This window comes from Erythrobacter cryptus DSM 12079 (assembly GCF_000422985.1).
GTDB classification, from domain to species: Bacteria; Pseudomonadota; Alphaproteobacteria; order Sphingomonadales; family Sphingomonadaceae; genus Erythrobacter; species Erythrobacter cryptus.
In genome coordinates this window covers 54128-108339 of sequence record NZ_AUHC01000010.1, presented here as the reverse complement: position 1 = coordinate 108339, position 54212 = coordinate 54128, and the positions used below count along the sequence as shown (strand labels likewise).

Below are 54212 nucleotides of genomic sequence, written 5' to 3'. Positions count from 1 at the left end.
GGCGCTGGCGAATGCCTATGGCACCAATCCCACGCTCGAGGCCGCCCGCGCCAACCAGCGCGCGATCGACGAGGGCGTGCCGATTGCCCGGGCGCCGGGCCTGCCCTCGCTCAATCTCACCGCCACCCACACCGAGTTTCTGCGCCAGTCGGCCAACGCCTTCACCGCGCCCGAGCGCAACCTCGGGGTGCAGGCCCAGGCGCTGGTGCCGATCTATTCGGGCGGCGCGGTGCGCAACGCCATTGCCGCCGCCAAGGAGCGGGTCGAGGCCGGGCAGGCCGATCTGCGCAACACCGAAAGCGTGGTGTTCAGCCAGGTGGTCGCCGCCTATATGGACGTGCTGCGCACCGAGGCGCTGACGATGCTCGCGGCCAACAATGTCGCGGTGCTGAAAACCAATCTCGAGGCAACCGGCGACCGCTTCCAGATCGGCGACCTCACCATCACCGATGTCGCCCAGTCGCGCGCGCGCCTCGCCGTGGCCGAGGGCGACCTCAAGCAGGCCGAGGCCAATCTCATCGCCGCGCGTGAGACCTATATCCGCCTCGTCGGTCGCCCGGCGAGCGCGCTCGAGGCGCCGCCGCCGCTTCCCGGCCTGCCCGATACGCTCGAAGAGGCCATCGCCGCGGCGCTCGCAAACAACCCCAATCTCGAGGCCGCGCGCCTGCGCGCCGAAGCCGCCGGGTTCGACACCAAGGTTGCCGGCGCGGGACGCCTGCCGACGCTGGGCGTGTTCGTGAACGGGCAATACAGCGACTTCTTCGGCACGCTCGGCGGGCCGGTGGCGGCGCAGTTCGTCCAGCGCGAAACCACTGCCAACGCCGGGGTGCGGCTCACCATCCCGCTGTTTCAGGGCGGGCTGCCCGCGGCGCGCCAGCGCCAGGCCGGGGCGCGCGAGAGCGCCGCGCTCGAGGACGTGATCGCTGCCGAACGCCAGGTGATTGCCGAGACCCGCTCGACCTTCGCCAACTGGCAAGCCGCCAATCAGGTGATCAAGAGCGCCCAGGCCGCGGTCGAGGCGGCCGAGCTCAGCCTCGAAGGGGTGCGCGCGGAAAACTCGATCGGCAACCGCACCGTGCTCGACGTGCTCAATGCCGAGCAGGAACTGCTCCAGGCCCGGGTGCAGCTGGTGACCGCGCGGCGCAACGCCTATGTCGCGGGCTTCTCGCTGCTGGCGCTGATGGGCCGGGCCGAGGCGCGCGATCTCAACCTCGATGGCGGGGTGCTCTACGATCCCGAAGTCAACGCCCGGCGGGTGAGCAGCAAGCTGTGGGACTGGGACCGCGATCCCAGGCCCGCGGCGAAATCGACCAGCACCGTTGACATTCCTGCCCCCGACGCAATGATCGGCCCGCAACTCGCCCCCGGCGAATAGGCTTTCCCGATTCGGGACAGGGCCTTGTCGCGGGCAGGTGCAGGCAGGTGGGGCAGATCATGGCGCAGCACAGTGAACCCTCGGTCGAGGAAATCCTCGAATCGATCAAGAAGGTGATCGCACGCGACAACCGCGCCGGCGCGCTCGAGGCGCGGCGGCGGCGCGCGCTGCAGGCCGAGGAGGTCGCGCGCGAGGCGGCGCCGCTGGCGCGTCCGCACCGCGTGGAGGATGCCGAGGAAGTGCTCGATCTTGCCGACATGGAATATGCCGGGGAGGAGGAGGCGGGCCATGATGTGCCGGCCATGCCGCTCGCCGAGGGTGAGGAAGCCCCGCTGATCGCCGAGCCGGTGGTGGGCGCGATGCAGGAGAACCTCGCCGCGCTCGCCATGCTGGCCGAGCCGGGCGCGCGCCCGCAGATCGTGCGCCAGGGCGAAACCTCGCTCGAAGGGCTCACCCGCGAATTGCTGCGCCCGATGCTGGCCGAGTGGCTCGAGGCCAACCTGCCCGCCATGGTCGAACGCCTGGTGCAGGCCGAAATCGCCCGGATCGTCGGCAAGCGCCGCTAGGCTCTGGCATTGCCGGGGCGAGGGGAGTAGTCCCGCGCCCATGCGTCACATCACCGCTTTCGGCGCGCTGGTCGCCGCCGCCCTCGCCCTTCCCGCCCCGCTCGCCGCAGAGACGGGCGACACCATCGCCCCCGCCGCGCCGGCAGAACAGCCCGCCGCGCCGATGGGCGCGCGCGATCTCGTCACCCTGCCGCGGCTCGGTGCCCCCGCGGTCAACCGCGAGGGCACGCGCGCGGTCTTCAGCGTCACCCTCACCGATCCTGCAAGCCTCGCGCGCAGCCAGGCGCATTACCTCATCGATCTCACCCGCCCGGGCAGCGCCCCGATCGCGCTCGATCTTGGCCCCGGCGCCGCGAGCCTCGCCTTCGGCGCTGACGGCGCGCTCTATTTCCTCTCGAGCCGCAACCTGCCGGGGGCCGAGAGCACCGCGCCCCCACGCAGCCGGGTGTGGCGGGCGAGCCTTGCCAAGGACGGCACGCTCGGCGCGCCCACGCCGGTGACCCCCGAGGTCGAGGCCGATGTCGAGGGCTTCAAGCTCTCCCCCGATGGCCGGGCGATCGCGGTGTGGGGCGCGGTGCCGCGCGCCTGCCCGCGCTTCGGTTGCCCGGACATGGCCCCTGCGCACCTGCCCGGCCCCGGCAGCGGGCGGCTCTATGACAGCACCACGGGCTTCGTGCGCCACTGGGATCGCTGGGCCAGCCCGGGGATCCACAACCGCATCTTCGTCTATCCGCTGGCCGAGGGCGTGGCCGTGGGCGACGGCGTGCCTGCCGACGGGCGCGATCCGGAAAGCGGCATCACCGCCGACAGCCCGACCATGCCCTTCGGCGGGGGTGAGGAAATCGCTTTTGCCGCCGATGGCAGCGCGCTCTATTTCACCGCGCGGCTTGCCGATGCGGATGAGCCGACCTCGACCAACCTCGACATCTATGTTTCCGATCTGTCCGGCGGCGCACCGCGCAATCTCACCGCCGCCAACCGCGCGAGCGACACCGCCCCTGTGGTCTCGCCCGATGGGCGCCACCTTGCCTTTCTGGCGATGGCGCGGCCCGGATACGAAGCCGATCGCCAGGTGGTGCAGCTGCTCGATCTTCAAACCGGCACGCAGCGCGCGCTGACCGAGGCGGTCGATCTCAGCTTTGCCAGCCTTGCCTGGAGCGCGGATGGCAAGAGCCTGATCGCCACCGCGCAAAAGGTGCTCGACACCCCGGCCTTCCGCATCGACATCGCCAGCGGCAAGGTGGAGGAGCTTGATCTCATCGCCGGGACGGAAGCGCATATCGCCAACCTGGCAGCGCTGCCCGGCGGGCGGCTGATCTTCACCCGCGATTCGCTCGGGAATCCGCCCGAGCTGTTCCTCGCGCAAGGCACCCGCCAGGCGCGCCCGCTCACCGATATTGCCACCACCCGCATGGGGGCCATGGCCAATATCATCACCCGGCGCTTGCGCTTCACCGGGGCGGGCGGGGCCGAGGTGTGGGGCCAGATCACCCGCCTTGCCGATCAGACCGGGCCGATCCCGGCGCTGCTGTTCATCCACGGCGGGCCGCAAGGCTCGTTCAACGATGCCTGGTCAAGCCGCTGGAACCCGCGGGTCTTTGCCAGCCAGGGCTATGCGGTGATATCGATCGATTTCCACGGTTCGACCGGCTATGGCCAGGCCTTCACCGATGCCATCCGCGAAGATTGGGGCGGCAAGCCGCTCGAGGACTTGCAACGGGGCCTAGAGGCGGCGCTGGCGCTCGACCCGCAGATCGATGGCAGCCGGGCCTGCGCGCTCGGGGCGAGCTATGGCGGCTACATGATCAACTGGATCGCCGGGCAATGGCCCGATCGCTTTTCTTGCCTCGTCAACCACAACGGCCTGTTCGACACCCGCGCCTTTGCCTATGCCACCGAGGAATTGTGGTTCCCGCACTGGGATTTCGGCGGCACCTACGAGGCCGCGCGCGAAACCTATGAGCGCTGGAACCCGGCCAATCACGTGAGCAAGTGGCAAACCCCGATGCTGGTGGTGCTGGGCGAGAAGGATTTCCGCGTCCCCTACACCCAGGGCCTGGGCGCCTACACCGCGCTCAAGAGCCGCGGGGTGCCGGCGCAATTGCTGGTCTTCCCGGATGAGAACCACTGGGTGCTGGGCGCGAAGAATTCGCTGCAATGGCACGAGACGGTGTTCGCCTGGCTCGCCCGCTGGCTCAAGGCGGACAAGCGCCAGTGAGCCGCCAGGAACTGCCCGCCGCCCGCGCCGCGCTGGCGCGCCACTATGGCGATGCGGCGCGCGGCAGCGGCATCACCCGGCACATCATGCTGTGCGCCCTGTCGGAAAAGCAGCAGTGCTGCACCCGCGCGGCGGGCGAGGAGAGCTGGCAGTTCCTGAAGGCGCGCCTCAAGGAGCTGGGCCTCGTCGGCCCGCGGCGCGGGGGTGAGGCGGGGCAGCAGGGGCGCGGCGGGGTGCAGCGCAGCAAGGTGGATTGCCTGCAGATCTGCGCCGCCGGGCCGGTCGCCGTGGTCTGGCCCGATGGGGTTTTCTACCACTCGTGCAGCCCCGCGGTGCTCGAGCGGATCATTCAGGAACACCTCATCGGCGGGGTGCCGGTGGCCGAATATCGCCTGACCCCGCCCGCCTAGGCGCGTGAAATCAATCCTGGCGCGGCAGCCACACCTCGTCCCGCGCGGGCAGGTGATTGTCGACCGATTCGTCGTGGCCCGTGCCGTGGGAAAGGAACACCAGCCCCATCAGCCCGCCGCCAAGCAGCATGGTAAAGCTGATGCCGAGCGCCACGGCGATGTAGAAATGCACCGAGATCATGCCGTTGAAGGCAAACAGCAGGCCCATGGCCAGCCCCACGGTGAGCACCGTTGCCGCCAGAAGCCAGCGCATGATGCGGCGATAGCGCGCCCAGGCATGGGCGGCATTGATGGGATCCTCGAGCGGGGACTTGCGCTGCGTCACCCCGCAGCCATGGCGCGCCCCGCGGCGCTTGGCAACGCTCGATGCGCGCAAGGGCCCTTGCCCGCGGTGCAAGTGCCCGCCCGCCCGCAGCGCCGCGCGGATTCGCCTTTTGGCCGGAATCGTGGCAATCTTGGCGCCCACGAGAGAGAGGAAGCCCGCCATGACCATCGCCCGAATCCTTGCCCGGCGCGGCCCGGCCGAGATCATTTCCTGCGATTGCGCCACCCCGGTGAGCGAGGTGGTGGCGCTGCTTGCCACCCGCCGCATCGGCGCCCTGCCGGTGCTGCGCGAGGGCCGGGTGGTCGGCATCGTCTCGGAACGTGACGTGATCTATTGCCTCGCCGAAAAGGGCCGCGATTGCCTCGACCAGCCGGTGAGCGAGATCATGACCTCGCCGGCGATCACCGTGGCCCCTTCGACTACCGTCGATGAGGCGCTGGGAATGATGACCCGCCGCCGCTTCCGCCACTTCCCGGTGGTCGAGGAGGGCAAGCTCATCGGCTTCGTGTCGATCGGCGATCTCGTCAAGCACAAGATCGACGAGGTGCAGCACGAGGCCGAGGCGCTGCGCCACTATATCCAGGCGGGCTGACCCTTGAGCAGCCGGCCCGGGCACCCTAGATCATCGGAATGAACGCTGCCCCGCTCACCCTCACCCCTGCCGCGGCAAGGCGCGTCGCCGCGATCGCCGCGCGCCAGTCGCGCCCGCCGATCCTGCGCCTTGCGGTGGAAGGCGGGGGCTGTTCGGGCTTTCAATACAAGTTCGAGCTGGCCGATGCCCCGGCGCCCGATGACAGCGTGAGCGAGACCGATGGGGTGAGGCTGGTGGTCGATCCCGTCAGCCTCGATCTCATCGCCGGCAGCACGGTCGATTTCGTCGAATCGCTCGGCGGGGCGGCGTTCCGGGTGGAAAACCCCCAGGCCGCCTCGGGCTGCGGCTGCGGGGCGAGCTTCGGGATTTAGGTTAGACGCGCCGCGCGCTTTGCGGCATCAGGGCCGCATGAAGATTGCCACCTTCAACATCAACGGCATCAAGGCGCGCCTGCCGCGCCTTGCCGAATGGCTCAGCGAAACCCGCCCCGCGATCGCCTGCCTGCAGGAATTGAAGACCGCGGATGAGGGCTTCCCCGAGGCCGATATCGCCGCGCTCGGCTACAAGGCGATCTGGCACGGGCAGAAGGGCTTCAACGGGGTTGCAATCCTTGCCGATGCGCGGGCCGGGCTGTCACTCGCCGAGGTGCAGCGCGGGCTTGGTGTGGCCGGGCCGGGGGAGGACGAGGGCGAGCAGGCGCGCTATCTCGAAGCCGATGTCGCGGGCCTGCGCATCGCCTGCCTCTACCTTCCCAACGGCAACCCCCAGCCGGGCCCCAAGTTCACCTACAAGCTCGCCTGGATGGCTGCGCTTCGCCAGCGCATGGCGGCGATCTGGGCCGCCGAGGTGCCGGCGGTGGTGCTCGGCGATTTCAACGTCATCCCCCATGATGATGATGTCTGGTCGCCCAAGGCCATGGCCGATGATGCGCTGATGCAGCCCGAGTCGCGCGCCGCCTATGCCCGGCTGCTCGCCGATGGCTGGACCGATGCGCTGCGCACCCACAATCCGCGCGGCGGGGTGTGGACCTATTGGGACTATCAGGCCGGGGCCTGGCCGCGCGACCACGGCTTTCGCATCGATCACATCCTGCTTTCGCCCGAATGTGCCGATCGGCTGGTGGCCGTGGGCGTGGACAAGGCCCAGCGCGGGCGCGAGAAGGCGAGCGACCACGCCCCCGTGTGGGCCGAAATCGCGCTCTGAGCCACAGGCCCTTCAGCGGTAGAAGATATGCGTGTCGATCTGCGCGAGGCGGGTCTTGGAATGGCGCCAGGCCGGGCTGACATGGCGCGCGTGGAAGAACATCGCCGCGCTCGCCCGGCTTTCCCACAGGCCGCGATGGGCGATCTCGGCAATCGCGCGGGCGCGCTTCCACGCGGGTGAGGCGGTGGGGATCGGCGGCATGTGCCGACCGCGCATGAAGGAGAACTGCCCCTTCTGCCGCACCACGCCGCAATAGGTGGCAGGAAAGCGCGGATCGGCGGCGCGGTTGAGGATCACCTCGGCCACCGCCAGCTGGCCGGTGAGCGGCTCGCCCCGGGCCTCGAAATAGACCGCGCCGGCAAGGCAGCGCAGCTCGGGATCAAGCGGGGCCGAGGTATCGATCATGGCAACGAGCTGTTCGAGCGATCCGGCCTCGCCCGCCGCATCGGGCAGGTCGGGCACAGCGCGATCCTGCGGGGGCAGGGGCTGCACCACCGGCGCGGAGATGAAGCGCGGCGCGGCGGGCACCTGCTCCTCAGGGGCGGGCGCGGGGGCCTCGGTGGGGCTGGCAGCTTCGGCAAGGGCAGCGGCATCGCGGCCGCTGGGAAACAGGGTGGTGGCAAGGGCGAGCGCGACAATCGCACCCAAAGTGGCAGTCTTGCGACTCATCAACGGAAACAGATCGTGCGGTGAACGGGCACCGACGCAGGCGCGAACCTCTCAGGGCCAGCCCTCCACGGGGCTGCGCGGGTTCGATGGGGCCTGCCGGCCGTTCCCCGACTGGCGTGCCCGTCGCCCGGCCGGAATGCCGCGCGGCGAGCCTGCGCTCGAAAGTCGGCGCGCAGGTAGGTTGCTGGCGCCGCCGGTCAATCGCAATCGTTCAATTGCGCGATGAACCGTGGCGGATCCGCGATATCCACCTCGATCAGCCAAGCATCCGGGTCCTGACGCCGCCTGCGGGCCAGGTATTCCTCGAATTCGGACGGGTTTTCCTCGCTTTGCCGCTTTGCAGCAACATATGGCCTGGCGCCGCTCGGTTGCGGCATCCTTTCGTAAAGCACCGCGCCCGTGCCGCGCATCAGGGTTACAATCAGGATGGTTCCGGCATCCGGCTCACCCCGGGCGAGCACCGTGGCAAAGCCGCCCTGCGATTCGGCCAGGCGCAAAATCGCGCTGACCTCGAGCCGCGCGGGCAGGCGCGCGCTCACCTCAATCCCCGGCAAGGCCCGGCGCGGCATAGCCGGCAAGGCCCGAAAGCGGGATGCGCGAGCGCATGAAGGTGCCGGTGCCGCGCCCGATCTCCTCGCCGCTTGCATCGATCAGCCGCGCCTCGGCCACGAACACCCGCCGCCGGCCATTGACCCAGCGCCCTTCGGCGGTGACCGTGCCGGCGCGCACCGGGCGGGTGAAGAGCAGGTTGAAGCTGGTGGTGAGCAGGAAGCGATCGGTCACCAGGGTGTTGGCGGCATAGAAGGCGGCATCATCGAGCATCTTGAAATAGATGGTGCCGTGCGCCGCCCCGGCGGCGTGGTAATCCTCGGGCGTGACGGTGAAGGTCAGCCGCGCGAGGCCCTCGCCCGGAATGGTGAGGCGGCTGGCAAACTTGCGGTTGATCGGCGCGGCGGCATAGAGCCGCTCGAGCGCGCGGAAATGCTCCTCGGCCCCGCTTGGCCGGCCGTGGCCATGCCCCTCGTCGTCAGCTTCAGCCATCACTGCCCCGGCACGAATCAGGCCGCATCGCGCAGGAACTGGTTGGTGAGGAGGGCATAGATCGCCTCGGCATCAGGGGCATCGGCGAGCATCTGCACCATCGCCTCATCGCGGGTGAGGCGCGAGATCGCGGCGAGCGCGTGGAGGTGGGTGGCCCCGGCGTTCTCGGGCGAGACGAGGGCGCAGACCAGCGCCACCTGCTGCGCATCGAGCGCGGCAAAATCGATCGGCGGATCGAGCCGCAAGACCGCGAGCGAGGGGCGGCGCACCCCCTTGCTGCGGCAATGGGGGATGGCGACGCCGCGGCCAAAGCCGGTGCTGCCCAAGGCCTCGCGCGCCTCTAGCCCCTCGAGCACCTCGCTCTCGTCTAGTCCATAGGCCTCGCTCAAGAGCTGCGCCATGCGCGCAAGCACCTTGGGCTTGGAATCGAGCCGCGCCACCGCGATGGCCTGCGGCGAAAGGGCAAGGTTCACATCCATCCTGTCACGAATCCCGATTGCGTGGCCCCGCCGGGGGCGGGAAGATCCGGCACGGCGCCGCGTTGGTTGCGCTGCCGGGCCGGGGCGTGGCCCCCCTGCGTGCCGTCTGGACCTTGGTGCCGGCAGCTTGCGGCACGGGGCTGTGGCTGAGCGCCTCGAGCCTCTCGCGATCCTATCTTGGCTCAACCCATCCGATCGAGCCATCGGCGCGCCGGTAAACCATATTATGCCGCCCGGTGCCAGCATTTTTGAAGAACAGCGCCCCGGTGTTGCGCAGGTCCATCAGCATCACCGCATCGGCCACGGTGGCGGTGGGAATGTCCACCCGGGTCTCGGCGATCACCACCGGGGCATCGGCCACCACCTCCTCGTCCTCGTCCTCCTCGACCGCAAAGATGGTATAGGCCGCCTCTTCCTCGGCGCGGGCGTGATCGGCGGCCTCGTGGCGGGCGTTGAGCCGGCGCTTGTAGCGGCGCAGCTGCTTTTCGATCTTGGCCACCGCGTCATCGAGCGCGACATGGGCATCATGCGCCTGGCCCTGGGCCTTGAGGATCAGCCCCTGCATCACGTGGGTGACGATGTCGCAGGTGAAGGCCCCGGCGGGCGCGCGGGCGAAGGTGACGTGGCTCGAAAGCGCACGCTCGAAATACTTCTCGACGATTGCCCCGAGCCGCTCGGCGGCGTGCTGCTGGAGCGCGGCGCCGGTGTCCATCTGGTGGCCGGAAATGCGGATATCCATGATCGTTCAGTCCTCCCGTCCAAGGTTGAGGATTTCCGGATGAGTTTGGGCAGCCGCCCCAGGCGTCAGCGGGTCCAGAGCGCGTTCTCGATCCCGGCGATGAAGGCGGCGTGGCGTTCCAGCTCCTCCGGGCTGGCAACGTGCGGACGCGGCGGGCGCACCGGGCGATCGCCGGGGGGGCGATGCCAGGGCGCGTTGCCGCTGGTGGAATGGGGGCTGAGCGCGGTGATGCTGGCGCTCACCACGGTCTCGGCAAGGCCAAGGCCGATCTGGCGCCCGCCGGTCAGTTCGACATAGACCTGAGCGAGCAGTTCGGCATCGAGCAGCGCCCCGTGCTTGACCCGGTGGCTGCGATCGATCCCGTAGCGCGTGCACAGCGCATCGAGGCTGAGCTTGGCCCCGGGGTGCTTGCGCCGGGCCAGCGCCACGGTATCGACCATGCGTTCAAGCGCGATCGGGGCATGGCCCGCGCGTTCCAGCTCGGCATTGAGAAAGCCGAAATCGAAGCCGGCGTTGTGCGCCACCAGCGGCGCATCGCCGAGAAAGGCGAGCAATTCCTCGGCCACCTCGGCAAAGCGCGGCTTGGTGGCCAGAAAGGCGCTCGAAAGCCCGTGCACCCGTTCGGCCTCGGCGGGCATGTCGCGCTCGGGGTTGAAATAGGCGTGGAAGGTGCGCCCCGTCTCGACCCGGTCGATCATCTCGATGCAGCCGATCTCCACCATGCGATCACCATTGCGCGGATCAAGCCCGGTGGTTTCGGTATCGAAGATCACTTCCCGCATTCTCGCCACTATCCTCCCATGTGCGGCGGCTTGCAAGCGCTGCGTGCAGCTAGGGCGCGGGCAGCGCGGCGATCAGCGCGGCGACCGCGGCGCGGGTCGCCTCGAGGCTGGTGCCGGTGTCGATCACATGGTGCGCACGGGCGCGCTTTTCGGCATCGGGCAATTGCAGCGAGAGGATGTGATCGAGCTTCTGAGGCGTCATCCCCGGGCGAGCAAGCACCCTTGCGCGCTGCACCTCGGCCGGCGCGGAGACGACGACGACAAGGTCGACCGCCGCATCCCCGCCGCGCTCGAACAGCAGGGGGATGTCGAACACCACCGCCGGCTTGTCGGCGTGGCGCGCGAGAAAGGCGGCGCGCCGGGCGGCGACCGCCGGGTGGACGATCGCCTCGAGCCGGGCGAGCGCGGCCTTGTCGGCAAAGACCTCGGCGCCGAGCTTCTCGCGGTTGACGCCTTGCGGCCCGGTCGATCCGGGAAAGGCAGCCTCGATCGCGGGCACAAGTTCGCCCCCCGGTCCCTGCATCGCGCGCACCTCGGCATCGGCGTCGAACACCGGAATGCCGGCCTCGGCAAACATGCCTGCAACGGTGGATTTGCCCATGCCGATGGAGCCGGTCAGGCCGATGATGAGAGGTCTGGTCATTGGCTCAGGATCGCGCGCAACTGGTGGTCGTGCTGGCGCGGTGGGGCCGCGCCGAAGAAGCGTTCAAAGGCAATCGCGGCCTGCCCGATCAGCATGGCGAGGCCGTCGATCGTCGGGTGCCCGCCCGCGCGCGCGGCCTTGAGGAAGTGCGTATCGCGCGGGGCGGTGACGATGTCATAGGCAATCGCGCCGGGGGGCGCGTGGCTCCAGTCGAAGGCAAGCGGGGGCTGGCCGGTCATCCCGAGGCTGGAGGCATTGACCACGAGATCGAGGATGCCCGCGCGGTCATCGAAGGCAAAATCGGTGGGCGCGGCAAAATGGGCAAGGTCGATGGCGTGGTGTTCGCCCGTGGGCGCAAGTTCATCGAGCAGGGCGCGCGCCTTGGCCGGATCGCGGCCCGCCACCACCAGAGTGAAGCCTTGCTGCCCCAGCGCGGTGATGATCGCCCGCGCCGCCCCGCCGGTGCCGATGATCCGCGCCATGCGAAACAGGTGCGTTTGGGCCAGCGCGTGCGCGAGCGGCTCGAGAAAGCCCGCCGCATCGGTGTTGGTGCCGATCAGCCGCCCGTCGCCCGCGGGCACGATGGTGTTGACCGCGCCGATCACATCGGCGGGCGGGGCAACTTCGTCGATGAGGCCGATCACCGCCTGCTTGTGCGGCATGGTGACATTGCAGCCGCGCCAGAGCGGATCGGCGCGGCGCGCGGCGAGATAGGCAGCCAGTTCATCCGGGCGGACATGGCAGGCGCGGTAATCCGCTTCGATCCCGAGCTTGTCGAGCCAGAAGCCGTGGATCGCGGGGGACTTGGACTGGGCGATGGGATCGCCGATCACCTCGGCATAGGGACGGGTCATGCGAGCAAGACCCCTTCCTCGCGCAGCGCCTCGAGCACGGCGATGAGCGGCATGCCGAGCACGGTGAAGTGATCGCCCTCGATGCGGCTGAACAATTGCACCCCCGGCCCCTCGATGCGGAAGGCCCCGACGGTCTGGCCGATCGCGGGCCATTCGCGCGCGAGGTAATCTTCGATGAAGGCCTCGGACAAGGGCCGCACATGGAGCCGCGCAAGGCTGGCATGGCGCCAGATGCACACCCCGTCCTTCACCAGCGCGGCGGAAGAATGCAGCTCCATCACTGCGCCCGCAAAGAAGCGCAGGTGCTCCGCGGCCTCCGCGCGGCTTTTGGGCTTGTCGAAGCGCCGGTGCTTGCACACCACCAGCGAATCGCTTCCCAGCACCAGCGCGCCCGGGTGCGCGGCGCTGATGGCGGCGGCCTTGGCCTCGGCAAGGGCGAGCGCGACCTCCGCGGGCGGCGCGGCGCCGAGCCGGGCCTCGCACGCGCGCTCGTCGATCGCGGCGGGGATGGCTTCGTGCGCCACCCCGGCGGCTTGAAGCATCGCGCGGCGCGAGGCGCTGGCGCTCGCCAGGATCAGCCGCGCCGCGCTCACAGGATCCCCCCGGCGCCGGGCTCGCCCTCGCCCCGGCGCGCGCGTTCCTGCAGCAGGCGGATCACCGCCGCGGCGGTCTCCTCGATCGAGCGGCGGGTGACATCGATCACCGGCCAGCCATGATCGGCAAACATGCGCCGGGCAAATTGCAGCTCGGCGCGCACCCGCTCATTATCGACATAGGCGGTCTCGGTCGCCTCGTTGAGCGAGAGGAGCCGGTTGCGGCGGATCTGGATCAGGCGTTCGGGGGTGGTGGTCAGCCCCACCACCAGCGGGCGGCGCAGGCCGAACAGCGCCGGCGGGGGCGGGCTTTCGATCACCAGCGGCAGATTGGCCACCTTGTAGCCGCGATTGGCCAGATAGATGCTGGTTGGGGTCTTGGACGAGCGCGACACCCCCACCAGCAGCACATCGGCCTCCTCCCAGTCCTCGTGGCCCAGGCCGTCATTATGGGCGATGGTGTATTGGATCGCCTCGACCCGCCTGAAATAGCTCTCGTCCATCATGTGCTGGCGCCCGGACCGGCCGCGGGCCTCCTGGCCGAGCTGGGCCTCGAGCGCGGCGGTGACCTGATCGAGCACCGCCACCGCGGGCAGGCCGAGGTGGCGGCAATGGTCCTCGAGCCGCTGGCGGGTCTCGGGATTGACGAGGGTGTAGAGCACCAGGCCCGGATGGGCGGCAAGCTCGGGCACGATCCGGTCAAGATGCTGGAGCGAGCGCACCATCGGCCAGAAATGGCGGGCCACGGTGGGATTGTCGAACTGGGCGAGCGCGGCCTTGGCGATCATCTCCAGCGTCTCGCCGGTCGAATCGGATACGAGGTGGAGATTGAGCGGGTTCATCGCGGGCCGGCTTTTGCCCCGTGCGGGCCTGTGGACAGATGGCGGCATAAACCACGGGAGGGCCGGTCTCACAAGCGGGGGAGCGATTTTCCTCCCCGCTGCCCGCTCATTTCTCTCGGGCCTTGCACACAGGCCGGGCGCGCTTTCGACAGGCTGGGAAGAGCGGGGATAAACTCTGCTTGACCACCGCGGCGCGCAGAGTCGCGAGCGATCGGGAGCGGGAGGCCGGGCGGGGCGGGGCGGTGCAAGCTCCGGCAATTCCCGCAATCCACAGGCCAACTTCCCTTCATCCCTCCTTTTACAATCTGATTTGATTTGATCTAAGGAGAGCCATGCCCGGTCCGCTTCTTGCCACGCTCAAGGGTGAGCGTCAGCCCCGTCCGCCCATCTGGCTGATGCGCCAGGCGGGGCGCTACCTGCCCGAATACCGCGCCCTGCGCGCCGAGAAGGGCGGGTTTCTCGAACTGGTCTATGACAGCGCGGCGGCGGCCGAAATCACGCTCCAGCCGATCCGCCGTTTCGGGTTTGACGGGGCAATCCTGTTTGCCGACATCCTGATCGTGCCCCATGCCATGGGCCAGGGCCTTGCCTTCACCGCTGGGGAAGGCCCGCAGCTTTCGCCCACGCTGCTTGAGGTTGATCTCGATCACTTCACCCCGGCGCCTGCGCGCTTCGATCCGGTCTATGAGACGGTGCGCCGCACCCGCGCGCAGCTGGGGCCCGAGGTGACGATGCTGGGCTTTGCCGGCAGCCCCTGGACCGTGGCGACCTACATGATCGCGGGCGAAGGCGCGAAGGACCAAGGCCCGGCGCGCCTTCTCGCCTATCGCGATCCGGCGCGGATGCAGGCGATCATCGATGCCATCATCGCGGTGACGGTGACATACCTTAGCGGCCAGATCGAAGCCGGGGCCGAGGCGGTGCAGCTGTTCGATTCGTGGGCGGGCAGCCTTGCCCCCGACGAGTTTGAAAGATGGGTGATCGCCCCCAATGCCGCGATCACCGCCGCGGTCAAGGCGCGCCACCCGGAGGTGCCGGTGATCGGCTTTCCCAAGGGCGCAGGGGCCAAGCTGCCTGCCTATGCGCGCGAGACCGGGGTGGATGCGGTGGGGCTGGACGAGACGCTCGATCCGGCCTGGGCGCATGCGAGCCTGCCCGAAGGCATGCCGGTGCAGGGCAATCTCGATCCACTGCTGCTCGAGGCCGGGGGGCCGGCGCTCGCCGCGCGGGCGCGCGCGATCATCGCCGCCTTTGCCGGGCGGCCCCATGTCTTCAACCTCGGGCACGGGATCGGCCAGCACACCCCGATCGCCCATGTCGAGGCGCTGCTGGGCGTGGTGAGGGGCTGAAAAGATGCAGGAAACCCTGTCCTCGATCTATCTCTTCCTCAAGGCCGGGCACGTGATCTTCATGGTGTTCTGGCTCGCCGGCCTGTTCATGCTGCCGCGCCAGTGCATCTACATGCTCGATCATGCGCCGGGCTCGCCGGGCGAGGCCAAGTGGGCCGAGCGCATGGGCAAGCTCAGGAAGATCATCCTCACGCCCAGCCTCATCATCGTCTGGGTGCTGGGGCTGAGCCTCGCCTATGCCGGGGGCTGGCTTAGCGACGGGTGGCTGCACGCCAAGCTCACCCTGGTGCTGGCGCTCACCGGCTTTCACGGCTGGCTGGTGGCGCAGACCAAAAAGATGGCGCGCGGCGCGCGTCCGCTCAGCGAAAAGCAGCTGCGCATGATCGGCGAGGTGCCGGGGCTGATCCTGGTGCTCGTGGTGGTGCTGGTTTACTTGAAGCCCCTCTAGGCCCGGCGCGCGCATTTGCGCGATTGACCTTGGGCGCGCCCGGGCCTATGCGCCAAGGTGTCTTTTCCGGTTGCCAAAGCGCGCCTTGCGGCTTTGGCAGGTCTGCTTTCTCCAAGCCCAGCCCCATCTCCCACCGGGGCACCTCTGCCCGGCAGAGGCACTGACCACCCGGCCAAGCCCAAACCCATCGGAACACCACGAAGATGCACCTTAAAGACCTCAAGCGAAAGACCCCGGCCGAGCTGGTGGCCATGGCCGAAGAACTGGGCGTCGAGGGCGCCTCGACCATGCGGCGGCAGGACCTGTTGTTCTCGATCCTGCGCGAACTGGCCGAGGATGAGGATTATGACGAGCCGATCATGGGCATCGGCACGATCGAGGTGCTGCAGGATGGCTTCGGCTTCCTGCGCTCGCCCGAGGCCAATTACCTGGCCGGGCCGGATGACATCTATGTCTCGCCCAATCAGGTGCGCAAATGGGGCTTGCGCACCGGCGATACGGTGGAGGGCGAGATCCGCGCCCCGCGCGATGGCGAGCGCTATTTTGCCCTCACCAGCCTCGTTAAGGTCAATTTTGACGATCCCGAGGCGCTGCGCCTGCGCACCAATTTCGACAACCTCACCCCGCTTTATCCCAACGAGAAGCTGCGGCTCGACACGCTCGATCCCACGGTCAAGGACAAGAGCGCGCGGGTGATCGACATCATCGCGCCCCAAGGCAAGGGCCAGCGCGCGCTGATCGTCGCCCCGCCGCGCACCGGCAAGACCGTGCTCTTGCAGAACATCGCCAAGGCGATCACCGACAACCACCCCGAGGTGTTCCTGATCGTGCTCCTCGTCGATGAACGCCCCGAGGAAGTCACCGACATGCAGCGCTCGGTCAAGGGCGAGGTGATCTCCTCGACCTTCGACGAGCCGGCCAACCGCCACGTGCAGGTGGCCGAGATGGTGATCGAGAAGGCCAAGCGCCTCGTCGAGCACAAGCACGACGTGGTGATCCTCCTGGATTCGATCACCCGCCTGGGCCGCGCCTACAACACCGTGGTGCCTTCCTCGGGCAAGGTGCTCACCGGCGGGGTCGATGCCAATGCGCTGCAGCGGCCCAAGCGCTTCTTCGGCGCGGCGCGCAACATCGAGGAGGGCGGCAGCCTCTCGATCATCGCCACCGCGCTGATCGACACCGGCAGCCGCATGGACGAGGTGATCTTCGAGGAGTTCAAGGGCACCGGCAATTCCGAAATCGTGCTCGATCGCAAGGTCGCCGACAAGCGCATCTTCCCGGCGCTCGATGTCGGCAAGTCGGGCACCCGCAAGGAGGAGCTGCTCGTGGGCAAGGATATCCTCTCCAAGATGTGGGTGCTGCGCCGCATCCTGATGCAGATGGGCACCGTAGATGCGATGGAGTTCCTGCTCGACAAGATGAAGGATTCCAAGACCAACGAGGACTTCTTCGCCACCATGAACCAATAGGCAGGCCAAAGGCGACGCGCCCGGGGGATCGGGGCGGAAGTGACGGACGGGAACAGTGCTCAGCCAGTATCTCTATATCAGCACCGCGCCGACCTTGCTGCGCGAGGAGGTGGACGCGATCCTTGCCACCAGCGCGCGCAACAACCCGGCGCGCGGGATCACCGGGCTGCTGCTGTTCAACGGGCGCAATTTCCTCCAGCTGCTCGAGGGCGAGGAGGCCGAGGTCGCCGCGCTGATGGAGGTCATCACCGCCGATCCGCGCCATGCCGGCGTCTCGGTGCTCGACAAGCGCGCGATCGCCGCGCGCGCCTGCCCGGGCTGGGCGATGAAGCGGGTGCTGATCGCCGAGAGCATCGAGAACCGCCGCGAGATGCTCGAGCGCGACCTGCCGGCAGGGCTTGATCCGGAGGTGCGCAAGATGATCGTCAATTTCGCGGTGCTGAACTAGGCGCGCGTGGCGGCGAGCGTCGCCGCCATCATCTCCCAGACCTTGTTGATGGCCTTCAAGGGCCGCACCATCACCTTGAAATCGCTGATTGTTCCATCTTCGTTCCAGCGAATGATATCAACCCCGTTGATGGTGATGCCATCCACCTCGGCGACGAATTCGAGCATCGCCTCGTTTCCGTCCACCAGCTCGCGGACATAGCGGAAGCTCTCGTTGCCCAGCACTTTGGCGGCGGCGAGGAGATAGGCCATCACCAGTGCCTTTCCCGCCTGCGGGGTGTGCACCACCGGGGAGTGAAACACCGCGTCTTCAGCCAGCAGACCGGCAAGGACGGCGGGATCGCACCCGCCGTCCATATAGGCGTGCCAGCGCGCCAGGTTCGCCCGGCTCATCCCAAATGCTCGGCGAAGAAGGCCGCGGTGCGGCGGTCGGCAAGCTGGGCCGCCTCCTCGACCCGGCGCTTGCCCATCTCGGTGGCAAAGCCGTGATCGAGCCCCTCGTAGTCATAAAGCGTCACCTTGGGGTGATCGTCGAGCCCGGCGTGCATCGCCGCCTGTGTTTCACGTGGAACAAAGCCATCGGCGGTGGGGATGTGCAGCATCAGCGGATTGGCGATGGCGTGCTTTTCGCCCAGCAGCCCGTCAATGCCGACGCCGTAATAGCCCACGCTCGCATCAATATCGGTGCGCGCCGCGGCGAGGAAGGCGAGCCTCCCGCCGAGGCAATAGCCGACGCAGCCGACCTTGGCGATGCCGAGCGTGCGGCGGATATGGTGGATGCAGGCCTCGATATCGCGGATGGCGAGATCCTGGTCGAAGCGGCCCATCATCTCGAGCGCGGTCTGGAACTCGCTTTCGATATCGGGATCGGCCTCGAAACCCGGCTGGAGCCGCCAGAACAGATCGGGCGCGAGCGCGAGATAGCCCTCGGCGGCGAGCTTGTCGCACTTGCGGCGGATGCCGGGATTGACCCCGAAGATCTCCTGAATGACGATGATCGCCGCGCGCGGCGTGCCCTCGGGCCGGGCGAGATAGGCGCCGAAGCTGGCATCGCCTTCGAGCGTGGGGATGGTTTCGTTGAGGCTCATGCAATCTCTCCTCGATTGTTGGCGCGGGCCAAGGCTCTATCGCTTGCCTTGCGCGCCTGCCAAGCGCAAATGAAGCCCGCGCGCAAGGCGCGAAGGAGGCCGGCCCCATGAAGATCACCATCGAAGTCGATTGCACCCCGGAAGAAGCGCGCAGCTTCCTCGGTCTGCCCGATGTCAGCGCCGCCAACAGCGCCTATGTCGAGACCATCACCAAGGCGATGCAGGGCGCCACCAGCCCCGAACAGCTGCGCCCCTATGCCGAGGCGCTCGCGCCCATGGGACAGATCGGGCTGAAGCTGTTCCAGAGCTTTGTCGAAGGCTCGATGAAGGCGGCCCAGCGCGCCGGCGACGGGGGCCGCAGCGGCGATTGAGCCGGGGGCCTCAACCATGAGCGGGACGATCTTCGCGCTCTCGAGCGGGGCGCCGCCCGCGGGCGTGGGGGTGATCCGCATCTCCGGCCCCGCGGCAGGCACGGCGCTGGCGGCGCTCGCCGGGCCGCTGCCACCGCCGCGCCGGGCGGTGCTGCGGCGCCTTCATGACGCGGCAGGCGCGCTGCTCGATCAGGCGCTGGTGCTGTGGCTGCCCGGGCCGGGCAGCGCCACCGGCGAGGACATGGCCGAAATCCATTGCCACGGCGGGCGTGCGGTGATCGCGGCGATCGAGGCGGCGCTCGCCGCGGTGCCGGGCCTGCGTCGGGCCGAGCCGGGCGCGTTCACCCGCCGCGCCTTTGCCAATGGGCGGATTGATCTTGCCGAGGCCGAAGGGCTTGCCGATCTCCTCGCTGCCGAGACCGAGCTGGCCCGCGCCGCGGCGCTCGCCATGGCCGGGGGGGCGCTGTCGCGCGCGGTCGAGGACTGGCGCACCCGCCTGCTCGCGCTCTCGGCCGAGATCGAGGCGGTGCTCGACTTTTCCGACGAGGAGGACGCCGCCGATCTGCCGCAATGTTTCACGTGGAACATTGCCGCGCTCGAAGGCGAGATCGCTGCCTGGCTGGCCCGCCCGCGCGCCGAGCGGCTGGGCGAGGGCTTTCGCGTCGCGCTCGCCGGGCCGCCCAATGCCGGCAAGTCCACCCTGTTCAATGCCCTCATCGAGAGCGAGGCGGCGATCACTTCGCCGATTGCCGGCACCACCCGCGACGTGCTCGAGCGCAGCGTGGCCATCGCCGGGGTGCCCTTTACCTTCATCGACACCGCCGGGCTGCGCGCCACCGAGGAGGCCGATGCAATCGAGGCGATCGGGATCGCCCGCGCCCGCGCGGCGCTGGCGCGCGCTGATGTGGTGCTGTGGCTGGGACCGGAAGGCGAGGGCCCGCCCGGCGCCTGGGAGATCGCCGCGCAGGCCGATCGGCCCGATTTTGCCCCCAAGCGCGCCGCCCGGGTTACGGTTTCGGCGGCAAGCGGCGAAGGGCTGGAAGCGCTCAAGCAGGCGCTGGTCGAAGCGGCGCGCGCGGCGCTGCCCAAGCCGGGCGAGGCCGCGCTCAACGCCCGCCAGCACGCGCGGCTCGGCGAAGCGGCCGCGGCCCTGGCGGCGGCGCAGCGCCTTGCCGATCCGCTGCTGATCGCCGAGGAGCTGCGCTGCGCCCGGCTCGCCTTCGATCGGCTGGTCGGCCGCGCCACCACCGAGGACATGCTCGACGCGCTGTTCGGCCGCTTCTGCATCGGCAAATAGGCGCGCCCCCGGCGGCGCCAATGCTTGTTGCCTTGCCGCGAACATGAGTTCGGGCTGCCGTTAATGTTTCACGTGAAACATTGCCGCCATACCCGGGTGCAGCCCCCCCAGGCGAATCGCCTTTGACGCGCGCGCCGGCGCGCCCTATCTCGCGGCCCCATGCACAGCTTCGATGTTATCGTTGTCGGCGGTGGGCACGCCGGGGTTGAGGCCGCCTGCGCCGCGGCGCGCATGGGCGCGCGCACCGCGCTCGTCAGCTTCGATCTTGCCGCGATCGGGGCGATGAGCTGCAATCCCGCGATCGGCGGGCTGGGCAAGGGCCACCTCGTGCGCGAGGTTGATGCGCTCGACGGGGTGATCGCGCGCGCTGCCGATGCCGGGGCGATCCACTACCGCATGCTCAACCGCTCCAAGGGCAGCGCGGTGTGGGGCCCGCGGGTGCAGGCCGATCGCAGGCGCTTCAAGGCCGCGGTGCAGGCGGCGGTGCACGCGCAGGAGGGCCTCACGCTGGTGGCGGGCGAGGCCGCGGCGCTGGTGCTCAAGGGCGGGCGCGTGGCCGGGCTCGAACTTGCCGATGGCACGATGTTTCACGTGAAACATGTGGTGCTGTGCACCGGCACCTTCCTTGGCGGGGTGATGTTCCGCGGCGAGGAACGCTTCGAGGGCGGGCGCATCGGCGAGAATGCCGCCAAGCGCCTCGCCGCCCAGCTGCGCGATGCCGATCTGCCCATGGCCCGGCTCAAGACCGGGACCCCGCCGCGGCTCGATGGCCGCAGCATCGATTGGGCCGTGCTCGAGGAGCAGCCCTCCGATGGCGAGGGCTGGACCATGTCGCCGCTCACGCCGCGGCGCATGAACCCGCAGGTGTTCTGTGCCATCACCCGCACCAGTGCCGCCGGGCACGAGGCGATCCGCGCCAATCTCCACCGCTCGCCGCTGTTCTCGGGCGCGATCGCGGCGGCGGGGCCGCGCTATTGCCCCTCGATCGAGGACAAGATCCACCGCTTTGGCGACCGCGATGGCCACCAGGTCTTCCTCGAGCCCGAGGGGCTGGATACGCACCTTGTCTATCCCAATGGCATCAGCACTTCGCTGCCCACCGATGTCCAGGAGATCGTGGTGCGCACCATGCCGGGCTGCGCGCGGGCGGTGATCGTGCAGCCGGGCTATGCGGTCGAATATGACCATATTGATCCGCGCGCGCTGGGCCGCGATCTGCAGCTGCGGGCGATCCCCGGGCTCTATTGCGCCGGGCAGATCAACGGCACCACCGGCTATGAGGAAGCCGCGGCGCAAGGGTTGGTGGCCGGGCTCGAGGCCGCGGCTTCGGCGCTGGGCAAGGCTGCCCCGGTGCTCGACCGCGCCAATTCCTACATCGCGGTGATGATCGACGATCTCACCCTGCAAGGGGTCTCCGAGCCTTACCGCATGCTCACCGCCCGGGCGGAATATCGCCTGCGCCTGCGCGCCAACAATGCCGCCACGCGCCTCACCCCGCTGGGGATCGCCGCCGCGTGCATCGGGGCCGAGCGGCGCGCCTGGTGGGAGCGGCGCGAGGCATTGCGGGCAATGTTTCACGTGAAACATTCCGAGCGAATCCACGCGCGCGAACTCGCCGATCTCGGCCTGCCGGTGCGCCGCGACCATGGGGTCAAGACCATCGCCGAATGGCTGCGCTTCGACGGGGTGACGCCCGCGGCGCTCGGCCCCTGGCTCGGCGATCTTGCCGCGCGCGATCCCCAGCTTGCCGAGGAGTTGGCCGAGGATGCCGCCTATGCCCCCTATCTTGCCCGGCAGGAGGCCGAGCTTAAGGAACTGCGCGCGAGCGAGGCCCTGCCGCTGCCGCCCGACTTTCCCTATGCCGCGGTGCCGGGCCTCTCGAACGAGATGGTCGAGCGGCTCACCCGCGCCGCGCCCACCAGTCTCGCCGCGGCGGGAAGGGTGCCGGGGGTGACCCCGGCGGCGCTGGCGGCGCTGCTGGTGCACGCGCGGCGCCTGGCTGCGAGCCCCGCGGCATGATCGACAGCGAAGCGGCGGCGCGCGCCTTTGTCGCAGGGCTTGCCGATGCCGCGGGCATGGCCCGGCTCGAGCGGCTCGCTGCGCTGGTGCTCGCCGAGAACCGCCGGCAGAACCTCATCGCCCGCGCCAGCGAGGAACGGATCTGGCAGCGCCACATCGCCGATTCCGCCCAGCTCATCACCCATGTTTCACGTGAAACATTGGCGGCAGAGGCGGGCGGGCCGTGGCTCGATCTCGGCAGCGGGCCGGGCTTTCCCGGCCTCGTCATCGCCGCGCTGTGCCCGCAGATGCCGGTGGTGCTGGTCGAGGCGCGCGCGCTGCGCGCCGCCTTTCTGCGCGAGGCCGTGGCGGCGCTCGATCTGCCGCATTGCCAGGTGGAGGGGCGCCGGCTCGAGCGCGTGCCCCCCTTTGCTGCCCGCGCCATTTCGGCACGCGCCTTTGCGCCGCTGGCGCGTCTCCTCGCGCTATCCGCACCCTTCTCCACAGACCAGACCGCCTATCTGTTGCCCAAGGGCCGCTCGGCAGCGCAGGAACTGGCAGGGCTTGATCCTGCGATTCGGGCAATGTTTCACGTGAAACATTCCTTGACCGATCCCGAGGCCGGGATCATCGTGAGGGTCTGATGGGCGCAGCGGCGCCGGGGAAGGACGGACGAAACCCATGCTGACCATCGCCATTGCCAACCAGAAGGGCGGGGTGGGCAAGACCACCACCGCGATCAACATCGCCACCGCCATGGCGGCGACCGGGTGGCGCACCCTGCTGATCGACATGGACCCGCAGGGCAATGCCTCGACCGGGCTGGGCATCGGCAACGCCGCGCGCGCGGTCTCGAGCTATGATCTTCTGGTCGACGAGGTGCCGCTGGCGAGCGCGATCGTGCCCACCAGCATCCCCCGGCTCGAGATCGTGCCCGCCACGGTCGATCTTTCAGGCGCCGAGGTCGAGCTGGTCGCGCTCGAGGGGCGCACCCATCGCCTGGCCCGGGCGCTTGCCGGCCATTCGGGGCACGAGCTGTGCTTCATCGATTGCCCGCCCTCGCTGGGCCTGCTCACCCTCAACGCCCTGTGCGCGGCCAACACGCTGCTGGTGCCGCTGCAATGCGAGTTCTTCGCGCTCGAGGGCCTCTCGCAGCTGCTCCAGACGGTCGATCAGGTGCAGCAGCGCTTCAACCCCGATCTCGGCATCATCGGGGTGGCGCTGACCATGCACGACCGGCGCAACCGCCTGACCGACCAGGTCTCCGAGGACGTGCGCGAATGCCTCGGCAAGCTGGTGTTCGAGACCGTGATCCCGCGCAATGTGCGCCTGTCCGAGGCGCCGAGCCATGGGCTGCCGGCGCTGGTCTATGACCAGCATTGCAGCGGCAGCCGCGCCTATATGGCGCTGGCGCGCGAACTCATTGGAAGATTTCCCGCCGAAAGACAGGCCGCATGACCGAAAGCACCAACCAAATGACTGATAATCCTGCGGTTTCCCGCGCATCGGCAGAGCGGCCGCGGCGCCTTGGCAAGGGGCTGGGGGCGCTCCTCGGCGAGACCCGGCGCGAGGAGCCGCTGGTGCGCGCCGATGCGGCGGCGGCGCCGGCAGCCGGGGCCGAGGCGGGCGCGGCCGTGCCCTCCTCGCCCTTGCGGATGCTGCCGCTTGCCAGCATCCGTCCGCTCCCCGGCAACCCGCGCAAGCATTTCGACGAGGCCGCGCTCGAGGAACTTGCGGCCTCGATCGCCGCGCGCGGGGTGATCCAGCCGATCATCGTGCGCCCGCACCCCGATGGCGAGGGGTATCAGCTGGTCGCCGGGGAGCGCCGCTGGCGCGCGGCGCAGAAGGCGCGGCTGCACGAGATCCCGGCGCTGGTGCGCGACCTGTCTGACCGCGAGGTGATGGCGCTCGCGCTGATCGAGAACCTCCAGCGCGAGGATCTCAATCCGGTCGAGGAAGCGCGCGCCTATCACCGCCTCTCCGAGGAGGAGGGGATGCTCCAGGTCGATATCGCCAAGCTGGTCGAAAAATCGCGCAGCCACGTGGCCAACATGATGCGGCTGATGAGCCTGCCGGGCCAGGTGCTCGACCTCATCGAGCAGGGCAAGCTCTCGATGGGCCATGCCCGCGCGCTGATCGGCCACGGCGATGCCCTCGCGCTCGCCGAGATCGCGGTGGCCGAGGGGCTGTCGGTGCGCGATGTCGAGACCCTGGCGCGCAAGGGCGCCGCCCCGCGGGGCGAGACCGCGGCGCCGGACGCGGCCGCCGCCACCGGCGAGAATGCCGATATCCGTGCGGTGCAGCAGCATCTCGAGGAGTTTCTGGGCCTTACGGTCAAGATCAAGCCCGAGGCCGATCCGCGCAAGGGCACCGTCACGATCCGCTACACCACGCTCGATCAGCTCGATCTGGTGTGCCAGCGCCTCACCGGCGGAGAAATCTGAGCGCGCCTTTCCGCCTTGGTTTGGCGGGTGAGGGCAGCGCCAAGGCGCGCCGGTGGCGCAGCCCGCCCGGCGGCTATCTGTTGTTCGCCCGCGGCCTCAGCGCCCGCGGCGCAGCTTGATCATCTTGGGCGAGGGCGGTGGGGCGGGGATTTCGCGCGCCGCGCCGGGCACGGCATAGGTCTCCTCGCGGATGTTTTCACGCACCACCACCTGCTGCGGCACCTCGCTGCGCACCGGCACCAGCACCATCTGCGGCGGCGGGGCATAGGCATAGGTGTAGGCCGGCGCATAGGCCGGCGCATAGCCATAGGCATAGGCGGGATAGGCGCCATAGGCCGGATAGGCGATCTCGCGGCTGGCGATGCGCGCAGTTGGCTGCGAGAGATAGGCATCGAGCGCCGCCTCGCAGTCATAGCGGCGCTTGTCGTTGCGATCGAACAGGCTGCCGAGCAGTCCGCCGATCAGCCCGCCGCCGCCGGCGCCGAGCACGGTGCCGAGCACCCGGTCCCCCGCCCCGGCGATCTCGTAACCGGCCACGCCCCCGGCGATCGCACCGAGCAGCCCGCCGATGATGAGCCCGGTCTCATCGCGCCCCATCCCCTTGGTGCGGCGGCGACATTCGGCGAGCCACTGCTCGCGCTCGAACACCACCGGGGCGGCGGCGGGCATGTAGGCGGGGGCATAGCCGCCCGGATAATGGGCGCCGGGGTAAGCGGCAGGGCCGGCATGGGGCGCCGCGGTGGGGGGCACCGCGGTGGGGGGCGCCGCGGCGGGCGTGCTGGTCGCGGCCGGGCGCGGCGCGGCGATGCGGCGGGTGCGGGTGATGGTCTCCACCCCATCGACCACGGTCACGGTCTCGTCCACCTGCGCCGGGAGGGGCGCGCTGCGCATGTCGGCGGGAAGGGCCTGCATCTCAGCCTCGCCCATCGGGGTGAGCGGCGGCAGGTCGCTGTAATTCTGCGCCTTTGCCAGCGTAGGCAGGGCGAGCGCGGGCAGGGCCACGCCGAGGCTGGCAAGAAGGCGGAGCGGCAGGCGCATGTCTCAAATCCCCCGTGGCGCCGCCGAAGCGGCAGATGGTTAGCAACGCGTTTAACACCGCCTGCCGCCGCGGCCCAAGCCGCCGCGCAGCACCTGTCCCGTTTCGGGCCGTTCGGGCGCGGCGTGCGCGTTCAGATGCGCGCGGCGATGGCCTCGGCAAGGGCCTCGATCCCGGCGGCATCCTCGGGGGTGAAGCGGGCGAGGCGCGGGCTGTCGAGATCGATCACCGCCACCACCTGGCCTGCGCGCCGCACCGGCACCACCAGTTCCGATCGGCTCGCCGCATCGCAGGCGATGTGGCCGGGAAAGGCGTGGACATCGGCCACGAGCTGGGTGGCGCCACTTGCCGCGGCGGTGCCGCACACCCCGCTGCCAAGCGCGATGCGGATGCAGGCCGGCCGGCCGATGAAGGGGCCGAGCACCAGCTCCGCGCCCGCCCCATCGCGCCGCGGGGCCATGCGGTAGAACCCGGCCCAGTTGAGATCGGGCAGGAACTCCCACAAGAGCGCGGCGAGATTGGCCATGTTGGCCACCGGATCGGGTTCGTCCGCGGTCAGCGCCTCGGCCGCGGCGATGAGCTCGCGGTAAAGCGCCGGCGTGCCCAGCGCGGGATCAGGCCTGAAATCGTACATGGCTGCGCGTCCTGCTCTCTCGCCCATTGCCCGGGCCTTGCCCCGGGCCTATGGCGTGCCTCCATGACCACTTTGCGCAAAATCGCAATCGCCTTTGGCCTTCTCGTGGTGCTCGCCGGTGCGGGACTGTGGTGGCTGACCCGCGGGGACAGCGCCGCCCTGTCGCTCGAGGAGGTGGCGGGCACCGATCCGGTGCTGGCCGAGCCCGATCCGCAGACCATCCCCACGGTGGTGATCGCCGAGCCGGTGGGCTGGAAGGCCGACGAGACGCCCGAGGCAGCCGCGGGGCTGGCCGTGCAGCGCTTTGCCGAGGGGCTCGATCACCCGCGCGTGCTCCATGCCCTGCCCAATGGCGATGTGCTGGTGGCCCTCACCCGCGCCCCGCGGGTGGAAGGGGGCGAGGCCGGGCTGATGGAGCGGATCAAGGGCTGGATCGCCGGGATGCTGCTGAGCAAGGCCGGGGCCACCGGCCAATCGCCCAACCAGATCGTGCTCTTGCGCGATGGCGATGGCGATGGCCGGGCCGAAGTGCGCAAGGTGATCCTCGACGAGGGCCTCGATTCGCCCTCGGGCCTCGCCTGGCGCGCGGGCACGCTCTATGTCGCCAACCACAATGCCCTCCTTGCCTTTCCCTATGACTTGGGGAGCGACAAGGTCTCCGGCGCGCCGCGCAAGCTGATGGATCTGCCCGCGGGCGCCAACCACTGGATGCGCAACATCGAAATGGCGCCCGATGGCCGCGCGCTCTATGTCGCGGTCGGCTCGGCCAGCAATATCGGCGAGAACGGCATGGCGGTGGAGGAAGGCCGGGCGATGATCTGGGAATATGATCTGGCCGCACGCCGCCAGGGCCGCTTTGCCATGGGGCTGCGCAATCCCAATGGCCTCGATTTCAGCCCCTGGACGGGTGAATTGTGGACCACGGTGAACGAGCGCGACATGCTCGGCAGCGATCTGGTGCCCGATTATCTCACCAATGTGCCGGTGGGGGCGCAGTATGGCTGGCCCTGGGTCTATTACAAGACCAACATCGACCGCCGGGTGGAAGCGCCGATGCCGCGCTTCCTGATGGAATATGTGCGCAAGCCCGAATATGCGCTCGGCCCCCATGTCGCCGCGCTGGGGCTGGTGTTCAGCGCCCCCGGCCACCGCATGGGCGCGCGCTTTGCCAGCGGTGCCTTCATCGCCCGCCACGGCTCGTGGAACCGCAAGCCGCCCGCGGGCTATGACGTGGTGTTTGTCGATTTCGACGATCTGGGCAATCCCACCGGCAAGCCGGTGCCGGTGCTCACCGGCTTTCTCAAGGGCGATGGCACCACCCGCGGGCGGCCGACCTGGGTGGAATGGGCGGGTGATGGGGCGCTGCTCGTGTCCGACGATACCGCCGGGATCATCTGGCGGGTGATCGATCCCAAGGCCGCGCCCGCCCCGGCAATCGCCCCGCTTGCGGGCGAATCCCTCAAGCCCACGGTGCTGCGCGATCCCAAGGCCGAATGGGAGGCCGAATATCTGCGCCAGCAGGCGGCCAAGGCGCGGCGCGCGGGCGCGGGGCGCTAGAGCGCGCGGCCAGCCCGCCCGGCGAGTTCGGTGACGAATTGCAGCGCGGTGCGGCCCGAAAGGTTGCCGCGCGCACGCGCGAAGGCCATGGCCTCCTCGGCAGCGAAGGCAAGGCCTGCCGGTTCGGCATAGGCGGCGACGATGGCCAGATAGGTGTCCTTGTCGGCCGGGTGGAAGCCGAGCGTCAGGCCAAAGCGATCGGCGAGCGCCAAGGCATCGTCGCGCTCGTCGCGCTCGTGCATCGCCGCGCTCCAATCCTCGCGGGCGATGATGCCGCGGCGGTTGGCGGTCACCGCCACGCGCACATGGGCCGGGCGCGGCATCACCCCGCCTTCGAGCAGGCTGCGCAGCGCCAGCATTTCGGCCCGCGCATCCGCGCCAAAGCCGAGATCGTCGATGAACAGCAGGAAGGCGCGGGGCTGGGCGGCGAGTTCGGCAATCAGCGCGGGGAAGCTTGCCAGCGCGCCGGGGGCGAGCTGCACCAGCGCCAGCTTGCCCGGGTGCGCGGCCTGAACATCGGCCACGCAGGCGCGCACCAGCGCCGATTTGCCCATGCCGCGCGCGCCCCACAGCAGCACGTCATGCGCCGCCGCGCCGGTGGCGAGGCGCTGGCACAAGTCGCGCAGCGCAACTTTCTGCGCCTCGATCCCAAGCAGCCGCGCGAGCGGCAGGGCGTCGAGCACCGGCACCGCGCGCGCGCCCGTGCCATCCCACCAATAGGCCGGGGCGGCGCGCCAATCGACCGGCGCGGGTGGCGGCGGGGCGATCCGCTCGAGCGCCGCGGCGATCCGCGCGAGCGCGTCGTCGTTCATCTCAGCCGACCAGCGCCGCGCTGGGCAGGGCATAGAGCAAGGCGGCCCCGGCGGTGGCCCCGGCGCTAAGCCCTGCGGCCTCGGGCACGATCCGTTCGAGGAAGAAGCGCGCGGTCACCGGCTTGGTCGCCGCGAGCGCCGGCGCCGCCCCGGCGGCCACCGCCTCGGCCTGGCGCAGCAATTGCCAGCCCGCCACGCACACCGCGGCCATGGTGCAGAAGGGCACGCTGCCGGCCAGGCGATCATCGAGGCTGGCCTCGTCCTGCATCCAGCGCGCCACCGCGCCGCAATCGCGGGCGAGCGCGGCGAGCGCCGGCGCGCCTGCGGCCTCGCGCGCGATGGTCTCGAACAGCGCGCGGATCGCCGCGCCGCCCTCGAGAGCGAGCTTGCGGGTGACGAGATCGGCCGCCTGAATGCCGTTGGTGCCTTCATAGATCGGGGCGATGCGCGCATCGCGCCAGTGCTGGGCGGCGCCGGTCTCCTCGACATAGCCCATCCCGCCATGCACCTGGATGCCGAGGCTTGCCACCTCGACCCCGACATCGGTGCCCCAGGCCTTGAGCAGCGGCACGAGGATCTCGGCCCGCGCGCGGGCGGCCTCGTCGCCCAGATGGCCGCGATCGACCTGCCCGGCGCAATAGTAGAGCAGTGCGCGCACCCCCTCGGTGAGCGCCTTCATCCTGAGGATCATGCGGCGCACATCGGGGTGTTCGATGATCGCCACCGGGGTCTTGTCGGGCGATCCGGCGCGGGCCGATTGCACCCGGTCGCGGGCATAGGCGGCGGCTTGCTGGGTGGCGCGCTCGGCGATCTGCACCCCCTGGTTGCCGACATTGATGCGGGCGTTGTTCATCATCGTGAACATCGCCGCAAGGCCCCGGTTGGGCGCGCCCACCAGCTCGCCGATGCACTCCCCATTGTCGCCATAGCTCATCACGCAGGTGGGCGAGGCGTTGATGCCGAGCTTGTGTTCGAGGCTGACACAGCGCAGATCGTTCTTCGGCCCGAGACTGCCATCGGCGTTGACGTGATACTTGGGCACGACGAACAGCGAGATGCCGCGCGAGCCTTCGGGCGCGCCGGGCAGGCGGGCGAGCACCAGGTGGATGATGTTCTCGGCCAGCTCATGCTCGCCCCAGGTGATGTAGATCTTCTGCCCGGTGATGCGATACTTGCCGGCATGGGGGCCGGTCTCGATCGGTGTGGCGGTGGTGCGCAGCGCGCCGACATCGCTGCCCGCGGCCGGCTCGGTGAGGTTCATCGTCCCCGACCACTTGCCGCTGACGAGGTTGGGCAGATACATCGCCTGCTGCGCGGGCGAGCCATGGTGTTCGAGCGCCTCGATCGCTCCCACCGAGAGCATCGGCAGCAGGGTGAAGGCCATGTTGGCCGCGCCAAGGTTTTCGAGCACGTTGCAGGCAAGGGTGAAGGGCAGGCCCTGCCCGCCAAAGGCGGTGGGGCTGGCGATCGCGTTCCAGCCCTGTTCGACATAGGCCCGGTAGGCCGCGGCAAAGCCTTCAGGCAAGCGCACCACGCCGTTCTCGAGCCGCGCGCCCTCGACATCGCCGATGCGGTTGAGCGGGGCGAACTCTCCGGCAGCAAACTGGCCCACGCCCTCGACGATCGCCTCGACAAGATCGGGCTCGGCATGGGCGAAGCGTTGGTGCTGGGCCAATTCCGCGATCCCGGCATTGACGCGGATGGCGAGCAATTGGTCGGCGGTGGGCGGGGCAAAGGCGGTCACTTGGGGGGCGTCCTTGAGATGGGAAATTGCGCCCGGCCTTGGCAGGGCGGGCTTTCGCATATAGCGCCGGGGCATGAGCGGCAAGAAGGTTACAGAGGTGCGGCTGGCGGACGCAGCGGGGATCGCCGAGGCCGCGCGCATCCTCGACTTGGGCGGGCTGGTGGCGGTGCCGACCGAGACGGTCTATGGCCTTGCTGCGCGGGCCGATCGGGCCGAGGCGGTGGCGCGCATCTATGCCGCCAAGGGCAGGCCCTCGTTCAACCCGCTGATCCTGCACCTCAGCGATCTCGCCGCGGCCGAGCGCCTTGCGCATTTCTCCCCCGCGGCGCGCGCGCTGGCCGAGGCCCATTGGCCCGGGCCGCTGACGCTGGTGCTGCCGCGCCGCGACGGGGCCGAGGTTGCCCCGGCGGTGAGCGCCGGCCTTCCCACGCTGGCGCTGCGCGTGCCCGCCCATCCGGTGATGCAGGCGCTGCTCGGCGCGGTGCCCTTCCCGCTCGCCGCGCCCTCGGCCAACCGCTCGGGCTTCATCAGCCCCACGCGCCCCGAGCATGTGCTCGCCTCGCTCGATGGGCGGATCGACCTCGTGCTCGATGGCGGGGCCTGCCCCGGCGGGGTCGAATCGACCATCCTCGCGGTGCGCGCCGATGGCAGCCTGGCCGAGCTGCGCCCCGGGCCGATCACGCTCGATGCCGCCCGGGCGAGCGGTGCGCGCGCGCCGATCGAGGCGCCGGGCCAGCTCGAGCGCCACTATGCCCCGGGAAAGCCGGTGCGGCTGGGGGCGCGGAGCGCCGAAGCAGACGAGTTCCTGATCGGCTTCGGCCCGGTGGCGGGCGCGGTGACGCTTTCGGCCCGCGGCGATCTCACCGAGGCCGCCGCGCGGCTCTATGCCTGCCTTCATGCCGCCGCGCTGGCCCCGCAGCCGCGCATCGCCGTGGCCCCGGTGCCCGATGTGGGGCTGGGCCGGGCAATCAATGATCGGCTGCGCCGCGCCGCGGCCTAGTCTGCGTCCGGTTCGAGCGGCACCCCAGCGCTCAGCGCCTTCATCTCGGCGCGGATCGCCTGGGCCTTGTCGCAGGCGGCATCATCGCCATCGCCGCAGCGCTCCATCGCCCGCGCGTAACCGCGCTCGAGCGCGCCGAGGCGTTCCTCGCGCTTGCGGATTTCCCGCCCGCGCTTCTCGTCGGCTTCCGCTTGGCTCTCGGTGGCAAGATCGACCCCGCGGCTTGCCACCTTGACCGGCAGGCTCACCACATCGACCGCGGCGCGGGCAAGGCAGCCCGAGAGCAGCATGGCGGCAAGCGCGGCAAGAACGATCCGGCAGGGGCGCATCGCCGCCATCCTGCCGCGCCCCGGCGCGCCTGGCAATCGCTATTGGCCCGCCTTGGGCGCCGGGGCGGGCAGCGCCGCCGGGGCCGGCGCCGCGCCGCCGAGCGCGCCGGTGCAGGTGAGCGTGCCCGAGCCGAAGGTTTCGGCCGTGCACTGGGCCGCGCCCGTCACCTTGACATCGCCCGAGCCGGCGATGTTGGCCTCGACCTTGCCGTCCGAGGCAAAGGCAACATCGCCGCTGCCGCCGATCGTCACCTCGGCGCTGTCGGCCTTGAGCCCGGCCAGTTCGACATCGCCGCTGCCGCCGATATTGATCTCGAGCCGCCGCGCGCTGCCCGCGCCGCGCACCGTGCCCGCCCCGCCGATATTGATGCCGAGCTTGTCCGCCGCGACGGTGCCGAATTCGATCATCCCGCTGCCGCCGATCGAGACCTCGGCGCTCGGCGCCAGCGTCGCGGTCTTGATCGTGCCGCTGCCGGCCACCACCAGCGTGCGCGGCGGGGGCATGGTGATGCGGATCGTGGCCTTGCCGCCCTCGTTCCAGCCCTCCGCGCGGGAAATCCCGATCACCTTGTCATCGCGCACGAAGCGCAGCCCCTCGGTGCCCGCCCCCTCAACCGAGATCGCGAGGCGCTCGCCCGGGCTGATCACCACCATGTCGCCCGAGGCCAGCACCACCTCGCCCGGGGGCGGGCCGGCCAGTTCGATCTCGGAAAGCGGCACGCCCTTCTGCCCGTTGATCTCGACATCGGCGCCCTCGCAAGCCGCCAGTGCCAGCGGCAGGGCGAGCGCGCCGAGCGCGGCAAGGGCAGGGCGCAGCGGGCGCGGGCGGGGGGTGAAGCGGGGCATGAAGGGCTCTCCCGGAGGTTGGCGTATTGCCGAGATAAGACACCTGCCGCCGGCGCACAAGGCCCGCGCGGCGCCCCTATGCATCGCCGGCGCGGCGGGCACGGCAAAAGGGCCGCCCCGCTGCGAGGCGGCCCTGATGGCGTGATCCGATGCGTCTTGGGGTTGCGGGGGCCTCAGGCCTCCTGCGTGCCCTCGTAATATTTCGGGGCGTGTTCGCGCAGCACCTGGAGGATCTTCTCGAGCGCGGTGGCCTCGTCGGTGTCTTCCATCGCCGCCAGCTCGCGCGCGAGGCGGCTCGAGGCGGCCTCGAAGATCTGGCGTTCGGAATAGGACTGCTCGGGCTGATCCTCGGGGCGGAACAGGTCGCGGGTCACCTCGGCGATCGAGACGAGATCGCCCGAATTGATCTTGGCCTCGTATTCCTGCGCCCGGCGCGACCACATGGTGCGCTTGATCTTGGGCTTGCCCTTGAGCGTCTCCATCGCCTGCTTCAAGGTCTTGTCGGAAGACAGCTTGCGCATTCCGATCGCCTCGACCTTGCTCACCGGCACCCGCAAGGTCATGCGCTCCTTCTCGAAGCGCAGCACGTAAAGCTCAAGCTGCATCCCGGCGATTTCCTCGCTCTGCAGCTCGACCACACGGCCCACGCCGTGCTTGGGATAAACCACGTAATCGCCGACGGAGAATGCGGTTGCGGTGCTTGCCATGCACTTTCCTTTCTCTGGGCCTCACCGGCAGGATGAGAGCGGACAACCCGGCCTTCGGCGCGACCCTGGCTGGCAGAGGCTTGGCGCCGGTTGCGTGATCATCCGGTTGGGGGCTGCTGGTGTCGGGCCTTTCTGGTTCGCTCGCCTGCGCCGGGCTGCAAGGACCGGCGGGGTCAAGAAAGCTTATAGCAGGTTTGCAACAAAATTGCGAGTCGCAGATTGCGCGTGCCTGCAAAGCCTCGCAGACCTGCAGGCGCGCGGGCGCCTCAATCGCCCTCGCCCGGCTCGGGGCTGAAATATTTCTCGAACTTGCCCTTCTCGCCCTTGTGCTGATCGGCATCGGGGGGCGGGGCCTTCTGGCTGGTGATGTTGGGCCAGATCGCCGAATATTTGGTGTTGAGCTCGAGCCACTTCTCAAGACCGTCCTCGGTGTCGGGCAGAATCGCCTCGGCCGGGCATTCCGGCTCGCACACCCCGCAATCGATGCATTCGCTGGGGTTGATCACCAGCATGTTCTCGCCTTCGTAGAAGCAATCGACCGGGCACACTTCCACGCAGTCGGTGTACTTGCACTTGATGCAGTCTTCGGTGACGACGTAAGTCATTGCGGCTCTTTCACGAGAGGTCTTCAAGGATCCTTGCAGGGCTGGCCCGGCGCAGGCGGCGCTGCTGCTATGGGCATTTGCGATGTAGGGTCAAGCCCGGCGCCGTCAACCTCACGATAATGGGCAAGCGCCTCGGCCGCCGAGCCGCGCCGCGCAGGCAGGGCGATAAGCTCGATCACCCGCACCCGCCCGCCGAGCGCGAGGGTGAGCACGTCGCCCACCCGCGCCGGTTCGCTCCCGCGCCGCACCGGCACGCGGTTGCGCCGCAGGGCATGGGCGGCGATCAGCGCCGAAGCGGCCGAGCGGGTGCGGGCAAAGCGCAGATAGACGAGCAGCCGGTCGATGCGGATCGCCTGCGGCGCGCTCATCGCTTGAACAGGTCCGCAAGGCCGGCAAAGGCCCCGCCGGCGCGGGCCGGGCCGGAATCGCGCGCCCCCCGGGCTGGGCGGCGCGGCGGCTGGTGCGGATGCGGCGCGCTGCGCTTGGCCCCGGGCGCGGCGGCCTTGCGCTGCTTTTGCGCCTTGCCCTCATTGCCCTCCTGGCGCGGCGGCGCGGCCTCGGTGCGGCGCGGGCGCCAGTGCCAGCGATCGGGCGCGGGCGGGCCATGCGCGCCCTCGGGCAAGGCCCTGCCCGGCGTCCAGCGGAACCCGGCGCTGCCGAGCAGGCGCCGGGCATTGCCCTCCTCCAGCCCGATCGAGATCGCCAGCGCGAGGTCGAGCCGGAAGGCGGGGTGGCGCACCCCCGGGCGGGCCGTGGCCGCGGCGGCGCGGGCGGCAAAGGCGGCGCGCAGGATCTTCTCGGCCAGATCCACCCGGATCGCCTGGGTACCCGCCGGGCGATAGCCCGCTGGCAGGCGCCCCCCGGGCCAGCGCTCCGGCCCCAGCACCGGCAGCATCGCCGGTTCGAGCGGGCGCGGATCGAGCCCGAGCGCGTGGAGCAGCCGCCGCGGCGCGGGCTTGATGAGGGGCGCGGCGAAGATATCGAGCGCGCCGAAGGTGATGCCGAGCCGGCGCAGATAGGGGCGCAGCTCCTTGGGCAGGTGCTCAAGCCCCGCCTCGGCCCGGCTGATCACCCCCCGCGCCTCGATCAGGGTGATGACGAGCGCGCGCGCCTGCGAGCCTGCCGCCGGATCGCGCGCCGCCTCGGCGAGGCGCCTGAGCGGTTCGAGCGGAGCCAACTCGGTCTCGAGCCAGGCGGCAAGCCCGGCGGCGAGCCGCGCCCGCGCGGGCTCGGGCAGCAGCGCCACCTCGCGGGTCAGCGTCAGGCGCGGGGTGCCGAACTGGCCCGAACCGGGCTGGCCGGGAAAGGTGATCATCGCCAGCGCCCGGCCTTGCCAGCGGATTTCGCCCGCCGCGATCTCGAGCGCGCCAAGCCCTTCGCTGAGCAGCCAATCAGCGCGCCGCGCGAGCAGCGCCGGCAGCGCCTTTTCCCCCGCGGCGAGCAGCATGCGCCGATCGCTCGCCCCGGCGGCGGGATCGACGTGGAAGCGGAAGCCCTCGAGCCGCCCGATGCTCTCGCCCTCCACCGTCACGTGCCCATCGGCCTCGAGCGCGACCGGCAGCGCCGATGCTTCCTCTCCCAGCGACTTCATCAGGATCCTTGTCCTCCGGTTGACGAATCTCTCGGTCAGCCGCCCGTGCAGCGCATCGGACAGCCGCGCCTCGACCGCGCGCGCCCGCGCCGCCATCTCCTCGCGCGCCAGCACCCAATCGGGCCGCTGGCAGACATAGGCCCAGCTGCGAATCGCGGCGATGCGCCCCTGGAGCGTGTCGATATCGCCCTCGATCCGGTCAAGCTCGGCGATGCGCGCGGCGACATAATCGGCGCCGAGGTGGCCGTCCTTGAGATCGGCCCACAGCCGGGCGACGAAGCGGGCATGGGCCTCAACCCCGAGCCCGCGGAAATCGGGCAGCGAGGCGGCCTCCCACAGGCGCCGCACCGCCGCGGGCCCGCGCACCTCCTCGGCGAGGCGCTCCTGCGCCAGGCGCCTCAACACCGCAAGATCGATCGCCTCGGGGGCCGCGGCGAGCGCCGGGTGGCTGGGCCGGGCCTCGAGATCGGCGATCAGGCGCTCGAGCGAATCGAACGAAGGCTCGGCCTTCCGCCAATAGAGCTGGGTGAGCGGGGCAAAGCTGTGTTCCTCGATCGCGTGGATCTCCTCCTCGGTGAAGGCGAGCGGGGCGCCGCCGGCCCGGCCCGCCCCCGCCAGCGTGCCGAAGCTGCCATCGCGCTGGTGGCGCCCGGCGCGCCCGGCGATCTGCGCCATCTCCGCCGCGGTCAGCCGCCGCCGCCGCCGCCCGTCGAACTTGGTGAGCGCGGCAAAGGCGACATGATCGCAATCGAGGTTGAGTCCCATGCCGATGGCATCGGTGGCGACGATCACATCGACCTCGCCCGCCTGGAACATTTCCACCTGGCGGTTGCGGGTTTCGGGCGAGAGCGCGCCCATCACCACCGCCGCCCCGCCGCGCAGCCGCCGCAGCGCCTCGGCGAGGGCATAGACCTCCTCGATGCTGAAGGCGACCACCGCGCTGCGCCGCGGCAGGCGCGAGAGCTTGACCGGGGCAGCGTGGCTGAGCGTCGAAAAGCGCGGGCGGCTGGTGATCTCGGCGCCCGGGATCAGCGCCTTGACCATCGGCGCGAGGCTGGCGGCGCCGAGGATCATGGTCTCCTCGCGCCCGCGAGCATGGAGCAGGCGATCGGTGAAGATGTGCCCGCGCTCGGGATCGGCGCCGAGTTGCGCCTCGTCGAGCGCGACAAAGGCGACCTCGCCCTGGCTGCGCGGCATGGCCTCGGCGGTGCAGAGGAAATAGCGCGCCTGCGAAGGCACGATGCGCTCCTCCCCGGTGACGAGCGCGACCTCGTTATCCCCCTTGAGCGCGCGCACCCGCTCATAGACCTCGCGCGCCAGCAGGCGCAGGGGAAAGCCCATCATCCCGCTCGAATGGCCGCACATGCGTTCGATCGCGAGGTGGGTCTTGCCGGTGTTGGTCGGCCCCAGCACCGCGCGCACCGCAAAGTCGCCATCACGATGGCCGCGCGGGGAAAGGGGGCGGGCGAGGGGGGCGGCGCTCACAATGCCCGCGCTTGTGTCAGGCCGCGCCCGCGCCGGCAAGACCTCACCGCGCGGAGTGGGGAGTGGGGGGATTGCGGCGCGCAGGCCTACGCATAACACCTTATCGTGCCCACGGCTCTGCTGGTCGCTGGTTAAGGCCGCCTTTACTTTGTTCTGGCAGGCATCTGCGGTTAGGGACAGCGCGGCAGGGGCCGCTCGTGGGGGCCGCTCGAGGCCCGCCCCGCCGGGGCACCGCAAACGGGGCTGGGATGTTGAAGCACGCGCGCGATTGGGACGATGGGCTCGCACCGCAAGCCGGCGCGCCCGTCGATCCGCCCGGCCCGCCCGCGCCCCGACGGCCCGAGGCGGCGCCGATCCCGCCCGAGACCGCGCGCGAACTCCTGCCCTATCTGCGCAAGTCGCGCGCGCTCGCCCCGCCGTCGAAGGCCGAACGCGCCCGGCGGCAGGTGGCGCGCCAGGTGAGCGGGCTGGGCGCGCGCTACGACGAATGGCGCCTCGCGGCCGGGCGCTGGATCGCCGGGCTCGATCTTGCCCCCGATCTGGCCGAGGCGATCGGCAGCCGCCGCTGGTTTCGCGGGCTTGGCACCATGCTGGCGCTCGGCGCCGCCGCGCTTGCCTTCTGGCCCGATCTCACCCCGCTCGAGGCGCGCCCGGTGATGCCGGGCGATCCCGCGGTGGCCGAGGAATGGCGCAGCCAGATGATCGTGCCGCTGGCGCTGGGGGGCGACAGCGGGCGGCGCATGGGCCCGACCGCGGCGGTGCGCCCACTCGCAAGCGCGCCCGAGCGCCCGCAGATCGCGCTGGTGACGACACTCGCACCGGGGGACAGTTTTGCCGCGATGCTGCGCCGCGCCGGGGTGGCGCCGGGCGATATCGCGCGCGCTGCGGCGCTGGTGGGCGAGGCGGTGCCGCTCAGCGAGATCGCCCCGGGCACGCAGATCGACGTGGTGCTCGGCCGCCGCCCGGCCCCGGGCGAGCCGCGCCCGCTCGATCGGCTGGCCTTGCGTGCGCGCTTCGATCTCGCGCTCGAGCTTGCCCGCCCGGGGGTGGGGCAGAGCAATCCCGATGGCACCCCGGTGATCCCGAGCGGGCCGCTGGCGCTCGCGCGCAAGCCGATCCGGGTGGATGACACGCCCTTGCGGCTGCGCGGGGTGGTGGGCAGCAGCCTGTTCCGCTCGATGCGCCAGGCCGGGGTGCCGGCCAGCGCGGCGCAGGAGTTCATCCGCGCGCTCGATAGCCAGATCGATCTTGAACGCGAGATCAGCCCTGCCGACGAGTTCGACGTCATTCTGGCCTACCGCCGTGCCGCCACTGGCGAACGCCAGGCCGGGCAGGTGCTCTATGCCGGGATCGACCGCGGCGGGCGCCCGCGCACCCAGCTGATGCGCTGGGGCAAGGATGGGCGCTTCTACGAGGCTTCGGGCGTGGGCGAGCAGCGCCGCGGCCTGCTTGCCCCGGTGCCGGGGGCGGTGACCTCGGGCTTTGGCCTCAGGCGCCACCCGATCCTCGGCTATCACCGGATGCACGAGGGCATCGACTTCAAGGCCGCCTATGGCACCCCGATCGTGGCGGTGAGCGACGGGCGGGTGAGCGCCGCGGGCCGCGCCGGCGGCTGCGGCATCGCTGTCAGGCTCGAGCATGGCGGGGGGCTGTCCACCCGCTATTGCCACATGAGCCGCATGGCCGTGGCGCCGGGGATGACCGTGCGGCGCGGGCAGGTGATCGGCTATGTCGGCTCGACCGGGCTTTCGACCGGGCCGCACCTTCACTACGAGATGTATCGCGGCGGGCGGGTGATCAATCCGGCGAGCGTGCAATTCGTCACCCGGGCCGAGCTGACCGGCACCGAGCTCATCGATTTCCGCCGCCAGCTCATCCGCTTGAAGGAGATCGAGGTCGGCGCCGCGCTCAAGGATCTCGAACCCCAGCCGGGCGAGGTGAAAACGCCGGTGCGCGAGATCGAGAAGGTCGATATCGCCCGGGGCATGCGCTGAAGCGCTTGTCGGCGCGGCGCGATTGCGCCAGACCTTGTGCCCATGACGATCGGAAACTATCCCGCCACCCGCCTGCGCCGCACCCGCGCCGCCTCATGGAGCCGCGCGCTCCACCGCGAGACCGCGCTCAGCCCCGCCGATCTCATCTGGCCGCTGTTCGTCACCGCGGGCAGCGGCGTGGAGGAGCCGATCGCCAGCCTGCCCGGCGTTGCGCGCTGGTCGGTCGATGGCATCGTGGCGCGCGCGCGCGAGGCGGTGGCGCTCGGCATTCCGGTGGTGGCGCTGTTTCCCAACACCCCGCGCGAACGGCGCAGCGCCGACGGGGCCGAGGCGCTCAACCCCGACAACCTGATGTGCCGGGCGATCCGGGCAATCAAGGATGCCTGCGGCGAGGCGCTCGGCGTGCTCACCGATGTCGCGCTCGATCCCTATACCAGCCACGGGCAGGATGGCCTTGTCGATGCCGCCGGCTATGTCATCAATGATGCAACCGTGGCGGTGCTGGTCGATCAGGCGTTGAACCAGGCCGAGGCCGGGGCCGATATCATCGCCCCATCCGACATGATGGACGGGCGCATCGGCGCGATCCGCCGGGCGTTGGAGATGGGCGGGCATGTCAATGTCCAGATCATGAGCTATGCCGCCAAATATGCCAGCGCCTTCTATGGCCCGTTCCGCGATGCGGTGGGATCGGGCGGGCTGCTCAAGGGCGACAAGAAGACCTACCAGATGGACCCGGCCAATGCCGAGGAGGCGCTGCGCGAAGTGGCGCTGGACCTCGCCGAGGGGGCCGACAGCGTCATGGTCAAGCCCGGCCTACCCTATCTCGACATCGTCCAGCGGGTGAAGGCGCGCTTTGCCGTGCCGGTCTTTGCCTATCAGGTGAGCGGCGAATATGCGATGATCGAGGCCGCTGCTGCCGCCGGGGCGGGCGAGCGCGATGCGCTGGTGCTCGAAACCCTGATGGCCTTCAAGCGCGCCGGGTGCAGCGGGATATTGACCTATCACGCCGCCCACGCCGCGCGCCTCATCGGCGCCTGAGCGCCGCCGCTCCGATCATGCTGACCGGATGTTAACCATGTTCGCCTAGGCCTTGGCGCAACAAGGCCAAGCGAGGGGTTTTGAATGCCGGTGTCACGCCGCCCGCTGTTTGTCGCCGCCATCCTGGTCGGCAGTTTCCTCCTGTTCCTGGTGCAGCCGCTGATGGCGCGGCTGGCGCTGCCGCGGCTGGGGGGCACGCCCAATGTCTGGAACAGCGCCATGCTGGTCTATCAGGCGCTGCTCCTCGGCGGCTATGCCTATGCCCATGCCATCGGCCGCCTGCCGCTGCGCCGCCAGCTGGTGCTGCACCTCGTGCTGCTTGCCGCCGCGGCGCTGACCTTGCCGCTCACGCTCGCCGAGATCGGCACCTTTGGCGCGGGGCTGGAGGTGTTCTGGGTGCCGGCGCTGCTGCTCGCCTCGGTCGGGCCGGTGTTCTTCCTGATCTCGGCCCAGGCCCCGCTGATCCAGCGCTGGTATGCCGCCGATCCGCAGGCGGGCGATCCCTATCCGCTCTATGCCGCCTCCAACCTCGGCAGCTTTGCCGGGCTGGTGAGCTATCCGCTGCTGATCGAGCCGTTCCTGCCGCTCGATGCCCAGAGCCTGATCTGGAGCCTCGGCTACGGGGCGATGCTGGTGCTGCTGGCGCTGGTCGCCTGGGCGCGCTGGGACACCGGGGCGCGCTGGAACACCGGGGCGCAGGCCGCAGCGGTGCCGGCACCGGGCGCGGATGGCGCCATGACGGCAGGCGCGCCGATCACCTGGCGGCGCATTGCGCTGTGGCTGGCGCTCGCCGCGGTGCCTTCGGGTCTGATGCTCTCGACCACCACGCATCTGACCACCGATATCTTTGCCATGCCGCTCCTGTGGGTGATCCCGCTCGGGGTCTATCTGCTGAGCTTCAGCCTCGCCTTTGCCGAAAACCGCGCCCCGGCGCGGATCGTCAGCCGCGCCGCGCCCTATGTGCTGCTCTTTGCCGGGGCGATGGCGATGGTCTCGCAGTCGATCGGCGGGGTGGGCCTTTTGCTCGGGGCGGTGACGCTGCTTTTCGTGGTTGCCGTGGCGCTCCATGCACGGATGTACGAGACGCGCCCCGAACCTGCACGCTTGACGCTGTTCTATCTGGTGATGTCGGCGGGCGGGGCGCTCGGCGGGCTGTTCACCGCGTTGATCGCGCCGCTGCTGTTCGATTGGGTGTGGGAACACCCACTGCTGGTGTTCGCCGCGGCGGCGCTGGTGCCGGTGGGCGGGCTGATGGCCTGGCAGCAGCGGCTCGTCAGCGATCCGGCGCGGCGCCTGCTGTGGGTGCTGGGCGGGGTGGGCCTTGCGCTGTTGCTGGCCTGGCACCTGTTCCTCGCCACCGCCAACGAGGCCAAGCTCATCGCCCTCGCGCTGTTCCTGGCGCTGGCGGCGCTGGCGGTGGCGCTCAAGTTCAACCGGCTCGCCTTCCTTACCGTGTTCGCGCTCATCATGATCAGCATCGGCGGCCCGGGGCAGGGCCGCGCCTATGCCCAGGGCGAGCGGCTGCGCAGCTATTTCGGGGTCTATACCCTCACCGAACTCAGGCAGCTTGGCCTGCGCCAGCTCACCCACGGCACCACGCTCCACGGGCGCCAGGCGCTCGATCCGGCGCAGCGGCGCGAGCCGACCACCTATTACGGGCGCAGCGCCGGGGTGGGGCTGGTGCTGGCCAATGCCGCGCGCCTGTTCGGCCCCGGGGCGGATGTCGGGATCGTCGGGCTCGGCGCGGGCACGCTCGCCTGCTACCGCCAGAGCGATCAGACCTATCGCTTCTACGAGATCGACCCGGCGGTGCTCGCCTTTTCGCGCGCCGGGCGCTTCTCCTACCTTGCCGATTGCGCCCCCGAGAGCGAGACCGTGATCGGCGATGCCCGAATCAAGCTCGAGGAGGAGCCGGCCGGCCAGTATGACGTGCTGGTGGTGGATGCCTTCTCCTCCGATGCGATCCCGCTGCACCTGCTCACCCGCGAGGCGCTGGCGGCCTATCGCCGCGCGATCCGCCCGCAGGGGCTGGTGGTGGTGCACATCTCCAACCGCTTCATCGAGCTCGAGCCGGTGCTCGCCGCGCTGGCGCGCGATGCCGGCATGGCCGCGGCGGTACGCTTCGACAATCCCGCCGGCGGCGCGCGGCTGACCCCATCGAAATGGGTGGTGCTCAGCCCCAGCCCGCAGACGCTCGCGGCGCTCACCCGGGCGAGCGGGGCCGCGCGTTGGCAACCGCTCGCAGCCCCCAGCGATACGGTGTGGAGCGATCAATATGCCTCGACACTGGCGCATTTTCGGTGGAACACGCTGATCGGTTCGTAGCAAGCGCAAGGCCCCACCCATGCATCACCCCGATCGCCCCGGTGTCACCATCATCCCCATCCACGGCAAGACGCCGCGCCTTCATGACACCGCCTTCATCGCCCCCGGCTCAGTGCTGATCGGCGATATCGAGATCGGGCCCGATTCCTCGATCTGGTACAATTGCGTGCTGCGCGCCGATGTGTCCTTCATCCGCATCGGGGCGCGCAGCAATGTCCAGGATGGCAGCGTGCTCCACTGCGATCCGCCCCGCCCCGGCGATCCCGATGGCTCGCCGCTGGTGATCGGCGATGATGTGCTGATCGGCCACATGGCGATGGTGCATGGCTGCACCATCCATGATCGCGGCTTTGTCGGTCTTGGGGCGATTGTGATGAACAAGGCGGTGATCGGCTCGGACGCGATGCTCGCCGCCGGCGCGATGCTGACCGAGCGCAAGGTGATGGGCCCGCGCGAGCTGTGGGCGGGGCGCCCGGCGGCAAAGCTGCGCGAGCTTAACGATGCCGCGATCGCCGGGATGCGGATGGGCACGGCCCACTATGTCGAGAACGCCAGGGCCCACGCCGCGGCGGTGGCGGCGGCCAGCGCGGCGCGGGGCTGATGGCGCGCGCGCCGGCGCAGCTTCCCGACAGCGAGGCGCTGCGGGCGCGGTTCGATCCGGCGGGACGGCTCGCCGTCAAGGTCACGCCTGGCGCGCGGGAAGAGAGCGTGACGCTCACCGACGAGGCGGTGCTCGTCAAGGTGCGCGCTCCGGCGGATCGGGGCGCGGCCAATGCCGCAGTGCTCGCGCTGCTTGCCCGCGCGCTCGATGTCGCGCCCTCGCGCCTCACGCTCGAGCGTGGCGGGGCATCGCGGCACAAGCTGGTGCGGCTGTTGCCCGCCTAGTCTGCCTCCCCATCGGCCTTTGCCCCCTCGCGCGCGCGCAGGCGCAGCGCCAGGCCGAGCATCACCCCAACCCCGATCGCCACGGTGAGATCGGCGACCACGGTGAGCACCAGCGTCACCAGCAGCAGGCCGCGATCTTCCCATGGTTCGGCCAGGTATGCGCGCCACTTGTGCGGTTCGCTCATGTTCCAGGCGGTGATCAGCAGCAGCGCGGCAAGCGCGGGCATGGCGAGATAGCCTGCCAGCGGCGCGGCAAGGAGCATGATCAGCAGGATGAAGACCGCATGCAGCACGCCCGCCATCGGGGTCTTGCCCCCGGCCCGGACATTGGTGGCGGTGCGGGCAATCGCGCCGGTCGCGGGCATCCCGCCGAACAGCGCCGATCCGAGATTGGCCCAGCCCTGCGCGCTCACTTCGGCATTGGGCCGGTGCTGGCCGCCGATCATCCGATCGGCCACCATCGCCGAAAGCAGCGATTCGATTGCGGCGAGGAAGGCGATCACCAGCGCCGAGGGGAGCAGTTCGGTGATGCGGGTGAGCGTGATCGGCGGCAGTTCGGGCAGCGGCAGGCCGCGCGGCAAGGCGCCGAAGCGCGAGGCGATCGTGTCAACCGGCAGGTCGGCGAGCGCAACCGCAGCGGAGACCACGCCGACCGCAACGATCAGGCCCGGCAGGCGCGGGAACAGCATGCGCAAGGCGATGATCAGCGCCAGCGCGGCGCCCCCGACTGCCAGCGCGGCTGGATTGATCCGCCCCAGCCCGGCCCACAAGGCCGGCACCTTCTCGAGAAAATCGGCAGGCAGGCCGGTGAGGCCGAGGCCGAGAAGATCGTTGATCTGGCTGGTGGCAATGATGATCGCAATGCCGATGGTAAAGCCGTTGACCACGGCTTCGGGCACATAGGCGATGAGATTGCCGACCCTGAGCCAGCCGGCGATGATCAGGATGATCCCGGCCATCAGCGTGGCCAGCACCAGGCCATCATAGCCGTGCTCGGCGATCACGCCGAACACAACCACGATGAAGGCCCCGGTCGGCCCGCCGATCTGCACCCGGCTGCCGCCGAGCAACGAGATGAGGAAGCCGCCGACGATCGCGGTGACCAACCCCTTGGCCGGATCGGCGCCCGAGGCAATGGCAATCGCGATGCTGAGCGGGATCGCCACCAACGCCACGGTGAGTCCGGCAATGGCATCTTGCACGAACAGCGACCAGGAATAGTCGCGCATGGTGGTGAGGATCTTGGGTTGCATGGCGCGCAACTAAGGCGCAGCAATCGGGCGGGCAAGCGGGTTTTGTGCAAGCCTGCTTGCGCCCCCTGGTCAGTCCTTCACCAGCGCGCGCAGGCGCTCCACCCTGTCTGCCTCGTGCGCGGGCTTGTCCCAGCGGATGCGGTGGATGCGGGGAAAGCGCATGGCCAGCCCGCTCTTGTGGCGCTTGCTGGCGTGCACCGAATCGAAGGCGACCTCGACCACCAGCTTGCGTTCCAGCTCGCGCACCGGGCCGAAGCGTGCGATGGTGTGCTGGCGCACGAAGCGGTCGAGCGCCTTGAGCTCGGCATCGGTGAAGCCCGAATAGGCCTTGCCCACGGGGAGCAGTTCGGCCCCCGCCTCGGGATCGCCGTCCCAGCAGCCGAAGGTGTAATCCGAATAGAAGCTCGAGCGCTTGCCGCTGCCGCGCTGGGCATACATCACCACGCAATCGATAAGCAGCGGATCGCGCTTCCACTTGAACCACAGCCCGGCCTTGCGCCCGGCGACATAGGGGCTCGCCCGGTGCTTGAGCATCAGCCCCTCGATCGCCGCGTCGCGCGCGCCTTCGCGCAGGCGGGCAAGCTCGGCAAAATCGGCCGCCTCGATCAGCGGCGAGAGATCGAAATGGCTTTCGGGCAGGCGCGGCATCAGCGCCTCGAGAGTTGCGCGGCGCGACTTCCACGGCGCGCTGCGCCAGTCGCGCCCCTCGAGCAGCAGCACGTCATAGAGCCGCACGAAGGCCGGGTATTCGCGCAGCATCCGCGCCGGGACACTCTTGCGCCCAAGCCGCTGCTGGAGCGCGTTGAAACTCGCCGCGCCCCCCGCCGTGCCCCCTTGCGCGCTGCCGCGCACCAGCAATTCGCCATCGAGCACGGCATCGAAGGGCAGCGCCCCCAGCAATTCGGGAAAGCTGGCTGAGATGTCATCGCCCGAGCGCGAATAGACCCGCACCGCGCCCCCTGCGCGCACCAGCTGCACGCGGATCCCGTCCCACTTCCATTCGGCGGCGTAGTCCTTGAGGTCAAGCCGCTCGTCCTCGAGCGGATGGGCGAGCATGAAGGGGCGAAAGCGCGGCAGATCGGCGAGCACCGGGGCCGGCCCGCCCGCCGCCCAGGCAAACAGCGGCGCATAGGGCGGCGCGAGCGCGTGCCAATATTCCTCCACCTCCTCGAGCGGGACGGCAAAGCCCTGGGCGAAGGCGGTCTTGGCGAGGCGCGCCGAAACCCCGGCCCGCAGCGCCCCTGTCGCCAGCTTGATGAGGGCATAGCGCCCGCTCGCATCGAGCCGGTCGAAGAGGCCCGCGATCACCCCCGGGGCGCTGGCGCGGGTGAGGGTGGCGAGGGTTTCCACCACTTCATGCAAGCTCGGCGGCGGGGCGCCCGCGCCGTCTTGCGGGGCGGGCCAGAGCAGGCTCGCGGTCTCGGCGGTGTCGCCGACAAAGTCGCGCGACAGGGCCCAGAGCACCGGATCGATGCGCGGCATCATCAGCGCGCGGATGGTCGATGATTTGACCGCGGGAAAATCGAGCGCGCCGGTGAGCGCGCCGAGCGCCCAGCCGCGATCAGGATCAGGGGCGGTGCGCAGGTAATCAGCGAGCAGCGCCAGCTTGCGCTTGCGGCTGGTGGTGTAGGTGAGCGCATCGAGCAGCGCGGCAAAGTGCTGCATCAGCGCGCCTGCATTGCTGCCTTGCGCCGCCGGGGCGAGGCGTTAAAGCGGCTTGCTGACACTTGTGTCAGTCCCCTTGCCAGACAGGAACCTTGCCGATGCACCTTGCCCCGCTTGCCGCCCTTGCGCTTGGGTTTGCCGCTGCCTTCGCCCCCGCCGCTGCGCTGGCGCAGGACGCTGCCACCCCCGCGCCGGCCCCGACCCAGACGGGGACCTTCACCATCGACACCCCGATCGAGGTGCTGATGGCCGACGAACGCGCCAAGGCGGTGGTGACTGCCAATTTCGGCGGGCAGGATCTCACCCAGCACCCGCTCTACAATGATTTCAAGGCGCTCAGCCTCAAGGCGCTGGCGCCCTTCTCGCAGGGGCTGATCACCGAGGAAATGCTCGCCAAAATCGCGGCCGAGCTCGCCGCGATCAAGTGAGGCGATGACGGGGGCGGGGATGCTAGTCATCCTCGTCCTCGTAGCCGACGAGCGCCAGCGCCCGGGCGCGGCGCTGGGTGAGCGCGCACCAGCGCAGCAGCGCTTCCTCGCGCCCGTGGGTGATCCAGGTCTCGGCCGGGTTCACCTCGGCGATGGTGCCGGTAAGCTCGCCCCAATCGGCATGATCGGAAATCACCAGCGGCAGTTCCACCCCGCGCTGGCGGGCGCGCTGGCGCACGCGCATCCAGCCGCTCGCCATGGCGGTGACGGGATCGGGCAGGCGGCGGCTCCAGCGGTCGTTGAGCGCGGCAGGCGGGGCGATGACGATGGCGCCGCGCAGCGCCTCTTTGGAAGGCGCATCGCTCACCAGCCTGAGATCGCCGAGCGCCACGCCGTGCTCCTCGTAGAGCCGGCACATCGCCGCCATGGCGCCATGCAGCCAGATCGTGTCGGCGTGGCCCGCGGCGCGCAGCTCGGCGATCACCCGCTGCGCCTTGCCGAGCGCATAGGCGCCCACGAGAATGCAGGAATCGGGGTTTTCCGCGCGCGCTTCGAGCAGCTTGGCGATCTCCCCGGCGATGGGGGGATGGGTGAAGACCGGCAGGCCAAAGGTCGCCTCGGTTATCAGGAGATCGCACGGGGTGAGGGCGAAGGGCGCGCAGGTGGGATCGGGGCTGCGCTTGTAATCGCCGGTGATGATCACCCGCTCACCCGCGTGCTCGAGCAGGATTTGCGCGCTGCCGAGCACGTGGCCGGCGGGCAGGAAGGTGGCGGCAACCCCGCCGCCGAGCGCGATGGTCTCGCCATAGGCCGCCGGCACGGCCCCCTCGCCGGTGCCATAGCGCAGCGCCATGATCGCAAGGGTTGCGGGCGTGGCGATGGTCTCGCCGTGCCCGGCGCGGGCGTGATCGGCATGGCCGTGGGTGACGAGCGCGCGCGGCACCGGGCGCGAGGGATCGACCCAGGCATCGGCGGGGACGATGTGGATGCCCCAGGGCTCGGGCCTGATCCAGGAAAAGGGCGCGCGCACAAGCGTGCCAACCCGCAAGCGTGCGGGCCGGTTCCGCGGCTTCAGCCCTGCGGCGCCGGCACGATCCGGCCCCAGCACGCCTCGGCGCGCACCACCTGTGCGCTCTCCAAGGTGTTGTCGGGATTGGCGGCGGCGGGCGGCGGCGTGCAGGCGAGCGCGCTGCCATCATTGAGGAACAGGAGCACGAAATCGGCTTCCGGCCCGGGTAGCGACGCGGGATCGGTGGCGGTGCCGGTGCAATCGGGCGCGCCGTTGCTGGCGATGGATTGCCAGGCGAGCCGCACCAGCCCGCCCGGCCCGGGCAGGGTGCGCCAGCGCTTGGTGAGCCGCTCGCGCCCGCTTTCCACCCGGGCCTCGCCATCGGCGGCAAAGCGCCACACCTCGCGGCACAGCGGCCTGCCCCGACGGTCAGCCGCGCGGGTGGCAAAGCGCCAGGTGCCCACCTCAACCAGCCGCAGGGCCGCGGTCTTGGCGGTCATCCCTTCGCTCACCGCATCGCGCTGCGCCGCTGCCGGGGCCAGCGGGGCGACGAGCAGCGCGAGCGCTGCGGGTAAGCGCGCCAGCGCCGCGCGCGCGACGCTGCTCACCCCTCGCCCGCCTCGGGCGCGGGGTTCTTTGCGGCGGGCTTCTTCTTCGCGCCTGCCTTCTTTGCCGGCTTCACCTTGGGCGGGGCCGGGGTGATCTCGAAGGCGGGCTTGCCGTCCTTGATGCTGACATGCACCTCGCCGCCATCGGCAAGCTTGCCGAACAGGAGTTCATCGGCGAGCGGCTGCTTGATCTTCTCCTGAATGAGCCGCGCCATCGGCCGCGCGCCATAGAGCTTGTCATAGCCCTTGTCGGCGAGCCATCCGCGGGCATCGCTGTCGAACTGGATGTGGACGTTCTGTTCCGCCAGTTGCAGCTCGAGCTGGAGGATGAACTTGTCCACCACCCGCGCCACGGTCTGCTTGCCGAGATAGGTGAAGGGCACGATCGCATCGAGGCGGTTGCGAAACTCGGGGGTGAACATCTTCTTCACCGCCTCATCGCCCGCATCTTCCTTGGAGACATCGCCAAAGCCGATGCCTTGGCGCGCCATGTCGGCCGCGCCGGCATTGGTGGTCATGATGAGCACCACGTTGCGGAAATCGACCGTCTTGCCGTGGTGATCGGTGAGCCGCCCATTGTCCATCACCTGGAGGAGGATGTTGAACAGGTCAGGATGGGCCTTCTCGATCTCGTCCAAGAGCAGCACGCAATGCGGGTTCTGGTCGATCGCATCGGTGAGCAGGCCGCCCTGGTCATAGCCGACATAGCCCGGGGGCGCGCCGATCAACCGGCTGACCGAGTGGCGCTCCATATATTCGCTCATGTCGAAGCGCTTGAGCTCGATCCCCATGATCTGGGCGAGCTGGCGCGCGACCTCGGTCTTGCCGACGCCGGTGGGGCCGGAGAACAGGAAGCTGCCGATCGGCTTGTCGGGATCGCGCAGGCCTGCGCGGCTCAATTTCATCGCCGTGGCAAGCCGCGTGATCGCCTCGTCCTGGCCATAGACCACCTGCTTGAGATCGCGCTCGAGATTTTCGAGCGCCTTCTTGTCGTCCTTGCTCACCGACTTGGGCGGGATGCGCGCCATGGTGGCGATCACCGCCTCGATCTCGCGCGCGGTGATGGTCTTCTTGCGGCGGCTGGGGGGCACCAGCATCTGCATCGCGCCGACCTCGTCGATCACGTCGATCGCCTTGTCGGGCAGCTTGCGGTCATTGATGTAGCGCGCCGAAAGCTCCACCGCGGTGCGGATCGCATCGGGGGTGTATTTGACCTTGTGGTGCTCCTCGAAGGCGCTGCGCAGGCCCTTCAATATCTTGACCGTGTCCTCGATGCTCGGCTCGTTGACATCGATCTTCTGGAACCGGCGCAAGAGCGCGCGGTCCTTCTCGAAGTGGTTGCGGAACTCCTTGTAGGTGGTCGAGCCGATGCAGCGGATCGCGCCCGAGGAGAGCGCAGGCTTCAGCAGGTTCGAGGCATCCATCGCCCCGCCGCTGGTGGCCCCGGCGCCGATCACGGTGTGGATCTCGTCGATGAACAGCACCGCGTGGGGCATCTGTTCAAGCTCGGCGACGACCTGCTTCAAGCGCTCCTCAAAGTCGCCGCGATAGCGCGTGCCGGCGAGCAGCGCGCCCATGTCGAGCGAATAGATCACCGCATCGGCGAGCACCTCGGGCACATCGCCCTCGACGATCTTGCGCGCGAGGCCTTCGGCGATCGCGGTCTTGCCGACGCCCGGATCGCCGACATAGAGCGGGTTGTTCTTCGAGCGGCGGCAGAGGATCTGGATGGTGCGATCCACCTCCGGCCCGCGCCCGATCAGGGGATCGATCTTGCCGGCCTCGGCCTTGGCGTTGAGGTTGACGCAGAACTGGTCGAGCGCGGTTTCCTTCTTGCTCCCGCCCTGTTCCTTGCCCTGCTGGGCGGTCTCCTCCGCCTTGTCAGCGCCCTGCGGGGTGCGGCTTTCGATCTGGCGCCCGCCCTTGCCGATGCCGTGGCTGATGTAGCTCACCGCATCAAGCCGGCTCATGTCCTGCTGCTGGAGGAAATAGACCGCGTAGGAATCGCGCTCGGAAAACAGCGCCACCAGCACATTGGCGCCGGTCACCGTGTCCTTGCCCGAGGATTGCACGTGCAGGATCGCCCGCTGGATCACCCGCTGGAAGCCCGCGGTGGGCTGGGGATCGGTGCCCTCCTCGGTCTTCAAGGACTGGTATTCCTGGTCGAGATATTGCTTCACCACCTCGCTCAGCTCGGCCAGGTCCACCCCGCAGGCGGCCATGACCTGGGCCGCATCCTCGTCATCGATCAGCGCCAGCAGCAGGTGCTCGAGCGTGGCATATTCGTGCCGCCGCTCGGCCGCATAGCCGAGCGCGTTGTGCAGCGTGCGTTCGAGGTTCTGGGCAAAGCTGGGCATGGGAGAGGCCTTTTCAGCGGTTGGGGTGCCCCTGGCGAAGGGGCGGGGGACGCCGTTTCCTGGAATATGGTTTCCTGGAATATGGGTGCGATGGCGCCGATTGCCAGAGCGCAAGTGCCATCACGGCTCGAGGCGCCCCGCGGCTCATCCGCTGCCCTTGGCAAACAGCGCCTCGGCGGCGGCGCGGTGCGCGGCGGCGCGATCACGATGGGCCTTGACCCGCGCGATCTCGGCCTCGAGCAGGGCGATGCGCTCTGCCAGCTCAGCCTGCGAATAGGGCGCAAGATCCTCGCTGGCGAGGCGACTCACCGCGTCTTGGGTCGGCCTAGGGCGATCAGGTTCTTCCATCACGCGGCGCAGCATCGCCCGCCAAGCGCCTTGCTGTCAATCGGCGAGACGGTTATGCGCGCTTGCGAACGTGGTTAATACCGGGTGACGGGGGACAAGGGGCGATGGTCGCAGGCGCGGGATCAGGCTTGCCCGAGGTGATGCAGGTGATCGGGTTCGACGCGCCCGGCGGGCCCGAGGTGCTGCGCCTTGCCAGCGCGCCGCTGCCGCGCCTCGGCGACGAGGACGTGCTCATCCGCGTTGCCTATGCCGGGGTCAACCGCCCCGATTGCCTGCAACGCGCCGGGCTCTATCCGCCGCCCCCGGGGGCTTCGCCGCTGCTCGGGCTTGAAGTGTCGGGCGAGGTGGTGGCGGTGGGCGCCGCGGTGCCGCCGGAAATGATCGGCCAGCATGTCGCCGCGCTCACCCCCGGTGGGGGCTATGCCGAATATTGCGCCGCCCATTGGCGCCACTGCCTGCCCGTGCCCGAAGGCATGATGCTCTCCGAGGCCGCGGCCCTGCCCGAAACCCTGTTCACCGTGTGGCACAACCTGTTCGAGCGCGGCATGGCGCGCGATGGCGAGAGCGTGCTGGTGCACGGCGGCACCAGCGGCATCGGCACCATGGCGATCCTGCTCGGCAAGGCCTTCGGGCTGGAGGTGATCGTCACCTGCGGCGATGCAGCCAAGTGCGCCGCGGCGCAGCGCATCGGGGCGGACCTTGCGATCAACTATCGCGAAGAGGATTTTGTCGCGGCGGTGCTGGCCCGCAGCGGCGGGCGGGGCGTCGATATCGTGCTCGACATGGTCTCGGGCGACTATGTGCCTCGCAATCTCAAGTGCCTCGCCGAGGATGGCCGCCATGTCACCATTGCGGTGCTCGGCGGGGCGAGGGCCGAGATCAACATGGCGCAGGTGATGATGCGGCGGCTGACCCTCACCGGATCGACCCTGCGGCCGCGCTCGGATGCCTTCAAGGCCGCGCTCGCCGACGAGATCGCCGACAATGCCTGGCCGCTCTTTGCCGAGGGCGAGCTTGCCCCGGTGATGGACATGACCTTCCCCCTCGCCGAGGCTGCCGCCGCCCACGCGCGGATGGAGGCGGGCGCGCATATCGGCAAGATCGTGCTGGAGGTGGCAGGTGGCTGAGGCCCTGACCCTCCACGAAGACCCCCGCAGCGGGAATTGCTACAAGATCAGGCTCACGGCTGCGCTGCTCGGCCTGCCGCTCGCCACCCGCAGCTATGACATCATGAAGGGCGAGACGCGCACGCCGGAATTTCTCGCCACGGTGAACGCCAACGGGCGCATTCCTGTGCTTCAGGTCGGCCATGGCGCCGAGGCGCGCTTCCTGCCCGAAAGCAATGCCGCCTGCTGGTATCTCGCGCATGGCAGCGCGCTGGTGCCAACCGATCGCTTTGCCCAGGCGGATATGCTGCGCTGGATGTTCTTCGAGCAATACAGCCACGAGCCCAATATCGCCACGCTGCGCTTCTGGCTGCGCTTTGTCGGCGAGGCACGGCTTTCGGCCGAGCAGCGCGCCCAGATCATGCCCAAGCGCATGGCCGGCGCGGCGGCGCTCGAGCTCATGGACCGGCACCTTGCCGATCACGCCTTCTTCTGCGGCAAGGCCGCCTCGCTCGCCGATATTGCCCTTTATCCCTACACCCACCTTGCCGAGGAGGGCGGCTTTGGCCTTGGCCAACATGCCCACATCGGCCGCTGGATCGCCGCGATCGAGGCACTGCCAGGCTTCGTCCCGATGGACTGACCGGCCGAGCGACCCGCGGGCAGGCGCAGGGCCTGCCCCGCCCGCTTGATTAGTCGCAATCCTGTCATAAACGCTCCCGCGCCCGTGCGCCTCGCGGGCGCCTCGCTGCGGGCCCCAGCCTGGGGAATGACGCGAAACCGTCACGCGGCTGTGAGTCGGCTGTAACATTTGCCTGTCATGGGAGGGCGACGCGAGACGTGACACGCTAGGGATTTCGCATGACCGGCGCCGACCTTTCCGACCTCATCGCCGACAATATCGCCAGTTTCCCGCTTTCCGCCCCGCGCATCCCCGAGCCCGAGGGGCGAGCGCGCCGACAATACCGCACCATCTGGATCAGCGACGTGCACCTCGGCACCCGGGGCTGCAATGCCGACCTCCTGATCGACTTTCTCGACAGCGTCGACAGCGAGACCATGTATCTCGTCGGCGACATCATCGATGGCTGGCGGCTCAAGAAGCGCTTCTACTGGCCGGCGGCGCACAACGACATCGTCTGGCGCATCCTCAAGCGCGCCAAGCGCGGCACCCGCATCATCTACATCCCCGGCAACCACGACGAGATGTTCCGCCAGTTCACCGGGCTCAATTTCGGCGGGATCGAGATCCGCCGCGCCGCCTTCCACACCACCGCCGATGGCCGTCGGCTGATGGTGCTGCACGGCGACGAGTTCGACGTGGTGATGCTCTCGCACCGCTGGCTCGCCTTCGTCGGCGACCATGCCTATCACCTGATGATGCGGCTCAACATCGCGGTCAACACCGTGCGGCGCTGGATGGGCAAGCCCTATTGGTCGCTCTCCAAGGCGGCCAAGCACAAGGTCAAGAACGCGGTCGAGTTCATCGGCAAGTATGAGGAAGTGGTCGCCCGCGCCGCCGGCGAGCGCGGGGTCGACGGGGTGGTGTGCGGCCATATCCACACCGCCGAGTTCCGCCGCTTCGCGCATGATGGCCGGATGATCGAATATTGGAACGATGGCGATTGGGTGGAAGGCTGCAACGCCCTGGTCGAGCATCACGACGGGCGCATGGAAATCCTCCACTGGCCCGAGGAGATCCGCCGCCGCACCGCCGAGTCCGCGGGCGTTGCCCCCGCCCCCGCCGCATCGGCCGAGCGCAAAGATCGGGAGGCGGCGTGAACCGTCCGGTGCGGCTCTCGCCCGATCCGGTGCCCGGGGTGCAGCTTGCCCCCTCGCGCGCGGCGCCCTCCTCGATCGCGATCATCACCGATGCCTGGCACCCGCAGACCAATGGCGTGGTGCGCACGCTGTCGACCACCTGCGCCCTGCTCGAGCGCTGGGGGATCGCGGTCAGCGTGATCTCGCCCGAGGGCTATCCCTCGCTGCCCGCGCCCACCTATCCCGAGATCCGCCTCGCGCTCACCCTGCCGGGCGCGGTCGGGCGACGGCTGGCGCGGATCGCGCCCGAGGCGGTGCATATCGCCACCGAGGGGCCATTGGGCCTTGCCGCGCGGCGCTATTGCCTCAGCCGCAAGGTGCCCTTCACCACCGCCTATCACACCCAGTTTCCCGATTACCTCGCGCGCCGCACCGGCCTGCCGGCGCGCGCCTTCTGGCCCTATATCCGCTGGTTCCACCGCCCGGCCCGGCGAATCATGGTGGCAACCGAGACGATCCGGGCGCAATTGCGCGCCGAGGGTCTCACCCAGCTCACCCACTGGAGCCGCGGGGTCGATCTTTCCTGCTTTTCCCCCGCCGCCCCGCCACCGCCCGAATATGCCGGGCTTAAGCGGCCGATCCTGCTCTATGTCGGGCGCGTGGCGGTGGAGAAGAACATCGAGGCCTTCCTTGCCTGCGACTATCCCGGCTCCAAGGTGGTGGTGGGCGATGGCCCGGCGCGCGTGGCGCTGGCGGCGCGGTTTCCCGAAGCGCGCTTCCTCGGCAAGAAGACCGGGGTGGAGCTGGCCGGCTGCTATGCCGGGGCGGATGTCTTTGTTTTCCC

Annotated in this window: 58 protein-coding genes (2 of these 58 running past the window's edge); 29 read left to right on the top strand and 29 right to left on the bottom strand. The window is 69.7% G+C overall.

Going from position 1 to position 54212, the window contains the following annotated elements; genetic code table 11:
- The 4 genes in view from G524_RS15330 to G524_RS0108135 are tightly spaced (at most 59 nt apart) and all read left to right on the top strand, a layout consistent with a single transcriptional unit that may run on beyond the window.
- Positions 1 to 1375, top strand: partial view of a TolC family outer membrane protein gene (locus G524_RS15330; protein WP_036857639.1) — the 3' portion only. 56 nt of this gene lie to the left of the window's left edge; 1375 of the gene's 1431 nt are visible here — the last part of the coding sequence; its start codon lies off the left edge, out of view; it ends in the stop codon at positions 1373 to 1375.
- 59 nt (positions 1376 to 1434) lie between these two features.
- Entirely contained in the window at positions 1435 to 1941 is a 507-nt protein-coding gene (locus tag G524_RS0108145) for a DUF2497 domain-containing protein (protein WP_027443274.1), read from the top strand.
- Between the two features lie 40 nt (positions 1942 to 1981).
- On the top strand, positions 1982 to 4159 hold the full coding sequence (locus tag G524_RS15325) for a dipeptidyl-peptidase 5 (protein WP_036857638.1): 2178 nt from the start codon (positions 1982 to 1984) through the stop codon (positions 4157 to 4159).
- Positions 4156 to 4569, top strand: coding sequence for a (2Fe-2S) ferredoxin domain-containing protein (locus G524_RS0108135; RefSeq protein ID WP_027443273.1), 414 nt, complete (start codon positions 4156 to 4158; stop codon positions 4567 to 4569). Before G524_RS15325 ends, G524_RS0108135 begins: the two co-directional genes overlap by 4 nt.
- A 10-nt stretch (positions 4570 to 4579) precedes the next feature.
- On the opposite strand, the gene G524_RS0108130 is transcribed toward G524_RS0108135, so the two are convergent.
- Positions 4580 to 4894, bottom strand: a complete 315-nt coding sequence (locus G524_RS0108130; protein WP_027443272.1) for a hypothetical protein — start codon at positions 4892 to 4894, stop codon at positions 4580 to 4582.
- A gap of 160 nt (positions 4895 to 5054) precedes the next feature.
- On the opposite strand from G524_RS0108130, the gene G524_RS0108125 reads away from it, so the two are divergent.
- Genes G524_RS0108125 through xth form a run of 3 tightly spaced genes read left to right on the top strand, consistent with a single transcriptional unit; the run spans position 5055 to position 6689 of the window.
- Complete coding sequence (locus G524_RS0108125; RefSeq protein WP_027443271.1) at positions 5055 to 5486, top strand: CBS domain-containing protein; 432 nt, start codon at positions 5055 to 5057, stop codon at positions 5484 to 5486.
- 38 nt (positions 5487 to 5524) lie between these two features.
- Positions 5525 to 5857, top strand: coding sequence for a HesB/IscA family protein (locus G524_RS0108120; RefSeq protein WP_027443270.1), 333 nt, complete (start codon positions 5525 to 5527; stop codon positions 5855 to 5857).
- A 37-nt stretch (positions 5858 to 5894) separates the two neighbouring features.
- The gene (gene xth / locus G524_RS0108115; protein WP_027443269.1) at positions 5895 to 6689 is read left to right on the top strand and encodes an exodeoxyribonuclease III; all 795 of its coding nucleotides are present in this window, start codon (positions 5895 to 5897) and stop codon (positions 6687 to 6689) included.
- A 12-nt stretch (positions 6690 to 6701) separates the two neighbouring features.
- Here xth and G524_RS0108110 read toward each other — a convergent pair whose 3' ends face one another.
- The 10 genes from G524_RS0108110 to G524_RS0108065 all read right to left on the bottom strand — a co-directional run bounded on the left by G524_RS0108110 (position 6702) and on the right by G524_RS0108065 (position 13331).
- Positions 6702 to 7358, bottom strand: a complete 657-nt coding sequence (locus tag G524_RS0108110) for a cell wall hydrolase (protein ID WP_027443268.1) — start codon at positions 7356 to 7358, stop codon at positions 6702 to 6704.
- A 197-nt stretch (positions 7359 to 7555) separates the two neighbouring features.
- Complete coding sequence (locus tag G524_RS0108105; protein ID WP_027443267.1) at positions 7556 to 7897, bottom strand: DUF1491 family protein; 342 nt, start codon at positions 7895 to 7897, stop codon at positions 7556 to 7558.
- A 1-nt stretch (position 7898) separates the two neighbouring features.
- Entirely contained in the window at positions 7899 to 8399 is a 501-nt protein-coding gene (locus G524_RS0108100) for a PaaI family thioesterase (protein WP_027443266.1), read from the bottom strand.
- 17 nt (positions 8400 to 8416) lie between these two features.
- Positions 8417 to 8878 (bottom strand): PTS sugar transporter subunit IIA, encoded by a 462-nt coding sequence (locus G524_RS0108095; protein WP_027443265.1) that lies wholly within the window; start codon positions 8876 to 8878, stop codon positions 8417 to 8419.
- A gap of 172 nt (positions 8879 to 9050) precedes the next feature.
- Complete coding sequence (hpf, locus tag G524_RS0108090) at positions 9051 to 9617, bottom strand: ribosome hibernation-promoting factor, HPF/YfiA family (RefSeq protein ID WP_027443264.1); 567 nt, start codon at positions 9615 to 9617, stop codon at positions 9051 to 9053.
- 65 nt (positions 9618 to 9682) lie between these two features.
- Positions 9683 to 10399, bottom strand: a complete 717-nt coding sequence (dnaQ, locus tag G524_RS0108085) for a DNA polymerase III subunit epsilon (RefSeq protein ID WP_027443263.1) — start codon at positions 10397 to 10399, stop codon at positions 9683 to 9685.
- A 49-nt stretch (positions 10400 to 10448) separates the two neighbouring features.
- Positions 10449 to 11042 carry a dephospho-CoA kinase gene (gene coaE, locus G524_RS0108080; RefSeq protein WP_027443262.1) on the bottom strand — a complete coding sequence of 198 codons (594 nt, stop codon included), beginning with the start codon at positions 11040 to 11042 and terminating at the stop codon, positions 10449 to 10451.
- Complete coding sequence (gene aroE / locus G524_RS0108075) at positions 11039 to 11896, bottom strand: shikimate dehydrogenase (RefSeq protein WP_027443261.1); 858 nt, start codon at positions 11894 to 11896, stop codon at positions 11039 to 11041. The genes coaE and aroE overlap by 4 nt, the downstream gene beginning before the upstream one ends.
- A complete protein-coding gene (locus tag G524_RS0108070) occupies positions 11893 to 12489 on the bottom strand; it encodes a Maf family protein (protein WP_084625104.1) in 597 nt (198 codons plus the stop codon). Before G524_RS0108070 ends, aroE begins: the two co-directional genes overlap by 4 nt.
- Positions 12486 to 13331, bottom strand: a complete 846-nt coding sequence (locus tag G524_RS0108065; protein ID WP_027443259.1) for a pyruvate, water dikinase regulatory protein — start codon at positions 13329 to 13331, stop codon at positions 12486 to 12488. Before G524_RS0108065 ends, G524_RS0108070 begins: the two co-directional genes overlap by 4 nt.
- A gap of 332 nt (positions 13332 to 13663) precedes the next feature.
- On the opposite strand from G524_RS0108065, the gene hemE reads away from it, so the two are divergent.
- The 4 genes from hemE (at position 13664) to G524_RS15320 (ending at position 17045) form a co-directional block, all read left to right on the top strand.
- The gene (hemE, locus tag G524_RS0108060) at positions 13664 to 14680 is read left to right on the top strand and encodes a uroporphyrinogen decarboxylase (protein WP_027443258.1); all 1017 of its coding nucleotides are present in this window, start codon (positions 13664 to 13666) and stop codon (positions 14678 to 14680) included.
- 4 nt (positions 14681 to 14684) lie between these two features.
- Positions 14685 to 15128: a CopD family protein gene (locus tag G524_RS0108055; protein WP_027443257.1), complete on the top strand. Its 444-nt coding sequence runs from the start codon at positions 14685 to 14687 to the stop codon at positions 15126 to 15128.
- Positions 15129 to 15331: 203 nt separating this feature from the next.
- Entirely contained in the window at positions 15332 to 16597 is a 1266-nt protein-coding gene (gene rho, locus G524_RS0108050) for a transcription termination factor Rho (protein ID WP_027443256.1), read from the top strand.
- Between the two features lie 55 nt (positions 16598 to 16652).
- Positions 16653 to 17045 (top strand): BLUF domain-containing protein, encoded by a 393-nt coding sequence (locus G524_RS15320; RefSeq protein WP_051220990.1) that lies wholly within the window; start codon positions 16653 to 16655, stop codon positions 17043 to 17045.
- Here the strand turns inward: G524_RS15320 and G524_RS0108040 are convergent.
- Positions 17042 to 17437 carry a nuclear transport factor 2 family protein gene (locus G524_RS0108040; protein ID WP_027443255.1) on the bottom strand — a complete coding sequence of 132 codons (396 nt, stop codon included), beginning with the start codon at positions 17435 to 17437 and terminating at the stop codon, positions 17042 to 17044. The genes G524_RS15320 and G524_RS0108040 overlap by 4 nt on opposite strands.
- Positions 17434 to 18132, bottom strand: coding sequence for a dienelactone hydrolase family protein (locus G524_RS0108035; protein ID WP_027443254.1), 699 nt, complete (start codon positions 18130 to 18132; stop codon positions 17434 to 17436). Before G524_RS0108035 ends, G524_RS0108040 begins: the two co-directional genes overlap by 4 nt.
- 107 nt (positions 18133 to 18239) lie before the next feature.
- Between G524_RS0108035 and G524_RS0108030 the strand changes: the two genes are divergently transcribed.
- From G524_RS0108030 to G524_RS0108005, 6 genes are all read left to right on the top strand, one after another.
- The gene (locus G524_RS0108030; RefSeq protein ID WP_027443253.1) at positions 18240 to 18503 is read left to right on the top strand and encodes a DUF6489 family protein; all 264 of its coding nucleotides are present in this window, start codon (positions 18240 to 18242) and stop codon (positions 18501 to 18503) included.
- Positions 18504 to 18519: 16 nt separating this feature from the next.
- Entirely contained in the window at positions 18520 to 19800 is a 1281-nt protein-coding gene (gene mnmE / locus G524_RS0108025) for a tRNA uridine-5-carboxymethylaminomethyl(34) synthesis GTPase MnmE (RefSeq protein WP_027443252.1), read from the top strand.
- Positions 19801 to 19959: 159 nt separating this feature from the next.
- Entirely contained in the window at positions 19960 to 21819 is a 1860-nt protein-coding gene (gene mnmG, locus G524_RS0108020; protein ID WP_027443251.1) for a tRNA uridine-5-carboxymethylaminomethyl(34) synthesis enzyme MnmG, read from the top strand.
- Positions 21816 to 22442 (top strand): 16S rRNA (guanine(527)-N(7))-methyltransferase RsmG, encoded by a 627-nt coding sequence (gene rsmG / locus G524_RS0108015; RefSeq protein WP_027443250.1) that lies wholly within the window; start codon positions 21816 to 21818, stop codon positions 22440 to 22442. Before mnmG ends, rsmG begins: the two co-directional genes overlap by 4 nt.
- A 37-nt stretch (positions 22443 to 22479) precedes the next feature.
- Positions 22480 to 23256, top strand: coding sequence for a ParA family protein (locus tag G524_RS0108010; RefSeq protein WP_027443249.1), 777 nt, complete (start codon positions 22480 to 22482; stop codon positions 23254 to 23256).
- Positions 23257 to 23273: 17 nt separating this feature from the next.
- Entirely contained in the window at positions 23274 to 24242 is a 969-nt protein-coding gene (locus tag G524_RS0108005) for a ParB/RepB/Spo0J family partition protein (RefSeq protein ID WP_027443248.1), read from the top strand.
- Between the two features lie 96 nt (positions 24243 to 24338).
- Here the strand turns inward: G524_RS0108005 and G524_RS17200 are convergent, their stop codons facing one another.
- A complete protein-coding gene (locus G524_RS17200; RefSeq protein ID WP_051220989.1) occupies positions 24339 to 25280 on the bottom strand; it encodes a glycine zipper 2TM domain-containing protein in 942 nt (313 codons plus the stop codon).
- A gap of 131 nt (positions 25281 to 25411) precedes the next feature.
- Positions 25412 to 25912 carry a GAF domain-containing protein gene (locus G524_RS0107990; protein WP_027443304.1) on the bottom strand — a complete coding sequence of 167 codons (501 nt, stop codon included), beginning with the start codon at positions 25910 to 25912 and terminating at the stop codon, positions 25412 to 25414.
- A gap of 63 nt (positions 25913 to 25975) precedes the next feature.
- On the opposite strand from G524_RS0107990, the gene G524_RS15310 reads away from it, so the two are divergent.
- Positions 25976 to 27469, top strand: coding sequence for a PQQ-dependent sugar dehydrogenase (locus G524_RS15310; protein WP_036857637.1), 1494 nt, complete (start codon positions 25976 to 25978; stop codon positions 27467 to 27469).
- Here the strand turns inward: G524_RS15310 and G524_RS0107980 are convergent.
- Together G524_RS0107980 and G524_RS0107975 are read right to left on the bottom strand one after the other, a co-directional pair.
- Positions 27466 to 28281 carry a DUF815 domain-containing protein gene (locus G524_RS0107980; RefSeq protein ID WP_027443247.1) on the bottom strand — a complete coding sequence of 272 codons (816 nt, stop codon included), beginning with the start codon at positions 28279 to 28281 and terminating at the stop codon, positions 27466 to 27468. The genes G524_RS15310 and G524_RS0107980 overlap by 4 nt on opposite strands.
- A 1-nt stretch (position 28282) precedes the next feature.
- Entirely contained in the window at positions 28283 to 30025 is a 1743-nt protein-coding gene (locus G524_RS0107975) for an acyl-CoA dehydrogenase family protein (protein ID WP_027443246.1), read from the bottom strand.
- Between the two features lie 73 nt (positions 30026 to 30098).
- On the opposite strand from G524_RS0107975, the gene G524_RS0107965 reads away from it, so the two are divergent.
- On the top strand, positions 30099 to 31025 hold the full coding sequence (locus G524_RS0107965) for an L-threonylcarbamoyladenylate synthase (protein WP_027443245.1): 927 nt from the start codon (positions 30099 to 30101) through the stop codon (positions 31023 to 31025).
- Here G524_RS0107965 and G524_RS0107960 read toward each other — a convergent pair.
- From G524_RS0107960 to G524_RS0107935, 6 genes are all read right to left on the bottom strand, one after another.
- Positions 31022 to 31354 (bottom strand): hypothetical protein, encoded by a 333-nt coding sequence (locus G524_RS0107960; protein WP_036857654.1) that lies wholly within the window; start codon positions 31352 to 31354, stop codon positions 31022 to 31024. The two genes, G524_RS0107965 and G524_RS0107960, sit on opposite strands and share 4 nt — an antisense overlap.
- A 39-nt stretch (positions 31355 to 31393) precedes the next feature.
- Positions 31394 to 32200, bottom strand: a complete 807-nt coding sequence (locus G524_RS15305) for a GIN domain-containing protein (RefSeq protein ID WP_051220987.1) — start codon at positions 32198 to 32200, stop codon at positions 31394 to 31396.
- Between the two features lie 173 nt (positions 32201 to 32373).
- On the bottom strand, positions 32374 to 32907 hold the full coding sequence (locus tag G524_RS0107950; RefSeq protein WP_027443243.1) for a CarD family transcriptional regulator: 534 nt from the start codon (positions 32905 to 32907) through the stop codon (positions 32374 to 32376).
- 266 nt (positions 32908 to 33173) lie between these two features.
- Positions 33174 to 33512, bottom strand: coding sequence for a ferredoxin FdxA (fdxA, locus tag G524_RS0107945; RefSeq protein ID WP_027443242.1), 339 nt, complete (start codon positions 33510 to 33512; stop codon positions 33174 to 33176).
- 23 nt (positions 33513 to 33535) lie between these two features.
- Positions 33536 to 33880: a S4 domain-containing protein gene (locus G524_RS15300; RefSeq protein WP_211219299.1), complete on the bottom strand. Its 345-nt coding sequence runs from the start codon at positions 33878 to 33880 to the stop codon at positions 33536 to 33538.
- Entirely contained in the window at positions 33877 to 36525 is a 2649-nt protein-coding gene (locus G524_RS0107935; protein WP_027443241.1) for a helicase-related protein, read from the bottom strand. Before G524_RS0107935 ends, G524_RS15300 begins: the two co-directional genes overlap by 4 nt.
- Positions 36526 to 36836: 311 nt before the next feature.
- Between G524_RS0107935 and G524_RS15295 the strand changes: the two genes are divergently transcribed.
- The 5 genes from G524_RS15295 (at position 36837) to G524_RS0107910 (ending at position 42833) form a co-directional block, all read left to right on the top strand.
- Positions 36837 to 38582, top strand: a complete 1746-nt coding sequence (locus G524_RS15295) for a M23 family metallopeptidase (RefSeq protein ID WP_084625102.1) — start codon at positions 36837 to 36839, stop codon at positions 38580 to 38582.
- 42 nt (positions 38583 to 38624) lie between these two features.
- Positions 38625 to 39623, top strand: a complete 999-nt coding sequence (gene hemB, locus G524_RS0107925) for a porphobilinogen synthase (RefSeq protein WP_027443240.1) — start codon at positions 38625 to 38627, stop codon at positions 39621 to 39623.
- Positions 39624 to 39707: 84 nt separating this feature from the next.
- Positions 39708 to 41948: a spermidine synthase gene (locus G524_RS0107920; protein ID WP_027443239.1), complete on the top strand. Its 2241-nt coding sequence runs from the start codon at positions 39708 to 39710 to the stop codon at positions 41946 to 41948.
- A 19-nt stretch (positions 41949 to 41967) separates the two neighbouring features.
- Positions 41968 to 42549 (top strand): gamma carbonic anhydrase family protein, encoded by a 582-nt coding sequence (locus G524_RS0107915; RefSeq protein WP_027443238.1) that lies wholly within the window; start codon positions 41968 to 41970, stop codon positions 42547 to 42549.
- Positions 42549 to 42833, top strand: coding sequence for a DUF167 family protein (locus tag G524_RS0107910; RefSeq protein WP_027443237.1), 285 nt, complete (start codon positions 42549 to 42551; stop codon positions 42831 to 42833). Before G524_RS0107915 ends, G524_RS0107910 begins: the two co-directional genes overlap by 1 nt.
- On the opposite strand, the gene G524_RS0107905 is transcribed toward G524_RS0107910, so the two are convergent.
- Both G524_RS0107905 and G524_RS0107900 read right to left on the bottom strand, forming a co-directional pair.
- Positions 42830 to 44086: a SulP family inorganic anion transporter gene (locus G524_RS0107905; protein ID WP_027443236.1), complete on the bottom strand. Its 1257-nt coding sequence runs from the start codon at positions 44084 to 44086 to the stop codon at positions 42830 to 42832. The two genes, G524_RS0107910 and G524_RS0107905, sit on opposite strands and share 4 nt — an antisense overlap.
- A 69-nt stretch (positions 44087 to 44155) precedes the next feature.
- Complete coding sequence (locus G524_RS0107900) at positions 44156 to 45751, bottom strand: cisplatin damage response ATP-dependent DNA ligase (protein WP_027443235.1); 1596 nt, start codon at positions 45749 to 45751, stop codon at positions 44156 to 44158.
- A 98-nt stretch (positions 45752 to 45849) separates the two neighbouring features.
- Between G524_RS0107900 and G524_RS0107895 the strand changes: the two genes are divergently transcribed.
- Positions 45850 to 46179 (top strand): hypothetical protein, encoded by a 330-nt coding sequence (locus G524_RS0107895; RefSeq protein WP_027443234.1) that lies wholly within the window; start codon positions 45850 to 45852, stop codon positions 46177 to 46179.
- Positions 46180 to 46201: 22 nt separating this feature from the next.
- Here the strand turns inward: G524_RS0107895 and G524_RS0107890 are convergent, their stop codons facing one another.
- From G524_RS0107890 to G524_RS0107875, 4 genes are all read right to left on the bottom strand, one after another.
- Positions 46202 to 47209, bottom strand: coding sequence for a ligase-associated DNA damage response exonuclease (locus G524_RS0107890; RefSeq protein ID WP_027443233.1), 1008 nt, complete (start codon positions 47207 to 47209; stop codon positions 46202 to 46204).
- A gap of 41 nt (positions 47210 to 47250) precedes the next feature.
- Positions 47251 to 47796 carry a hypothetical protein gene (locus G524_RS0107885; protein ID WP_027443232.1) on the bottom strand — a complete coding sequence of 182 codons (546 nt, stop codon included), beginning with the start codon at positions 47794 to 47796 and terminating at the stop codon, positions 47251 to 47253.
- Positions 47793 to 50153, bottom strand: a complete 2361-nt coding sequence (gene clpA, locus G524_RS0107880) for an ATP-dependent Clp protease ATP-binding subunit ClpA (RefSeq protein ID WP_027443231.1) — start codon at positions 50151 to 50153, stop codon at positions 47793 to 47795. The genes G524_RS0107885 and clpA overlap by 4 nt, the downstream gene beginning before the upstream one ends.
- Positions 50154 to 50297: 144 nt before the next feature.
- Positions 50298 to 50516, bottom strand: a complete 219-nt coding sequence (locus G524_RS0107875; RefSeq protein ID WP_425387208.1) for a DUF1192 family protein — start codon at positions 50514 to 50516, stop codon at positions 50298 to 50300.
- An 89-nt stretch (positions 50517 to 50605) separates the two neighbouring features.
- On the opposite strand from G524_RS0107875, the gene G524_RS0107870 reads away from it, so the two are divergent.
- The 4 genes from G524_RS0107870 to G524_RS0107855 form a co-directional block, all read left to right on the top strand.
- Positions 50606 to 51628, top strand: coding sequence for an NAD(P)H-quinone oxidoreductase (locus tag G524_RS0107870; protein ID WP_425387207.1), 1023 nt, complete (start codon positions 50606 to 50608; stop codon positions 51626 to 51628).
- Complete coding sequence (locus tag G524_RS0107865) at positions 51621 to 52250, top strand: glutathione S-transferase family protein (protein ID WP_084625101.1); 630 nt, start codon at positions 51621 to 51623, stop codon at positions 52248 to 52250. Before G524_RS0107870 ends, G524_RS0107865 begins: the two co-directional genes overlap by 8 nt.
- 218 nt (positions 52251 to 52468) lie before the next feature.
- Positions 52469 to 53389, top strand: a complete 921-nt coding sequence (locus G524_RS15290) for a UDP-2,3-diacylglucosamine diphosphatase (protein WP_084625100.1) — start codon at positions 52469 to 52471, stop codon at positions 53387 to 53389.
- A 29-nt stretch (positions 53390 to 53418) separates the two neighbouring features.
- Positions 53419 to 54212 carry the 5' portion of a glycosyltransferase family 4 protein gene (locus tag G524_RS0107855; RefSeq protein WP_425387210.1) on the top strand. It continues 289 nt past the right edge of the window, so 794 of the gene's 1083 nt are visible here — the first part of the coding sequence; its start codon is at positions 53419 to 53421; the stop codon falls past the right edge of the window.

What these genes read in the sequence shown, in the direction of transcription:
- G524_RS0108145 (WP_027443274.1), top strand. Translation starts at nt 1,435, where the DNA reads ATGGCGCAGCACAGTGAACCCTCGGTCGAGGAAATCCTCGAATCGATC.
- G524_RS15325 (WP_036857638.1), top strand. Translation starts at nt 1,982, where the DNA reads ATGCGTCACATCACCGCTTTCGGCGCGCTGGTCGCCGCCGCCCTCGCC.
- G524_RS0108125 (WP_027443271.1), top strand. Translation starts at nt 5,055, where the DNA reads ATGACCATCGCCCGAATCCTTGCCCGGCGCGGCCCGGCCGAGATCATT.
- G524_RS0108120 (WP_027443270.1), top strand. Translation starts at nt 5,525, where the DNA reads ATGAACGCTGCCCCGCTCACCCTCACCCCTGCCGCGGCAAGGCGCGTC.
- xth (WP_027443269.1), top strand. Translation starts at nt 5,895, where the DNA reads ATGAAGATTGCCACCTTCAACATCAACGGCATCAAGGCGCGCCTGCCG.
- G524_RS0108110 (WP_027443268.1), bottom strand. Translation starts at nt 7,358, where the DNA reads ATGAGTCGCAAGACTGCCACTTTGGGTGCGATTGTCGCGCTCGCCCTT.
- G524_RS0108100 (WP_027443266.1), bottom strand. Translation starts at nt 8,399, where the DNA reads ATGGCTGAAGCTGACGACGAGGGGCATGGCCACGGCCGGCCAAGCGGG.
- G524_RS0108095 (WP_027443265.1), bottom strand. Translation starts at nt 8,878, where the DNA reads ATGGATGTGAACCTTGCCCTTTCGCCGCAGGCCATCGCGGTGGCGCGG.
- hpf (WP_027443264.1), bottom strand. Translation starts at nt 9,617, where the DNA reads ATGGATATCCGCATTTCCGGCCACCAGATGGACACCGGCGCCGCGCTC.
- dnaQ (WP_027443263.1), bottom strand. Translation starts at nt 10,399, where the DNA reads ATGCGGGAAGTGATCTTCGATACCGAAACCACCGGGCTTGATCCGCGC.
- coaE (WP_027443262.1), bottom strand. Translation starts at nt 11,042, where the DNA reads ATGACCAGACCTCTCATCATCGGCCTGACCGGCTCCATCGGCATGGGC.
- aroE (WP_027443261.1), bottom strand. Translation starts at nt 11,896, where the DNA reads ATGACCCGTCCCTATGCCGAGGTGATCGGCGATCCCATCGCCCAGTCC.
- G524_RS0108065 (WP_027443259.1), bottom strand. Translation starts at nt 13,331, where the DNA reads ATGAACCCGCTCAATCTCCACCTCGTATCCGATTCGACCGGCGAGACG.
- hemE (WP_027443258.1), top strand. Translation starts at nt 13,664, where the DNA reads ATGCCCGGTCCGCTTCTTGCCACGCTCAAGGGTGAGCGTCAGCCCCGT.
- G524_RS0108055 (WP_027443257.1), top strand. Translation starts at nt 14,685, where the DNA reads ATGCAGGAAACCCTGTCCTCGATCTATCTCTTCCTCAAGGCCGGGCAC.
- rho (WP_027443256.1), top strand. Translation starts at nt 15,332, where the DNA reads ATGCACCTTAAAGACCTCAAGCGAAAGACCCCGGCCGAGCTGGTGGCC.
- G524_RS0108040 (WP_027443255.1), bottom strand. Translation starts at nt 17,437, where the DNA reads ATGAGCCGGGCGAACCTGGCGCGCTGGCACGCCTATATGGACGGCGGG.
- G524_RS0108035 (WP_027443254.1), bottom strand. Translation starts at nt 18,132, where the DNA reads ATGAGCCTCAACGAAACCATCCCCACGCTCGAAGGCGATGCCAGCTTC.
- G524_RS0108030 (WP_027443253.1), top strand. Translation starts at nt 18,240, where the DNA reads ATGAAGATCACCATCGAAGTCGATTGCACCCCGGAAGAAGCGCGCAGC.
- mnmE (WP_027443252.1), top strand. Translation starts at nt 18,520, where the DNA reads ATGAGCGGGACGATCTTCGCGCTCTCGAGCGGGGCGCCGCCCGCGGGC.
- mnmG (WP_027443251.1), top strand. Translation starts at nt 19,960, where the DNA reads ATGCACAGCTTCGATGTTATCGTTGTCGGCGGTGGGCACGCCGGGGTT.
- rsmG (WP_027443250.1), top strand. Translation starts at nt 21,816, where the DNA reads ATGATCGACAGCGAAGCGGCGGCGCGCGCCTTTGTCGCAGGGCTTGCC.
- G524_RS0108010 (WP_027443249.1), top strand. Translation starts at nt 22,480, where the DNA reads ATGCTGACCATCGCCATTGCCAACCAGAAGGGCGGGGTGGGCAAGACC.
- G524_RS0108005 (WP_027443248.1), top strand. Translation starts at nt 23,274, where the DNA reads ATGACTGATAATCCTGCGGTTTCCCGCGCATCGGCAGAGCGGCCGCGG.
- G524_RS17200 (WP_051220989.1), bottom strand. Translation starts at nt 25,280, where the DNA reads ATGCGCCTGCCGCTCCGCCTTCTTGCCAGCCTCGGCGTGGCCCTGCCC.
- G524_RS0107990 (WP_027443304.1), bottom strand. Translation starts at nt 25,912, where the DNA reads ATGTACGATTTCAGGCCTGATCCCGCGCTGGGCACGCCGGCGCTTTAC.
- G524_RS15310 (WP_036857637.1), top strand. Translation starts at nt 25,976, where the DNA reads ATGACCACTTTGCGCAAAATCGCAATCGCCTTTGGCCTTCTCGTGGTG.
- G524_RS0107980 (WP_027443247.1), bottom strand. Translation starts at nt 28,281, where the DNA reads ATGAACGACGACGCGCTCGCGCGGATCGCCGCGGCGCTCGAGCGGATC.
- G524_RS0107965 (WP_027443245.1), top strand. Translation starts at nt 30,099, where the DNA reads ATGAGCGGCAAGAAGGTTACAGAGGTGCGGCTGGCGGACGCAGCGGGG.
- G524_RS0107960 (WP_036857654.1), bottom strand. Translation starts at nt 31,354, where the DNA reads ATGCGCCCCTGCCGGATCGTTCTTGCCGCGCTTGCCGCCATGCTGCTC.
- G524_RS15305 (WP_051220987.1), bottom strand. Translation starts at nt 32,200, where the DNA reads ATGCCCCGCTTCACCCCCCGCCCGCGCCCGCTGCGCCCTGCCCTTGCC.
- G524_RS0107950 (WP_027443243.1), bottom strand. Translation starts at nt 32,907, where the DNA reads ATGGCAAGCACCGCAACCGCATTCTCCGTCGGCGATTACGTGGTTTAT.
- fdxA (WP_027443242.1), bottom strand. Translation starts at nt 33,512, where the DNA reads ATGACTTACGTCGTCACCGAAGACTGCATCAAGTGCAAGTACACCGAC.
- G524_RS15300 (WP_211219299.1), bottom strand. Translation starts at nt 33,880, where the DNA reads ATGAGCGCGCCGCAGGCGATCCGCATCGACCGGCTGCTCGTCTATCTG.
- G524_RS15295 (WP_084625102.1), top strand. Translation starts at nt 36,837, where the DNA reads ATGTTGAAGCACGCGCGCGATTGGGACGATGGGCTCGCACCGCAAGCC.
- hemB (WP_027443240.1), top strand. Translation starts at nt 38,625, where the DNA reads ATGACGATCGGAAACTATCCCGCCACCCGCCTGCGCCGCACCCGCGCC.
- G524_RS0107920 (WP_027443239.1), top strand. Translation starts at nt 39,708, where the DNA reads ATGCCGGTGTCACGCCGCCCGCTGTTTGTCGCCGCCATCCTGGTCGGC.
- G524_RS0107915 (WP_027443238.1), top strand. Translation starts at nt 41,968, where the DNA reads ATGCATCACCCCGATCGCCCCGGTGTCACCATCATCCCCATCCACGGC.
- G524_RS0107910 (WP_027443237.1), top strand. Translation starts at nt 42,549, where the DNA reads ATGGCGCGCGCGCCGGCGCAGCTTCCCGACAGCGAGGCGCTGCGGGCG.
- G524_RS0107905 (WP_027443236.1), bottom strand. Translation starts at nt 44,086, where the DNA reads ATGCAACCCAAGATCCTCACCACCATGCGCGACTATTCCTGGTCGCTG.
- G524_RS0107900 (WP_027443235.1), bottom strand. Translation starts at nt 45,751, where the DNA reads ATGCAGCACTTTGCCGCGCTGCTCGATGCGCTCACCTACACCACCAGC.
- G524_RS0107895 (WP_027443234.1), top strand. Translation starts at nt 45,850, where the DNA reads ATGCACCTTGCCCCGCTTGCCGCCCTTGCGCTTGGGTTTGCCGCTGCC.
- clpA (WP_027443231.1), bottom strand. Translation starts at nt 50,153, where the DNA reads ATGCCCAGCTTTGCCCAGAACCTCGAACGCACGCTGCACAACGCGCTC.
- G524_RS0107875 (WP_425387208.1), bottom strand. Translation starts at nt 50,516, where the DNA reads ATGCTGCGCCGCGTGATGGAAGAACCTGATCGCCCTAGGCCGACCCAA.
- G524_RS0107870 (WP_425387207.1), top strand. Translation starts at nt 50,606, where the DNA reads ATGGTCGCAGGCGCGGGATCAGGCTTGCCCGAGGTGATGCAGGTGATC.
- G524_RS15290 (WP_084625100.1), top strand. Translation starts at nt 52,469, where the DNA reads ATGACCGGCGCCGACCTTTCCGACCTCATCGCCGACAATATCGCCAGT.